This window comes from Ruegeria sp. YTSC106, from assembly GCF_059609765.1.
Window position 1 is genome coordinate 1 of the sequence record NZ_JBXWMI010000023.1, and the last position, 40,386, is coordinate 40,386.

34 protein-coding genes are annotated in these 40,386 nt (G+C 55.1%); 22 read left to right on the forward strand and 12 right to left on the reverse strand.

Annotation, left to right across the window (positions count from 1 at the left end; translation table 11 throughout):
- Nucleotides 1-277 precede the first annotated feature (277 nt).
- The 3 genes from AC2FEB_RS21465 to AC2FEB_RS21475 form a co-directional block, all read right to left on the reverse strand.
- Nucleotides 278-691 carry a diol dehydratase small subunit gene (locus AC2FEB_RS21465; protein ID WP_496676830.1) on the reverse strand — a complete coding sequence of 138 codons (414 nt, stop codon included), beginning with the start codon at nt 689-691 and terminating at the stop codon, nt 278-280.
- 4 nt (nt 692-695) lie between these two features.
- Nucleotides 696-2,960: a propanediol/glycerol family dehydratase large subunit gene (locus AC2FEB_RS21470; protein WP_496676833.1), complete on the reverse strand. Its 2,265-nt coding sequence runs from the start codon at nt 2,958-2,960 to the stop codon at nt 696-698.
- A gap of 88 nt (nt 2,961-3,048) precedes the next feature.
- Nucleotides 3,049-3,846 carry an SDR family NAD(P)-dependent oxidoreductase gene (locus AC2FEB_RS21475; protein WP_496676901.1) on the reverse strand — a complete coding sequence of 266 codons (798 nt, stop codon included), beginning with the start codon at nt 3,844-3,846 and terminating at the stop codon, nt 3,049-3,051.
- Nucleotides 3,847-4,132: 286 nt separating this feature from the next.
- Here AC2FEB_RS21475 and AC2FEB_RS21480 point away from each other — a divergent pair, with 286 nt between their 5' ends.
- Nucleotides 4,133-4,924 (forward strand): helix-turn-helix transcriptional regulator, encoded by a 792-nt coding sequence (locus AC2FEB_RS21480; protein ID WP_496676835.1) that lies wholly within the window; start codon nt 4,133-4,135, stop codon nt 4,922-4,924.
- A 312-nt stretch (nt 4,925-5,236) separates the two neighbouring features.
- Here the strand turns inward: AC2FEB_RS21480 and AC2FEB_RS21485 are convergent, their stop codons facing one another.
- Genes AC2FEB_RS21485 through AC2FEB_RS21500 form a run of 4 tightly spaced genes read right to left on the reverse strand, consistent with a single transcriptional unit; the run spans nt 5,237 to nt 9,494 of the window.
- Nucleotides 5,237-6,292, reverse strand: coding sequence for an ABC transporter ATP-binding protein (locus AC2FEB_RS21485; protein ID WP_496676837.1), 1,056 nt, complete (start codon nt 6,290-6,292; stop codon nt 5,237-5,239).
- A gap of 4 nt (nt 6,293-6,296) precedes the next feature.
- Nucleotides 6,297-7,097, reverse strand: coding sequence for a carbohydrate ABC transporter permease (locus AC2FEB_RS21490; protein WP_496676839.1), 801 nt, complete (start codon nt 7,095-7,097; stop codon nt 6,297-6,299).
- 17 nt (nt 7,098-7,114) lie between these two features.
- Complete coding sequence (locus AC2FEB_RS21495) at nt 7,115-8,047, reverse strand: carbohydrate ABC transporter permease (protein WP_496676843.1); 933 nt, start codon at nt 8,045-8,047, stop codon at nt 7,115-7,117.
- Nucleotides 8,048-8,099: 52 nt separating this feature from the next.
- On the reverse strand, nt 8,100-9,494 hold the full coding sequence (locus AC2FEB_RS21500; protein ID WP_496676845.1) for an ABC transporter substrate-binding protein: 1,395 nt from the start codon (nt 9,492-9,494) through the stop codon (nt 8,100-8,102).
- 826 nt (nt 9,495-10,320) lie between these two features.
- Between AC2FEB_RS21500 and AC2FEB_RS21505 the strand changes: the two genes are divergently transcribed.
- Entirely contained in the window at nt 10,321-10,611 is a 291-nt protein-coding gene (locus tag AC2FEB_RS21505) for a glycine cleavage T C-terminal barrel domain-containing protein (protein ID WP_496676903.1), read from the forward strand.
- On the opposite strand, the gene AC2FEB_RS21510 is transcribed toward AC2FEB_RS21505, so the two are convergent.
- Nucleotides 10,545-11,462: a LysR substrate-binding domain-containing protein gene (locus AC2FEB_RS21510; RefSeq protein ID WP_496676847.1), complete on the reverse strand. Its 918-nt coding sequence runs from the start codon at nt 11,460-11,462 to the stop codon at nt 10,545-10,547. The genes AC2FEB_RS21505 and AC2FEB_RS21510 overlap by 67 nt on opposite strands.
- The gene (locus AC2FEB_RS21515) at nt 11,456-12,367 is read right to left on the reverse strand and encodes a LysR substrate-binding domain-containing protein (RefSeq protein WP_496676850.1); all 912 of its coding nucleotides are present in this window, start codon (nt 12,365-12,367) and stop codon (nt 11,456-11,458) included. Before AC2FEB_RS21515 ends, AC2FEB_RS21510 begins: the two co-directional genes overlap by 7 nt.
- A gap of 235 nt (nt 12,368-12,602) precedes the next feature.
- Here AC2FEB_RS21515 and AC2FEB_RS21520 point away from each other — a divergent pair, with 235 nt between their 5' ends.
- From AC2FEB_RS21520 to AC2FEB_RS21560, 9 genes are all read left to right on the forward strand, one after another.
- Nucleotides 12,603-14,195, forward strand: a complete 1,593-nt coding sequence (locus AC2FEB_RS21520) for an ABC transporter substrate-binding protein (RefSeq protein WP_496884361.1) — start codon at nt 12,603-12,605, stop codon at nt 14,193-14,195.
- A gap of 93 nt (nt 14,196-14,288) precedes the next feature.
- The gene (locus tag AC2FEB_RS21525) at nt 14,289-15,236 is read left to right on the forward strand and encodes an ABC transporter permease (protein WP_496676855.1); all 948 of its coding nucleotides are present in this window, start codon (nt 14,289-14,291) and stop codon (nt 15,234-15,236) included.
- Nucleotides 15,237-15,313: 77 nt separating this feature from the next.
- The gene (locus AC2FEB_RS21530; RefSeq protein ID WP_496676906.1) at nt 15,314-16,129 is read left to right on the forward strand and encodes an ABC transporter permease; all 816 of its coding nucleotides are present in this window, start codon (nt 15,314-15,316) and stop codon (nt 16,127-16,129) included.
- Nucleotides 16,126-17,967, forward strand: coding sequence for an ABC transporter ATP-binding protein (locus AC2FEB_RS21535; RefSeq protein ID WP_496676858.1), 1,842 nt, complete (start codon nt 16,126-16,128; stop codon nt 17,965-17,967). The genes AC2FEB_RS21530 and AC2FEB_RS21535 overlap by 4 nt, the downstream gene beginning before the upstream one ends.
- A gap of 87 nt (nt 17,968-18,054) precedes the next feature.
- Nucleotides 18,055-19,389, forward strand: a complete 1,335-nt coding sequence (locus AC2FEB_RS21540) for an aspartate aminotransferase family protein (RefSeq protein WP_496676860.1) — start codon at nt 18,055-18,057, stop codon at nt 19,387-19,389.
- 92 nt (nt 19,390-19,481) lie between these two features.
- On the forward strand, nt 19,482-19,769 hold the full coding sequence (locus tag AC2FEB_RS21545) for a DUF1330 domain-containing protein (RefSeq protein ID WP_496676862.1): 288 nt from the start codon (nt 19,482-19,484) through the stop codon (nt 19,767-19,769).
- A gap of 113 nt (nt 19,770-19,882) precedes the next feature.
- The gene (locus AC2FEB_RS21550; protein WP_496676864.1) at nt 19,883-21,565 is read left to right on the forward strand and encodes a Na/Pi cotransporter family protein; all 1,683 of its coding nucleotides are present in this window, start codon (nt 19,883-19,885) and stop codon (nt 21,563-21,565) included.
- A gap of 28 nt (nt 21,566-21,593) precedes the next feature.
- Entirely contained in the window at nt 21,594-22,376 is a 783-nt protein-coding gene (locus AC2FEB_RS21555) for an HAD-IIA family hydrolase (protein ID WP_496676867.1), read from the forward strand.
- 99 nt (nt 22,377-22,475) lie between these two features.
- The gene (locus tag AC2FEB_RS21560) at nt 22,476-23,396 is read left to right on the forward strand and encodes a CehA/McbA family metallohydrolase (protein WP_496676869.1); all 921 of its coding nucleotides are present in this window, start codon (nt 22,476-22,478) and stop codon (nt 23,394-23,396) included.
- Between the two features lie 361 nt (nt 23,397-23,757).
- Here AC2FEB_RS21560 and AC2FEB_RS21565 read toward each other — a convergent pair whose 3' ends face one another.
- Entirely contained in the window at nt 23,758-26,175 is a 2,418-nt protein-coding gene (locus AC2FEB_RS21565) for a GcvT family protein (RefSeq protein WP_496676871.1), read from the reverse strand.
- A 9-nt stretch (nt 26,176-26,184) separates the two neighbouring features.
- Entirely contained in the window at nt 26,185-28,596 is a 2,412-nt protein-coding gene (locus tag AC2FEB_RS21570; RefSeq protein WP_496676874.1) for an FAD-dependent oxidoreductase, read from the reverse strand.
- Between the two features lie 77 nt (nt 28,597-28,673).
- On the opposite strand from AC2FEB_RS21570, the gene AC2FEB_RS21575 reads away from it, so the two are divergent.
- The 10 genes from AC2FEB_RS21575 to AC2FEB_RS21620 all read left to right on the forward strand — a co-directional run bounded on the left by AC2FEB_RS21575 (nt 28,674) and on the right by AC2FEB_RS21620 (nt 38,882).
- Nucleotides 28,674-29,564, forward strand: a complete 891-nt coding sequence (locus AC2FEB_RS21575; RefSeq protein WP_496676909.1) for a LysR family transcriptional regulator — start codon at nt 28,674-28,676, stop codon at nt 29,562-29,564.
- A 573-nt stretch (nt 29,565-30,137) separates the two neighbouring features.
- Nucleotides 30,138-31,214: a sugar ABC transporter substrate-binding protein gene (locus AC2FEB_RS21580; RefSeq protein ID WP_299664530.1), complete on the forward strand. Its 1,077-nt coding sequence runs from the start codon at nt 30,138-30,140 to the stop codon at nt 31,212-31,214.
- An 81-nt stretch (nt 31,215-31,295) separates the two neighbouring features.
- Nucleotides 31,296-32,783, forward strand: coding sequence for a family 43 glycosylhydrolase (locus AC2FEB_RS21585; RefSeq protein ID WP_496676877.1), 1,488 nt, complete (start codon nt 31,296-31,298; stop codon nt 32,781-32,783).
- 10 nt (nt 32,784-32,793) lie between these two features.
- On the forward strand, nt 32,794-33,867 hold the full coding sequence (fba, locus tag AC2FEB_RS21590; protein WP_496676880.1) for a class II fructose-bisphosphate aldolase: 1,074 nt from the start codon (nt 32,794-32,796) through the stop codon (nt 33,865-33,867).
- Nucleotides 33,864-34,715: a PfkB family carbohydrate kinase gene (locus AC2FEB_RS21595; RefSeq protein WP_496676883.1), complete on the forward strand. Its 852-nt coding sequence runs from the start codon at nt 33,864-33,866 to the stop codon at nt 34,713-34,715. The genes fba and AC2FEB_RS21595 overlap by 4 nt, the downstream gene beginning before the upstream one ends.
- Nucleotides 34,708-35,352, forward strand: coding sequence for a nucleoside/nucleotide kinase family protein (locus AC2FEB_RS21600; protein WP_496676886.1), 645 nt, complete (start codon nt 34,708-34,710; stop codon nt 35,350-35,352). The genes AC2FEB_RS21595 and AC2FEB_RS21600 overlap by 8 nt, the downstream gene beginning before the upstream one ends.
- A gap of 75 nt (nt 35,353-35,427) precedes the next feature.
- On the forward strand, nt 35,428-36,660 hold the full coding sequence (locus AC2FEB_RS21605) for an ROK family protein (RefSeq protein WP_496676888.1): 1,233 nt from the start codon (nt 35,428-35,430) through the stop codon (nt 36,658-36,660).
- Complete coding sequence (locus tag AC2FEB_RS21610) at nt 36,641-37,435, forward strand: ATP-binding cassette domain-containing protein (protein ID WP_496676891.1); 795 nt, start codon at nt 36,641-36,643, stop codon at nt 37,433-37,435. Before AC2FEB_RS21605 ends, AC2FEB_RS21610 begins: the two co-directional genes overlap by 20 nt.
- Before the next feature lie 10 nt (nt 37,436-37,445).
- Nucleotides 37,446-38,447, forward strand: a complete 1,002-nt coding sequence (locus tag AC2FEB_RS21615; protein WP_496676894.1) for an ABC transporter permease — start codon at nt 37,446-37,448, stop codon at nt 38,445-38,447.
- Nucleotides 38,448-38,669: 222 nt separating this feature from the next.
- Entirely contained in the window at nt 38,670-38,882 is a 213-nt protein-coding gene (locus AC2FEB_RS21620; RefSeq protein WP_299664548.1) for a hypothetical protein, read from the forward strand.
- Nucleotides 38,883-39,071: 189 nt separating this feature from the next.
- On the opposite strand, the gene AC2FEB_RS21625 is transcribed toward AC2FEB_RS21620, so the two are convergent.
- Nucleotides 39,072-39,254, reverse strand: a complete 183-nt coding sequence (locus AC2FEB_RS21625) for a hypothetical protein (RefSeq protein WP_282153400.1) — start codon at nt 39,252-39,254, stop codon at nt 39,072-39,074.
- A gap of 209 nt (nt 39,255-39,463) precedes the next feature.
- On the opposite strand from AC2FEB_RS21625, the gene AC2FEB_RS21630 reads away from it, so the two are divergent.
- Nucleotides 39,464-40,357, forward strand: a complete 894-nt coding sequence (locus AC2FEB_RS21630; RefSeq protein WP_496676898.1) for an RcgA family putative transporter — start codon at nt 39,464-39,466, stop codon at nt 40,355-40,357.
- The last annotated feature ends 29 nt before the right edge of the window (nt 40,358-40,386 follow it).

Consider the following 40,386-nt stretch of genomic DNA (forward strand, 5'->3'; position numbering starts at 1 on the left):
CATAGCTACTTCTCCTGTTTGCAGATATAGGCAAAGCCTAAACTGCTGGGTGAAGCAGCCGGTACATCCCATTAGTGCCGAATGCTGCAAGATGCACAAACTGATGCTAATCGTGCTTTGCGGACGTTGGCTTGGATCGCAGTAGCGGTAAGAATTCGAAACAAACGGTCACTGACGCTGTTGTGAACATCGGACGGAATTTGCTTCGCAGATGCGCAATGGATCGAAATCGCATTTAACCCATTCAAAACGGGACCGCGAAATGCACTCGGTCATATCAGTATCTTTTCGCGAAAATCCCGCGGCGTTCATAGGCAACGGCGGCTTCTTCGATGAACTTCGCCAGGAGTTCAGCCTTGTATGTGGACCGGAGAACCTCTGCCTGCGCGTGTAGCGTTTTCCGATCGGCGCGTCCCGGGCGTAGCATTTCATAGGTTTCCATGATGACGTCCTGAGGGATCGTGACAAGCTCTGCTGCGCGTTGAAAATTCTCCGCGAGTGTGTGACGGCCACCTGCAAGCGCGATTTCAGCCTGTAAGTGCAGCGCCTCGGGCGTGATCGCGAGATCAGCTACCGTCACGTCACCAGCCAGCAATGCGTCTAGCGTGATATCCGCGAGGGATTTGCCGGTAGGTGTCTTGACGCGATCAGGCGCCTTTTCGGCAAGCGGATAGAGGTCCTTGATCGACATGGCACTACGCTCCTGTGGGTGGCAAGGTTAGTTGAACAGGTTTTGCATCGGGGTCGGTCATTTCGGTTTCCAGCGCGAAGAGGATGGCGACGCGCGCGTGGAAACGTGCCGAGAGCGCTTCACCCCGGAAAGGGACCACAACCGGTTCCGGCGCTTCTCCGAACGTGTGGCGTGCCGCATTCCAACCAAGCTGTTTGTAGTGATCAAGTAGGACAAGTGGCGCGTTCGAAAACAGTTCGAGGTTCAGGTGAGGCAAACGATCAGAGCGGTGCAAAACGGCAGTACCTTTCGATTGGATACCTATTCCAATTCCTGAACCAGATAGCTTTGCCGCCGACAATCCGACAAAAGATGTGTCGGCTGTGTGCAGGATGCGCACCAACCTGGCGCGGCCACCGCCTCCTGAAATGCCCGAAGTGATTGCGTTGATCACATCGGGCAGGCCATGGCCCGCGGAGGTTCTGTGCATTTCTGCGCCAAAGGCCGGACTGACGCCAATCACGACTTCGTGGCGGTCTGTGCCGGGTTCTGCTGTTCCGTCGTCAAAAAGCCAATCCGGGAACTGCTCTTTGCCCAGAGCTTCGGTTGCAAGAACGCTTTCTTTCGTCAGCGTGCCCCGCACGGATTTCACGTCTGACCAACGCTTCTCGTCCATGCGGTATCCGGTGGCCGGACCGCTATAGTCATTGGGGTCATTCAGGGCGCTGATGATCTTGTGATCGCGAAAGATGGCCGAGGTCTGAAGATAGTCACCCGTCACCCGCTGTTTGAGCATGAAGAGAAGATTTTCGGCCTCGTCGCGAAACCCACGTTTGGCCAGCGCGCGGACAACATCCACCGCTGTGATATTTCGGTTCTTGATTGCTTCGCTAATAGGGGTGACCTGGCCTGCGGTGAAACTGTCAGTTTGATCGGAGCCGGACGCGAATACCACCGACTGGACCATCGAGGTCGTGACGGTGGCCAAATCGAGCTCTTCAAACACCGCTGTCAGGGCCTCTACAGCGCGAATTCGCAAACCAAGCGCGCGCTCCTCGTCTAATGGTGTCAATCCGCCATCGACCTCGAAATCGCGCTGGAGGGTGAGATACTCCTCGATTTCTTCGCCATTGAACAGCGAAGCATTGAAGGTGTTGTCGTATTTGTTGATCGATCCCTGGCCGCTGGTAATCAGATCAGATCCGGCAAGCAGGAGTGGTGTGATTTTGGCCCCGACACGAATTTCAGATTCGCTGGTTCGCGCATCATTGCCGGATGCGCATTCCAGGCCAAGCCAAACAGCGATCAGGTTCTCGGCCATGAGCTCTCTGACGCCGCCGGGCATCGACGCAGTCAGGGCAGCACCATCGACCCCACCGTTCTGTGTGCCCTGGATGCCCATGGCCCGTTGTACGCAAAGGCATCGGGCTTCGAGATACAAAACAGACTTCTTTTCGTGGAACCCCATCAGAAGCTCTGCGCCCGCTCCGGAAGTGCAGCGCGCCTTGATCCCGCGTGAGGCATAGGCCGCCGTTAGGAACGCTTTGGACCACGGAGTGTCATCACCATCGATGAAGGCCTTTTCCGTTCCGTAGACTGAGATGGTCTCGGCATAGGTTGCCAGCCCTGCCATGCCGATCCGCAGTTCTTCCGCCTCTTCGATGGAACACTGAAACAGAGCGTCGCCACGGCCGACGGACGCCCCCACCGTACATGCAAGCGCGTTGGCCCAAGAGTTCGAAGAGACACGCATTGTCGTTTCAAGTTCGTCAAAACCCAGTTCTGCAGCCGTCGCGGCGTCAGCGGCCAATTGCAGCGGATCGTCTTTGGCATTGGTGACGTGGGCCTGATTTCCCGGGGTTTTGCGCTGGCGCATTTTTGAGTACGCGAATGCGACCTCAAGTGACGAGAGTTGCGCGACAACATTGGCGAGCTTTGCAGGAGTCATACCGCGTGCCAACCGCTCCAGCTTTTCCCTGGGAACATTGATGTCCACAAGCATCCTCGCGATTTCGCCATCATCCATGGCCATCGCTTCTTCGACCAGATCTGGGTCCAGATGATGGCGCGCGATGAACTCGTCCAGAATGTCGAAATCCTTTTCGGGTTTGCCGTCCAGACTGACAATTCGACCGCTTTTGATTGTGGCACCGGCGATAGGATCATAAGGGCTTTTAAAGACCGAAAACCCGGCTTCGGGGTCTTCTGCTGCAAAAAGATCATGGCGGAGCATTCTTTCGTCCCAATCGGAAAAGCGCCGCCAGCGATTGGTGTCAGTCGAGTTGGTCATGGCTTGTCTCCTAGATGGATGAATTTCTAATCAAACTCCGCCGCCGGAGAAGTTCGGTGCATCGCCACTTATTTGGGATAGCAAAGAATTAGATGCACTCCCCTCCATCCACGACGAGCGCGTGCCCAGTCATGAAGGATGACATGTCCGAAGCAAGAAACACAATCGCATCCGCAATTTCATCACATGTCGCCCAACGCCCCATTGGAATGTTGTCTTCAATATAGCGTTCGAGCGCGTTCCGCCCTCCCATCTGGGTTTCAAAACCCGCATTGAACGGCGTATCCACGAAACCGGGGCAAAGCGAATTGAAGCGTATGTTGACGTTCGCGTAATCTGCGGCCATCTGCTTTGTCATGGCAACGACCGCGTGTTTTGTCGTGGCATAGGCAATCATTCCACGATCGTATTGGACGCCGGAGTTCGAAGCAGTGATGATAATACTGCCGCCTCCCTGTCGCTTCATCGGTTGAACTGCGGTTCGGGCAGCAATGAAGTGGGCCCGCACATTTATCACCCAGCTTGCATCCATCCCCTCCGGAGCAACCTGTTCCAGTGAACCGTCAACCTGAATTCCAGCATGGGAATGGAGGATATCAAGACGGCCATGCTCTTTTGCCGTATCAAGAATGGCGGTCTCCAACGCCGCGTCATCACTGACATCAAGCCGGCGTGATGAACCAAGGTAACCCTCAGATTCGATTTCCTCCAAGACGCGGGCGGCCAGGTCTCCGTCGCGGTCAGAAACAACAACGTGCGCGCCGCACCGAGCCATTGCGAATGCACCTGCACGTCCGATCCCCGAACCAGCACCAGTAATGAAGGCAACTCGGCCTTTCAGTGATGTTCTTTCGGCGGCACCTGTCGGTTTTGCCTCGCTAGCCATTTCGTTCACTTTTCTAGCTCCTTCTTTGCCCAACGGAAGCGGGATCCCCCAAAAGGAACTCGTACCCTAGGCACCTCTTCAATGGAGGTTCGGTTCAACGGCTTTCCTGGCCACGTAACTTCTGACCTTGCATGCTTCGTGTATGGTCGGCGACACGATAAATGTGTCTGGCATCCAAGATACCGCTGATATGCAAAAAATACTACAAAATTGGCAATTGCATGTATATATCACAAAATAGGTATGCATAATGCAGTATGAAGGTCTGTGAAATGGAGTATCAGCTATGAAGAATGACTTTGAGGCCACGGGCCAACTGATTGCCGACATTGGGGGAACTGCATTTGCCACAAGTTTGTCCGGCGCTTTGCAAGAGATTGCACCATTCGATTACACGGTTGTGTTCGGCTATTTCGGGTCAGAGCGCCCGCTGGATCTCTATGATGATTTTCCAAGCAAAAAGAGAAAGATATTTGTCGAAGACTACCAGGAAGGACCATATCTTCTTGATCCCTTTTTTCTTGCCACTACCAAACCCATAGAGTCAGGGCTTTTTCGCCTACGAGACTTAGCCCCTGACAGGTTTTATCAGGGTGAGTATTTTCGCAACTACTACGTTCAAACAGATCTCGCCGAGGAGATCGCCTTTTTTATCAATCTTCCCGACGCGGCAGTGGTTGTTGTGTCGCTGATGCGCGCCAAAAAGGCGTTCTCGGTCAAAGAATGTCGCGACCTGAATAGGTATGCCCCTGTTGTTCTGGCCGCGTGTCAGCAACACTGGTCGGATCTGGCCAACAAATTTGGTGCATCGGCTGGAGGAGGAGAGTTGGTCAAAGGCGCGGGAAGTCTGGAACTCGCCTTCCAGAAATTCGGCCTGGGACTTCTTACACCACGGGAAAAGGAAGTAGCCGAATTTACGTTGAAGGGGCATTCGGCTGCAGCGGTCGGACGCATTCTGGATATCTCTCCTGGCACAGTGCGTATCCATCGACGAAACATTTACTCGAAACTACGAATCCGATCACAAGGCGAGTTGTTCTCGGAGTTTATCGATACGTTGATGGAACACTCGTCCTGAAAAACAGCTCTGTAATTCTATTTTGAAAGTCAGTGAAAAAAAAGGTGGAGGTGAGTTTCACTCTCCACCAGTTCAGGGAGGTATTTTTGTATCGAGCAATAAGGCCGCTCTGCGCTTAGAGGGTGTTTTCGGCCGAGTCATCTTTGATTGGCTAGAACCACCTTAACCAGATCAGCAAAACAATGATTAGGATGATGACATCCCAGAAGATGATTTCACCAATCCGGAACCAACCCTTGCGTCGATTGAGTGCGCTCAAAAGGTACCAGAGAACGGCACCTAGAAGAACGGGAATGAGATGGGTGACCGGACTCATGATCTGCGCCGCCCATCGCTGATTTCAAAGAAATGGCGGGCATGATCCGGAAATTCGAGATGAACTTCGGAGCCGCGATCGAGATCCCCAATGTCATGCATGACCCGCACCACCAGGGATGTGTCGCCTTTATTGACAAACAGCAAGGCATCAGGCTCGACCAGTTCCAATACGTCAAGGTTAAACCCTACAGACTCATCCGTGCTCACTTCTTTCAACACGATTTGCTCTGGCCTGACCCCCAACGCTACCGAGCCATCTGGTTGCCCTTTGACGGCCAATTCGAATGGACCTGATTTGAACACGCCATCTTTGATTTCACCTTCGATGATGTTCATTGCAGGGCGGCCAATGAATTCGGCAACAAATCGTGTTGTCGGTTCATGGTAAACCTGCCGAGGGGTGTCAAACTGCGCCAGCTTTCCTTGATTCAAAACAGCAATTCTGGTGCCGAGAGTCATCGCTTCTTCCTGATCGTGGGTAACAAAGACGAATGTTTGCCCAAGATCACCATGCAGGCGCTTCAGCTCTGTTCTGGTTTTCAGCCGAAGCAAGGCGTCCAGGTTGCTCAGGGGTTCGTCCATCAAACAGATGTCAGGGCTCCAGACCATTGCCCTGGCTACAGCCACTCGTTGCGCTTGACCTCCCGAAAGTTGGCTTGGTCTACGGTCCAGAAAATCCTCAATTTGCAGAACTTTCGCGATAGCTTTGACGCGATTGTCGATATTGCCCTTGTCGATTTTCCGGATACGCAATGGATATGCAATATTTTCATATACAGTCTTGTGTCCGTAGAGGGCATAGTTCTGAAACACCATACCCATATTGCGTTCGCGCGGCGGCAGGCTTGTGACCTCGAGATTATCAACTTTGACAGACCCGCTTGTCGCTTCTTCGAGGCCAGCGAGAATACGGCATGCCGTCGTTTTGCCGCTGCCCGACGGGCCCAAGAGGACAATGAATTCTCCCTTGTCGAACTTTAGATCTAGGTGGTCCAGCCCAACTGTTCCGTCGGCAAACACTTTGCTGATTTGATTGAATGAGACGCTCATATTGTTATCCTTTTACTGCGCCAAATGTCAGGCCGCGAACGAGGTGCTTTTGCACCAGGAATGTGAAGAAGAGGATTGGCAGAGTTGCCACTACTGCAACAGAGGCCACTTGCCCCCAGAGTGTTCCGTGTGGCGTGACCAGACCAGGAATGCCGACCGTCAGTGTGCGGCCCTCGAAGGCGACCAGGATGAAAGCGTATAGGAATTCATTCCAGCTGAGGATGAAGCACAACACCGCCGTAGCTGCGAGACCGGGTGCGGCCAGGGGCAGCAAAACCCGCAGGAATGTTCCGCCCCGCGTGTGGCCATCCATCATCGCGGCTTCGTCGATTTCCCGGGGGATGTCCGCAAAGAAGCCGCGCATCATCCAGACTACCAACGAAACATTGAATGTGGTGTGCGCCAGGATCACGGCAATCGGTTTATCAGTAAGTCCCAGCACCGAAAACAACAGGAACATCGGCACCACAATGGAGATCGGAGGGGCCATGCGAGTGGTCAGGAAGAAGAAGAAAAGGTCTTCTTTTCCGGGGAATTCGAAACGGGCGAAGACATACGCAGCAGGTGTGCCGAACGCCAGCGACAATATCGTGCTGAACGATGCCACGATCATGGAGTTCCAGACCAGTGGCAGGTAATTCTTGTCGATGAATATCGTTGGGTAGTTCTCGGATGTCGGTGTGAAGAACCAAACAGGTGCGTCTGACAAAATATCAAGACGTGTTTTGAAAGATGTCATGACAATCCAGAGATAGGGTGTCAGGAACAAGATCAGTATTGCGATCAGCGTTGCCACCATCGCCATTTTCCAGCCTCGGCTTATCATGCTGCTGCCTTTCCGGCCATTTTCGAGCGGCCTTCATTCCAGTACACGGCCTTGTAGAAAACCGAGCACATGATCAGGACCACGAGATACACCATGAAGGCACACACAGCTCCATAGCCCAAATCCCAGTCTTTGAAGTTTATTCGATAGGTATAGATGGACAGCATTTCCGTGGAGATGCCCGGGCCACCGCCGGTTAGGATGAAGACCTTGTCGAACTCTTTGAACGCATCAATCCCGCGCAGCAAAAGGACGAGCGCGATTATGGGTCGCAAAAGAGGCAGGGTGACATCTCTGAAAATCTGCAAAGGTCTCGCGCCATCCATGATAGCAGCTTCAAACGGCTCCTTTGGCAGGCTGAGCAAACCGGCCAGGATGACCAAGGTTACAAAGGGTGTCCACTGCCAGACATCGATCAGCATGATTGCCGGCATGACCAATGAGGGGTTGCCCAATATCGATGTTTGTAGATCCGCAAGGCCGATCGCCCGCAAATAGTAAGTGAACATTCCGAAATCGCCCGAAAGCAACAATTTCCAGATCAATCCGACAGCGATGGGAGCCAGCATCATGGGAACAAGCAGTATCGTCAGAATAAAACGATGGTTCTTGATATAGTGAAATATCAACAACGCCAGGCCAAGGCCAAAGGCGAATTCGACCAGGACGACCCCAAACACAAACTTCATGGTTAGCCAGAAGCTGTGCCAGAAAATGGGGTCGTCCTGCATTAGCCGCCGGAAATTGTCGAACCCGACAAATGCACCATCTCGATTTGGCAGCGCATAATGGAGGTCCGTAAATCCGGTCCAGACCATATAGAGGAATGGGCCCAGAAGAATGACGAATAGCAGGACAACGGAGGGGATCAACAACAACGGTGCCACTCCGTGATCCAGCACCCTCTCGATTATCCTGTTTTTTCGCATTTCATGTCCAGTCTCTATAAGGTTTCAACAGTTTCGTTTCTCTACGAACGTGTTATTCCACAGGGAATTTGAGTGGAGCACATTCACCGAGAAGTTTGGACATCTCCACGGCAGCGTCATCCAGCGCCTGTTGAGCGCTCTTGCCGTCAGACAGGTAAGTGCTCAATTCGCGGACCAGAATATCGGTGATCTGCGGAGATTCCGGGATCGTCGGCTTTGGCCGCGCAGCTGCGTTGGTATCCATTGATGCCTGCGAGTAGCTGATGGCCTGTACATCCGGATGCGCATAAACATCAGGCCGAGCCGTAGCACCGCCGTTCAGATGCTGATTGAGCTGTTGGGTTTCCTCCATCATCCATTGAACAAACAGATAGGCAGCTTCCTGGTTCTTCGAACCTGCCGGGATAAGATAAGTCCAGCCTTCAACCTGGCCAACGGCCTCGCCGTTTTCTTGCGGCGGGACGATGTCAAAGCCCATCTTGCCTGCAACCGTGCTGGCTTCATGGTCCTCTGCGACGGCATAGGTCGCATCATTCCACATGATCATTTGATAGACTTTACCCTGCTGCATCAGCGCCATGACCTCATCCCAGGTGTAATTGAGGGAATCCGCAGGCGAATAGGCCAACAAGCTCTTGTAGTACTCAAGCGACGCGACGGCTTCGGGGCTGTTGACAACAACCGGACCGCATTCGCTTCCTGAGTTTGCTTCCAGCATATCTCCGCCAAAGCTGTAGAGGAAATTCAGCCATTCATACCACAATGCCTCGTGGCGCTTACCTTGCAGGGCCGTGCCGTAGAAGCCTTCATCCGGGCGGTGGAACCATTCGGCAATATCGGTGTACTCCTGCCAAGTGGTCGCCGGCCTTAGTTCATAGCCGTACTTTGCTTCAAACCCGGCTCGCTCGTCGGGATCATTGAGCAGATCATCCCGGTACCACATGTACATGGTAAGCGCCGTGAACGGGAAGCCATAGACCTGACCCTCATACCACGAGATTTCTTTCCACAGGCCCTGGTAGAGCTGTTCTTCCGGCATGAAAGAAGGGTCGCGAAGGTCTTCATTGCTCATGAACCCTTCAACGGATTGGAGATGACCATTGGCAACAAAACGGCCAAGTTCACGGTGTGGCTGCAAAATGAAATCGTACCGTCCGCGACGCGAATTCAGATCCAACATGACCTTGTTGACCGCCTCAGAGTGCTCGTACATCTCGATTTCAACCGTGATGCCGGTGCGACTCTCGAACTCGCTTTTCAATTCCGCCATCGCCTCCAATGGCGGAAGCGCTTCACCGACCGTGCGAATCGTCGTTCCTTTGTAAGGCGCCGCGGCCTCCTCAAGCGACCAGGCCAACGCCTCTGTCCCCTGCAAAGCCATTAGCCCGACGACCGCCACAGTGGCGCTTGATCGAACAAATCGACCTACTGAACTGCTATCAATCATAACTTCCTCCCTTTTGTTGAATTTGTGTTGTACCTCCCGTTTTGGAGGCCTTCTTTGGCAAGGTGCCTGAAATTGTTCTCTGCTCAAACCTCCTAAGCCGCGGTTTCCTTCCGGTTGGTGCGATCGCAGACTGCTGCGATACCATTCAAATTAGAAAAAAAGTATTAAAATTTTGTTTTATTGTATATATCGCAAATTAAGTACTTCATTTGTTATATGGTCATTCCCAACGCGTTTTCACGACCGCAGTGGCGGCGGTAAGATGATGTCGAGATCATAGTTCTGTGGCCGTGTTGCTTGCTAGAAATGGCAAGGAAGCCAATCACTCAGAGCAATTGTGGAAAGTCACAACTGCAGAAACGCGTTAAAAGCAGACACTGGATCTGTGTATTGCAATGGCGGCTCTGTCCCGCATCCAACCAGTTCGTGCCTGACGCAGCGAAATGCGGGTCCGTCCTGAACCGGCCACTCGTGTCCGATGCGGCGAACTGGCGGATCGAGCCCGAACCGGAAGTGTTAAAATCTTGCTGCGCGTGCTCGCAGAAATTTTATCCCTGCAGGGCGGCAGAATTTTGCGCTGCATGACACTGCGCATTGCAGTCATTCATGCAATCTTCAGCGTAGCCTGAACCCTCGATAACTGGACTGCGGACAAAGTACGAATTCGCTGCGCGCGCACCAAGGTAGCTAGGATCGGCACACCTTTCGATGTACGCTTGAGGCATAGGACGGGTCAGCGCTTGAAGATCAAAAGAGGTACGGCGTTGCCCGAAGACTGGCGCTGTTTGAGGCCGCCGGTGCTCCGCTATAGCTGCATGATGAGCCGATCTGGGAGGGCGACAAGGTCGTCGGTCTTATCACCTCCGGAACGGTCGGAGCCCGCACCGGCAAGCACTTTGCACTTGTGTTGATTGACATTGCCAGAGCAGAAAAACTGTCCGAAACCGCTGCGCGGCTGTTTCGAATTCAAGTCGGGTGCCAATTCCATGACGCAACTGCGCTGACATCAACCTATTATGATCCAACCGGGACAAAATGCGCGGGTGGTGTTCAAAATGTTCTGGTCTGGCCTGTTATCCTCCGCCCATCCATATGGTTGGAGGTTGGATCGCTTTGACAAATTTCCAGAAAGGCCCGGACAGTTGCGAGGTTCTCGTTTTCCGGCGGGAAGACGATGTACTGGTAGACGCTGGTATCGCCACCTTGCAGGCGCAGGGAATGCAGTCTTGAATCTCCGGCCACCAGATTATCCTGAATAATGCCAACCCCCAATCCCTGTAAGGTGGCTTCGATAATCGGATCCCATTCATCAAATTCGATGTATGTATTCAACTGGCGGTGGGCCTGAAAAAACGCCCTGCCGGTGATTGTCCGGAGTGTTGTCCCGGCACTTCCGATAATCAACTGATGGTCCTGAAGCTCTTCGATTTCTATTGACTCCCGCGCCGCCAATTCATGGCCAATCGGCACGCAGGCACAAAGTGAATCCTTTCGTAATAGAACGCTTGTCAACTTGTCGTCCAATTCAGTGAGCGCCAAGACCGCGATGTCCAACGTTCGGTCATGCAAACCGCGCAGCAACGCCGGTGCATTGCCTTCAGTTGCTTGCAGTGTCACGCGCGGGTGCTTCTTCAAAAAAGCTGATATCAACTCGACACCAATTACAGGCTCGCCAATCCCAATCGCGAAGGAGGCTTTTTCAAGGGATCTGGCCAGTTCCAGCGCCTCCTCGGTTTCCGCCAGGATTTTGCAAGCTTGTTTAACCAGCGGCATTAGTGCTTTCAGCGGCGGAGAAGGCGTTATCTGGCGCCCTGTTTTTTCAAAAAGGACTTTGTCGTACTGTGCCTCAATGGCTTTGACGTTGCTTGCCGCCGTTTGCCGGGACACTCCAAGCGCTTGCGCGGCGTCTTTGAGGTTGCCGTATTCCGACAGTGCTACCAGCGATTTGAGTTGCAGGAAACTCAGCATTTCAACGCCTCTCCAGCATCTTGCCCACCTGAATTCTCTGCTGTTTTTGCGTCCTGGAAGACTTGAAAGAACGCCTTCACACTTGGCGAGTGCCGAAATTCCGGCGCGCAGATCAAATACTGCGACATGAATGACTGGCTTCCATCTATTTTCACCTCGACAAGGTTTTCTGCCCCGCCAAAGGAAACCTCGTGGACAACGCCTATTCCCAGCCCTTTCGATACGGCACGCTTCAGGCCCTCCCGGCTGTTAAATTCCAGTACGATATCCGGCGAAACAGCTTTATCTGCAGCCATGTCCATAAACAGTTTGTGCGACGTAGAGTCCCGTTCTCTTAGAATTACGCTCTCGTTATGGAATTCACGGATGTCGATTGCTTTTTTCCCGGCCCATTTGTGGTCTCTGGTGACGATGGCCGAAAGGCTGCAAGATTTGCATCGTAAACTGAAAACCTCCTGGGGCGCTGTCACCGCGTTGATAAATGCAATGTCAATCTGACACTCTGACAGCATCTGCAGCAGGCTGGACGAATTAGCCATTGTGCAGAAGATCTTCGTATTCGGGTACAGGCGGGTAAAGTCAGACACATATCCTAATGTCGAATGGGGGTCACACAGCCCCAAGGCCAGTTGCCCGCTTTCGTGTGGATCGGTGCTGGCAAGCAACCGATCAAGTTCCGTGATCAGGTGGATAGCTTGCTTTGCCCGCGGCAGTAATTCGTGGCCCAAAGTACTCAGCGTGATGGTGTACCCCTGCCGCCGGAACAGGCTGACACCATAACTTTCCTGTAGGGTTTTCAGTTGGGTGGTTATTGCCGGCTGAGTGACATTCAAGGCTTCGGCAGCCCGCGAAAAATTGCCGAGCCTCGCCAAGGCTTCAAAGGCTTTTAGCTGAGCCAGATTCATGCGCGCACGTTCCTTGCTGCTGGACCAAAGCGTAACAGTTTTATGACTTCAGGCAATAGAAATAGATTTTTTATAAAACTATTTAACCCATTGCATATCCACCTCAGCGGCTTGTGTGAAGACTGTTTCACATGCGATGCATAGATACGCCTATGAAAAGATTGAATCTATAACAAAATTTGAACGCTTCTTGGGGGGACCACACCCTTAAAACGAACCAACTGGGAGAACGACTGTGAAAAATCATCAGATCATCAAGAACAATGGCCCCGCGTCCGGCATCTCACGGCGCGCCTTTGGCCTCAGGACCGGTGCCGCGCTGGCCGGAACCGCGTTCGGCGGGGCGCTTATTGGGTTGGGCAGTTCTGTGATGGCGGCCACACCAAAGCGTGGAGGCGTCGCCCGGATCGCGTTTCCTGATACCAGCCCGAATGACACCCTTGATCCGATCGCAGTAACCAGCAACATCGACGCAACGCGCTGCTATCAGCTTTACAGCAACCTCGTGCGCGCGGGCTCCGACCAGCGCCCGGAAGCACAACTCGCAACGTCCTGGGAAGCCAACGACGCCACCACAGAATGGGTCTTTACCCTTCGTGAGGGCGTTGAATTCCACAATGGCAAGACCTTCACCTCGGCGGACGCGCTTTACAGCATCAACCGCCATTTGGGCGAAGACACCGAATCCCGAATAAAAGCGCAGATGTCGCAAATTGCCGAGATTTCAGCTGAAGGTGACTATCGCATCCGCGTCAAGCTGAAAGCGGCGAATGCCGAGTTGCCGATCATTTTTGCCAGTGCGCGCGCCGGCATTGTGCCCGAGGGGCACACAGATTTCGACAATCCAATTGGAACAGGCCCGTTTAAGGTCAAGGAATTCCAGCCCGGCATCAGTGCCTATTTCGAGCGCCATGAAAACTACTTCAACGCAGAAAACGTTTATCTGGACGCGGTTGAAACCTTTGCAATCCCCGATCCGACGGCACGCGCCAATGCGCTTTTGTCCGGCGAAGTTGATATTGCTGCATTGATGGACGCAAAGGCAGTTGATCTGATCAATGCATCGCCGCAGGCCGAGGTTATCTCATCGCGCGGTGGTCAGTGGGTCTATACGGCGATGATGGCGGACCGTGCCCCGACCGACAATGTCGATTTCCGTCTGGCAATGAAATACTTGCAGGATCGTCAGCGCGTTCTGGATGGCGTCTATAAAGGGTATGGTCAGATTGCCAATGATCACCCGATCGCACCATCCGATCCGATGTACTGCGCCGATCTACCGATCCGCCCGTATGATCCGGACAAAGCAAAATTCCACCTCAAGAAGGCCGGCATGGAAAACGCGACGGTTGAGATCTACACATCGACGACGGCCGGGCCCGGCGGGGTGGAACAGGCACTGGTTCTGCAACAAACCGCCGCTGCGGGTGGTGTAACTGTTCAGGTTCGCCAGACTCCGCCCGACGGCTACTGGTCGCATACAGCCGAGAAGTATCCGTTCTTCGGGTCATATTGGAACACAAGGCCAACGGCGGACCTGACTTACGCAACCGTGCATATGACCAACTCAGCGGCGAATGAATCCAAGTATGTGAACCCGCATATCGACGAACTGATGTTGCAGGCCCGCGCCACCCTGGATGAAGCCGCACGCAAGGCAATCTGGTGTGACCTTCAACAGTTGATCAGCGACGAAGGAGGCAACCTGATCCCGAGCTTTGTTGACTATCTTGATGGCGTCGGCAGCCATGTCCAAGGCTTTGAAGGGCACCCGATGGGCGGCTTGAGTGATCACTACACTGGCGAAGGCGTCTGGCTCGATTCCTGACGAACATACGCCTGACTGCCCTGGTTTATCTCCCGGCCAGGGCAGTTTCACAGATATGATGCCGGGCTAACGTCGTGCTTGAAGGCTTGAGAAATGAAACAACTGATCCTGAAAAGATTGCTGCTGGGCCTGTTCACGATGTGGATCGTCTCGCTGATGATCTTTGCCAGCACGGAAATTCTGCCGGGGGATGTTGCTGAATCGATCCTTGGCAAAGAGGCACCTCCCGATGTTATCGCGGCAATGCGCGACCGGCTGGGTCTGGATCAACCTGCCTATGTTAGATACGCAGGCTGGGTTTCCAACCTCGCCCAGGGTGATCTTGGGACATCGCTAGGCAGTGGTCGGGACATAAGCCTTCTGGTTGGGCCGCGGCTGTGGAACACCATCTTTCTGGCTGGCATAACGGCGCTGATCGCTGTGCCGCTGTCGGTTTTGCTGGGGATTGTTGCAGCGACAAAAGCCGGCTCTTTCACGGATCGTTCGATTTCCCTTGGTACGCTGCTTACGATTTCGGTGCCGGAGTTCTTCCTGGCCGCACTGCTCGTGTTTTTCTTCGCTGTCAAGTTTGGCTGGTTCCCGGCAATCCCGAATGTCAGACCGGGTCAGAGTTTCGGGACGCAGCTTTACTCACTGTTCCTGCCGATCCTGACGCTGACGCTGGCGATCATGGCCCATATTGCCCGGATGACCCGAAACGCGATTCTGAGCGTTCTGAGCGCAAGTTATGTCGAAATGGCCATTCTGAAAGGTGTACCGCGCTATCAGATCATCGTTCTGCACGCGCTGCCCAACGCCCTGTCGCCGATAATCAACGTCATTGCCCTGAACCTTGCCTACCTGATTTCAGGAGTGGTGATCGTTGAAACCGTTTTCAGCTATCCGGGGGTGGCACGGCTGATGGTCGATGCTGTGGCCAGCCGCGACATCCCGCTTATTCAGGTGTGCGGCCTGATATTCTGCGGAACCTACGTGCTGCTCAATCTGGTTGCTGACATCCTCTCGATCCTCAGCAACCCCAGACTGCGGTCCCCGAAATGACACACAGGAGCAGCACTATGTCCGCAGCGACAACAGATACCGTGAACGCGCCTGAAAAGAAACTGCGGCGGGTGCGGATGACGACCTCAGCCTGGATCGCCGTTAGTATATTGGCCTTCTGGATTCTGGTCTCGGTCTTTGCCCCGCTGATCGCCCCGTTTGGCGAAGGCGACATGGTTTCGACCCAGAGTTTCGCCTACCCGGAAGAGGCGTCATTTCTCGGCACCGACTATCTGGGCCGCGACATGGTTTCCCGCATCGCTTACGGGGCGCGGATGACCCTTGGCCTGGCCGCGATCGCCACGGCGATTTCTTTTAGCATCGGTATCGGGCTGGGATTTGTGGCGGCGATTTCGCGCGGCTGGACTGACCAGATTCTGAGCCGCCTGGTGGATGCAATCATGGCGTTCCCCTCGATCATGCTGGCGCTGATCATCATCGGCGGGGTCGGCACCTCGCTGCCAGTGGTGATCCTGACGGTGGCCCTGATCGACACCACGCGGGTGTTCCGCGTGGCGCGGGCGCTGGCGCTGGATGTCATGGTGATGGATTTTGTTGAGGCGGCGAAGGTGCGCGGCGAAGGGCCGATCTGGATCATGCTGCGGGAAATTCTGCCCAACACCGCGGCGCCGCTGATGGCGGAACTGGGTATTCGTTATACATTTGCGATCCTGTTTATCAGCTCGCTCAGCTTTCTGGGTCTTGGTGTTCAACCCCCCGGTGCCGACTGGGGCGTGATGGTCAAGGAAAACCTGCAAGGGCTGTTGTACGGCTCCCCCGCTGCCCTGACCCCGGCCTTTTGCATCGCGTCGGTATCGATTGCCGTGAACATACTGGTTGACTGGTATCTGCAACAAACCAGCGGCAATATTTCCGAGGAGATTTTGCAATGACCGGTCTTTTGAAAGTGCAGAACCTGCATGTCGAAGGCCGCCCGCCTGGCGGCGACTACATGTCGATCGTGAAAGACATCAACTTTGAGGTAAACGCCGGTGAAGTTGTCGCGCTGATCGGGGAATCCGGGTCAGGGAAATCGACCATATCCCTGGCGGCAATGGCATTCGCGCGCCCTGGTTGCCGCATCTCGAAGGGGTCAATTCTGCTTGACGGCCAGGATATACTGACCCTCAGCTATGACAAAAAACGCGACCTGCGCGGCAAGCGGGTCACCTATGTGGCTCAAAGTGCCGCCGCTTCGTTCAACCCGGCGATGACGATAAACCGGCAGGTGTGCGAAGTTGCCCGGGTGCACGGCATCATGGATAGTGCCGCCGCACTGAAAAAGGCGCAAGATCTGTACCGCAGGCTGGATCTGCCGGATCCGGAAAATATCGGGCGGCGCTATCCGCATCAAGTCAGTGGCGGCCAGTTGCAACGGTTGATGGCGGCGATGGCTTTGTTGTCCGATCCCGAGCTAGTGATTTTCGATGAGCCGACAACAGCGCTGGACGTGACAACGCAAGTCGAGGTTCTGAATTCGTTTAAGGAAATCATCAAAACCCAGCAAACCGCTGCGATTTATGTCGCCCATGATCTGGCGGTTGTGACCCAGATGGCCGACCGGATCATCGTGTTGCTGAACGGCGATGTCGTGGAACAGGGCACCACCGAACAGATCATTCACAACCCCACGCATGACTACACCCGCGCCCTGATGGCTGCGGTCAGAAAACGGCCTCTGGACGAGTTGAAAAGCCAGCAGGATACGGCCAGCGACGCCCAGCCCAATGTTCTGGAAGTGGAAGGTGTCACCGCAGCCTATGGCAGTGGCGAGGGCATTCCCGTACTGCAGGATATTTCCCTGACCCTCGCGCCGGGGGAAACTCTTGGCGTGATCGGTGAATCCGGGTGCGGGAAAAGCACTCTTGCACGGGTGATCGCGGGATTGTTGCCACCAAAACAGGGCCGAATTCTGTTGAACGGCGAGGCACTGCCCAGTGCGCTGAAAAACCGGACCCGCGAGACCCTCAAACGCTGTCAGCTTGTCTATCAAATGGCCGACGTGGCGCTGAACCCGCGTCAGACGGTTGGCGAAATTCTGGGGCGTCCGGTGACTTTCTATCTCGGGCTGAAGGGGTCTGCGCGTGACCAGCGGGTGCATGATCTGCTGGACCTGGTAGAACTCCCCACCGGGTTCGCTTCGCGGTTCCCGGGCGAGCTTTCCGGCGGGCAGAAACAGCGAGTGAACCTGGCCCGGGCCCTGGCCGCAGAGCCTGATGTGATTCTGTGTGACGAAGTAACCTCGGCGCTTGATACAATTGTTGCCAAGTCGATCATCGATCTTCTTGGTTCATTGCAAAAAAGGTTGGGGGTTTCCTATATCTTCATCAGCCACGACATTTCCACGGTCGCGGCTTTCGCAGATCGTGTGGCGGTGCTTTATGCTGGCCGGGTTGTCGAACTGGGCAAGACTGCCGACGTTCTGAGCCCGCCATTCCATCCTTACACGAATTTGCTGTTGTCGTCGGTTCCCGAGACCCGTCAGGGCTGGCTGGAAGATGTGGTTGACGGAGCGGTTGCCAAGGGCATTTCGGCCGGTGTCATGCACACAAAAACTGGCTGTCCTTTTGTCAATCGCTGCACTCTGGTGATCGGGGACAAATGCGCCACGATAACACCAACGCTTGATCCGGTTGTGCAAGGGCATGAGATTTTCTGCCATCACAGCGCCGATGTTCTGCGTGAACAAGACATAGCGCAGGGAGGTAAAGCCGTGATGCAAAACACCTGACTTCTGCCAGCCAGACCAGAAGACCAAACAACCGGGTGTCAGCTAAAGGCACCCGCCGGAATCGCTTGTCAAAATGGAGAGAGAAATATGAACGAGATAGCCCACAACATGGCTACACAACCAGCACTGCCCGTCGATTGGTCAGCCGACGCAATTATCAACCGACGTGAGACATATTATTCAGCGACACAAAGAGCCTTCGTGCCCTATGAAAACCCTTTGATCTTCAAGGAAGGGCGTGGCCAGTATCTCTGGGATGAACAGGGAAACAAATTTCTGGATCTCCTGGGGATGAACCTTTGTATCAGTGTTGGGCACGCGCATCCGGCCATTCAGGCAGCCGTGGTAAAACAAATGGAATCGCTGATGCATTGCACCACGATGTTCTACCACCCGGTTCCCGCGCATTATTGCGAAGAGCTGGCGGCCACCATGCCGGAAGGCCACGACTGGGTTGTGCATCTGACAAGCAGCGGCACAGAGGCCGCTGATCTGGCAATCCAGATGGCACGATCCTATACCGGCAACACCGACCTTGTTGCCCTGCACAACGCATACCACGGCGCGACCTGCGGTGCGCAATCGCTCTGCGGGATCAGTAATTTTCGCGCCAATACAGTGCAATTGTCGGGCGCAGTGTTTACCCCCGCGCCGGACCAGTACCGCGGAATGTTCGGGGAAGGTGTTGAGCCTTACCTTGATGCGCTAGACCGCACGCTGCACGTGGCGACTTCAAAGAAAATAGCCGGCATGTTCATTGAGCCTATTCAGGGCTTCGGTGGCGTGGTCCCTATCCCTCATGACTATATACGTGGCGCTGCCGAGCGGGTTCGCGCAGTGGGCGGGCTGGTCATCGCCGATGAGGTACAATGCGGCTTTGCCCGGACTGGTGAGAATTTCTGGACCTTCCAGGACTCCGGTGTCGTACCAGACATGGTTATAACCGCCAAAGGTATCGGCAACGGATTTCCGCTGGGGGCGGTCATCGCTAAACGCGAAGTCGCCGAAGCATTCTCGGATAAATTCCATTTCCACACCTACGGTGCCAATCCGATGGCAGCGGCGGCCGGCCGGGCGGTTCTTCAGATCATCCAAAACGAGGGGCTGCAGGAGCACTCGCGGGTGATGGGTGAAAAACTGCTGGCTGAACTGAAAAAGCTGCAGGACAAATACGAAATCATTGGTGATGTTCGCGGCAAAGGTCTGATGATGGGGATTGAATTGGTCAAGGATCGAAAGACCAAAGAACCCGCGGTTGAGGAAACCGCCCGCGTCTTTGAAAAGACACGGGAAAAGCGTCTGGTCATGAGCAAATCCGGCACCAATCGCAATGTGCTGCGGATGCTGCCGCCGATGTGTATTCAGGAAAGCGACATCGAGTTCTTTGCCAAAGGGTTCGATGAAGCATTCGCCGAAATGTAAAAGACCGGTTGCGGCCTGATCATATCGGGCCGCAGCACCACATTTTAGCCGGGCTGTAAACTCCCCACCAAGCATAAAAAAGGACCTGAGCCGTGCCCAAAGCATACTGGATTGCTCATGTAACAATCACTGATCCCGACCCTTACGCGCTCTACGCGAAAGAGGCTACACAGGCGTTCATTGAGCATGGTGCCCGTACTCTTGCGCGGGGCGGGCATTCTGAACAGTTGGAAGGCAACGGTAAGCCGAGAAACGTGGTAATCGAATTTGCGTCACTGAAACAGGCATTGGCTTGTTACCACAGTGAGAAATATCAAGCCGCACGAAAACACCGCGAAAGTGCGGGCGAGGCAGAAATCCTGATCGTCGAGGGTGTCTGATGGAAATGCCAGAAGCCGCCTTGAAATACTCTGGATTACCGCCTTTGATGGAGATTCAGGTTGCCCATCGTCTATTTGATGATCCTTCCGTGGTGAGGCCAAGGGAAGGTTGAATGGCAAGCGCAACTTTCATTCTGAACCTTTTTGCTGCGACTATGCTTTTGCTTTTCGCCGTATATCTCGTGCGGACCTCGATCGAACGGTCACTGGGGCCCTCGTTCAAGCGTATTCTGACCGAAAAAGGAAACCGCAGGATCAGCGCTTCGGTCGCCGGTATTGTTCTTGCGGTGGTCATGCAAAGCGCCACGGCAACCGCTTTGTTGGCAACTGGCTTTGCTGCGTCCGGGCTTCTCAATTTTGTCGGCGGCATGGCGGTGGTGCTTGGCGCTGATTTCGGTTCAGCACTGGTGATCCTACTTTTGTCATTCGATCTGAGTTGGCTTTCTCCTTTTTTAATGGGGTGCGGCGGTTGGCTTTTTTTGAAAAGCGCGCGCCAGAAAGCCCGCTTGATCGGTCGATTTCTGCTTGGGGTATCGCTCATATTGCTGTCGCTGCAACTGATTGGCGCAGCAACTGTAACAATTCGCGAAGGTGCCTTTGTCCCGGCGATGGTCGGTTACCTTGAAACGGACTATCTGATTGCCTTTCTCCTCGGCGCGGGCGTGACATTTCTAATGCACTCAAGCGTCGCCGCGATACTGATGTGTGTGACCTTTGCCAATCTCGACGTCATTCCGCCGACCGTGGGTGTTTCGCTTATACTGGGGGCTAATCTGGGAAGTGCCACGCTGCCTATATGGCTTTCTCGTGGGATGGATAGCAAGGCCCGCCGGATCCCTTTCGGAAATCTGATATTACGAGGCGCAAGCTCGCTGCTTTTGTTGGTCGTGATCCAGCAAACAGAGGTATTATTCCCTTTATTTGACGGCAAAGACACCGGGCATACTCTCGTTCTGATACATTTGATTTTCAACGGAGCCCTTCTCCTTGTTTCTCTGCCGTTTCTACGGCTTTTGGAAAAGTCGCTGAACAGTTTTACGCCAGTTTCCACAACTGATGGAAAAGAGGCAGGCGCGCTTCGGGCAGTATCCGCACTGGACCAAAAACTGCTTTCCCAACCAAGCGCCGCAATCGGGTGTTTGAAGCGGGAAATCCTGCGGATGAGTCAAATCGTTGAGGTGATGTTTCGCCCAGTCATGGAGCTGTATGAAACAGGCGATTCAGAGAAAATTTCCAGCGTTAGGATCAAAGATAAAGCTGTAAACACGGCGCTGGCTGGCATCCGTCGTTACGCGACGGCATTGGGCAACGAAAGCCTTTCAAAGTCGGAAAAACGCAACGTGCGTGAGCTTGTCGAATACGCGATCAATGTCGAAATGGCGGGGGATGTTATTGCCAAGCGTCTACTGGTCCTAGCGCAGCGCAGAGCCAGTGATAACGTAAAATTCTCGACGGATGGATGGGATGAACTTACCCGGGTACACGAGCGCGTATGTTACAATATGTCTTTGGCATCCAATGTGCTTGTAGCTGAAAATATCGATTCTGCGCGCGTGCTGCTGGAAGGAAAATCCGAGCTTTCAATCTTGGTCTCAAAGAGTCGCAAAAAGCACCTCAAGCGGCTCCACAATGGTTCAAACATCAGCATTGAAAGCAGTGACATTCGTCTGGAGACTCTGCGGGAACTCAAGGAATTCAATTCCCTGATTTCCACTGTTGGGTACCCGGTTCTGTATCGTAACGGGCAACTGCTCGAGTCGCGTCTGATTACGGAAATGCCAGACGCCGCTTCTTGAAACACTCACAAATCTAAAAGGAAACGGAATGGCCAACGGGGCTTTTATCTTTGACCTAGACGGAACTGTTTATCGGGGCGGGGCGGCGATTCCGGGCGCTGCCGCATTTATCAACAGACTTCGTGCTGACGGCGTGCCCTATCTGTTTGTGACCAACCGCGGCAACCGAACACCTGCCGAGGTTGCCAGACAACTGACGGAGATGGGTATTCCCTGCACCGAAGACACCGTCCTGACCTCGGCACAGGCCACGGCCGGGTTTCTTGGCGCAGTAAAAGCCTACGTGATCGGGGAAACGGGTGTGGTGCAGGCTCTGGCCGATGTCGGTGCCGAGGTTGTTGATGAGAATCCTGACGTGGTAATCGTCAGCTATGACACCGCGATCAGCTATGAAAAGCTGACCAACGCCACACGACATGTGTTGGCCGGTGCACGCCTGATCGCCACCAATACAGACAACATAATAACGGTCGAGGATGGCGTGTTGCCGGAAGCTGGACCGCTTGTTGCAGCAATTGAAAACGCCACTGGTCAAACCGCAGAAGTGATCGGCAAACCAAACCGGATCATCATGGATGAGGCCGTTTCCCGCCTGAATGTTGCCCATGAGAGTTGCATCGTTGTTGGTGATTTTTTGATGACAGATATTCTGGCGGCGCAAAACGCCGGGATGGCATCAGTGCTTATTCTGACCGGTGTTTCAAAGCAAAGTGAGATAGCAACGGCGCCATGCGCTCCAACCTGGGTTGTTGCGAATTATTCCGAATTGGAAAGCGCAGTATACCAGATGCAAAACGCCAGCATAACCTGAAGCGGATTTGATGATGTTCTGATGCTGAATTTGACATGACCGGCGGTGCCTGGCCTGCATCGATTGCGGTTAGATTGGCCAGTCTTTTAGGAGCTTCAAATGACACAGAATGCATTCACCGCGCCAGGCCGCTTTTATCGCGGCAACCTGCACACCCATTCCACATTGACCGATGCTGTTCTGGACCCGGAAGAGGTGTGCCGGCGGTACAAGGCGGAAGGGTATGACTTCATTGCGTTGACCGATCATTTTGTCGGACTTTGGGGGTATCCGCTTGCTGATACCCGGCCTTTTCGGGATGACGAGTTTACCACGCTGCTGGGTGCAGAGTTGCATTCGGGGGCGATGGAAAACGGCAGGATGTGGCATATTCTGGCGGTGGGTTTGCCGCTGGATTTTGCGCCGTCTGATTCCCCGAATTTCACGCCGAAGGACGGGCAGGAAACCGGACCCCAGATTGCAGCCCGGGCGCGGGCGGCGGGTGCGTTTGTGGCCGTGGCGCATCCGGAATGGTCGGGAATGACGATGGCGGATGCGCGTTCAATTGAAGCGGCGCATGCGGTGGAGGTCTACAATCACAGCGCTGGAGTAACGGCTGGTCGCCCGGCCGGGTTTCACACCGCAGATCTTTTGTTGTCCGAGGGGCGCAAGCTTTCATTGATTGCGACGGATGATGCGCATTTCGAGGGGCCTGACCACTTTGGCGGATGGGTCATGGTCAAGGCCGAGACCAATACGCCGGATGCGTTGCTGGAGGCGCTTAAAGCGGGGCATTTTTATGCCACGCAGGGGCCGGAAATCCACGGGATAGAAATGGCCGACAAGAGGATCACGGTGCGCTGTTCAGCGGCGCAAAACGTAATTGTCATGGGCAAGGGTCACGCGGCGCTGGCCACGCATGGTGCATCGATGACACATGCGACGCTGCCGCTGGCAGAGTTTGCGGACAGCCCGTGGATCAGGGTGATGGTCACGGATCGCGCAGGCCTGCACGCGTGGTCAAACCCGATCTGGTTCTAAGGGCGCCATAGGGCGCGCGTGATCATAATTACACTGGCCGTGCGATGCCGGACGCTTTCATGACTGGCCCTGATATTTTGTCTTGGCGATGGATCCGTCTTGTTCTCTCGCCCGGAATAAATACAGGGGGGGATTGCTATAGGGCAACATTCTCGGTTCCCGTCTGAATGCTGAGCACAAGAGTTGCATCGTTGCTGGCGATTTTTTGATGACAGATATTCTGACCCGCGTTTCAAAGCAAAGTGAGATAGCAACGGCGCCATGCGCTCCACCCTGGGGTGTTGCGAATTATTCCGATTTAGAACGTACAGTATACCGGATGCAAAACGTTTGAACTGAGGTGCCCCCAAGACGTTACATCTTAAGCCAACATTTTCTGCCGTGTCGGATCATAAGGCACCTGAGCGAGCGGTGTGGCTTTGTATTTTTGGTTCGCAACCTCGATTTCAAAACGTCGTGCCCGTGTTTCAGCCAGCGTTTCGCCGGGTGCGATCGATACATTGGCAAAGCACAGGTTTTTCCCCGTGCGCGGCCCTCGCGCACCAGAACTTGTCAGGCCTACGTAGGTGCTGTTTTCCCAAACCGGTTCATCATGCAGCAGCAGCGCATCGCCTTCGACATCAAGCAGGATCTGACGACGGGTTAAGCCGGCCTCTTTCTGGGCAATAAGCGCATCACGCCCCAGGAAGTCACCTTTTTTCCAGTTCACGGCAAAACCGATCCCGGCCTCTAGGGGCGAAATGTCGGGACCGAGGTCGTGACCCCAATGCTTGAACCCTTTTTCGATCCGGCAACCATCAAGGGCATAGATGCCCAAAAGGTGCTGGGTGTGGGCCCGCAGCCCGTCAAAAAGCGGGATGGCATCTGCCGTACGCACCGCAATTTCCCAGCCAAGCTCGCCGACGAAGCTTAGGCGCGTAGCGGTGGCGGGCAGCCCGGCAACCGTCACATTTTGGGAAGTGGAAAAGGCGAACGCGTCCCAATCGTCTGTGGACAGTGCCTGCAGGATCTCGCGTGCACGTGGCCCCATTACACCGATCACCGCTTCGTCTTCGGTCGCGTCTTTCAATTGCACGTCAAGCCCTTGCGAACGGGCCTGTTTTTTAAGCCAGTAGATGTCCTTACGCCGCGTGGCTGCGCCTGAGGTCACCCGGAAGGCCTGCTCCTCCAAGCGTGTCACGGTTAATTCCGCCTCGATCCCGCCCCGTTTGTTCAGCCAGGTTGTATAAACCGCGCGACCCGGTGTTACATCCAGGTCGGATGAGCAGACCCATTGCATCAGCGTCAGCGCATCCGGCCCGGTCACATCAATTTTGGTGAACATCGACAAGTCGATCAGCGCTGCGCTGTCGGCCATGGCCTGGGCTTCGCGATCCGCCACATATTGCCAGGTTTGTGATCCGATTGAGTACGGTAGGCGGCACTCCTCTTCGTTCTGGGCAAACCATAATGTTCGCTCCCATGCGCCACCCACACCCCAAACTGCGCCTGCCTGATCCAGCGCCTGATGTAGGGGTGACAAGCGCAAGTTGCGACCGGAAATCGGCTGTTTGTAGGGCCAGTGCATCGCAAAGTTGTTGCCCACTGCCTCGCGCATCTTGTCTTCCATGAAGCTGGGATCGGATTGCAGTGGGTCACAGCGCAAAATGTCGATATCCCACAAGTCAGTCGGGGCCTCGCCCGTAATCATCCAATCGGACAGCGCATCCCCCACTCCGGCGGATGACATGATGCCGGCCGAGTTCATTCCGGTGGCCACATAGAGGTTTCGCAGTTCGGGCGTCTCGCCCACCAGCGGGCGACTGTCGGCGGTAAAGCTTTCGGGTCCATTGAGGAAATGTTGGATACCGACGGATTCCAGCTCGGGGAACATGGTCAAGGCAGCGTCGATGAAAGGCTCGGCCTGCTCCCAATCATCTTCCATCTCAAGAAAAGGGCGGTTGCCCTCGGGTGCATGCGGATTCCAAGGTTTCGCATCCATTTCAAACCAGCCCACCAACAGCTTACCAGCGTCGCCTTTCAAGTAGACATGGGTTTCCATATCGCGAAAAACGGGGAAGGGTTTGGGTAAGCCTCCAATTGGTTCGGTTACCACATACATGTGCTTTACCGAATGTTGCGGCAACACGACACCTGCATCATCTGCGAGCTTTTTGGACCAGGCACCAGCACAAAGTGCCACTTGCTCCGCCTCAATTTGGCTACCATCGGACAGTTCCACACCAGTGATCTTATCACCCTTAGATACTAGGCGTGTCACCGACACCCCTTCGCGAATTTCCACTCCCTTAGTCCGCGCCGCCTTGGCATAGGCCATCGACACATCCACCGGGTTGACCTGCCCGTCTTCCTTGAGCGTGAGCGCACCGTGTATTCCCTGGGCGCTTATGCCAGGCACCCGTGATGCAACTTCCTTTCCCGATACCAACTCAGGTGTCATGCCTGTGAATTCGGCCACTGCATGAATGCGTTTCAACTCGTCCATACGTTCGGGGCAGCGCGCAATCCAATAGCCGGTCGTTTGCTGATAACCTGTTGCGAGACCTGTTTCGCGCTCCAACTCTGGGAAGGTTTCCAGCGCCCTGGAGGCCAGTCGGGTAAAGTTCAACGAAGCGCGCAATGGCCCAACAATCCCGGCCGCATGCCATGTCGTGCCAGATGTCAATTGGTTGCGCTCTAGCAGCAGTATGTCCTTCGCGCCTTTCTTGGAGAGATGATACGCGAGGCTCAGCCCGATCACTCCCCCACCAATGATAACAATATTACGTTTCGTATTCATCTGACGCTCCTACCTTTTCAGCAAAGCATTTTCCGGGTCGTGGACAGGCGTCGATAAACCTCGGACTTTCCGGCTTTGACCCAACAGGCCAACCTCCAGGTTTTCAGCACCCATCCGGTCGCTGTCTACATAAGCGAAGGCCAAGCTTTTGCCGGTCGTGTGTCCGTAGGCACCTGATGTGGTCAGGCCGACAACCTTGCCATCTGCAAAGACAGGCTCGCTGCCTAGACAATCCGCATCTGAGGCATCGACCTCAAGATAGGCGATCTGGCGGCTTGGTGTCGTGTCCTTGCAAGCCAGCAGTGCCTCACGGCCCAGAAACTCGTCTTTGCGGAAATGGACGAACCGGGACAGGCCTGCTTCTTTCATGCGTACATCCATGGTGTATTCATGACCCCAGGCACCATAGCCTTTTTCCATCCGCAGGGAATTCACGGCATAGAGACCAAAGTTGGCTAATCCGTGTTTGGCACCGGCCTCCAGAATTGCAGCGTAAGCCGTGTCGAGATCGGCCATGGGCATGTGCAGCTCCCAGCCCAATTCGCCAACATAGGACAGGCGCAGGGCACGGGTGGGCACACCCGCCACCGAAATCTGGCGCGCGTCCAGCCAAGGGAATGCGGCATTGTCGAGCGCCGCATCGGTCAGTTTCGACAGGATATCGCGAGAGCGAGGGCCGGTCAGCACAAGACACCCAAACTCCTGCGAGACGTTGCGCAGATCCACATCCTCACCCAAGCGCCGCCAAAAACACAGCTTGTCAAAATCGCGGGTTTGGCTCATCGCCGGGCCGAGCAGGTAGAACAGGTTCTCGTCAAAGCGGGTGATGGTCCATTCGCTCTCGATAAACCCGTTTGCCGTGGTGCTGTAGGCCAGCGCGGATTTACCCTCGCGTTTGGGCGCGGTGCCGGTGATCATCCGGTTGAGATAGCTTTCCGCATCCGGGCCCGAGACCTCGAACTTGGAAAAGCTGGATAGGTCCAGCACGCCCGCGCGTTCACGCACGGCGCGGCATTCGTCGCCGATGATCTCGTGAACATTCGAGCGGGCAAAGCTGTACTCCTCGGCCTCACCATTCGGCGCGTACCACTTGGGACGTTCCCAGCCGAAGGTTTCACCAAAGATCGCGCCTTGATCTGCCTGCCGCGCATAGGCCGGGGTCTGGAACAGGGGGCGTCCGGCCTCGCGGTCCTCGCCCGGTGGGTGCAATTGGTACATTCTGTGATAGACGTCGATGGCCTTTGCCTTGGCATAGTCGCCATAGGCATAATCGCCCCAACGGCGCGGGTCGAATTCGTTCATGCTGATCTCGGCCTGACCGTGGACCATCCACTGCGCCAGATACTTGCCTGACCCGGCGCCTTGACACACGCCAATGCTGGACCCGCAGGCCAGCCAGGCATTGCGCAGCCCTGGTGCAGGGCCCAGCAGAAAACCGCCATCAGGCGTATGGGTGATCGCGCCCGCAATCGTGGTGCGCACCCCAACCGAACCCGCAACCGGCATCCGCTCCATCGCCCGTTCCAGCCAGGGGGTCAGACGCTCCAGCTCGTTGGGGAACAGAAAGCGGTCGGTGTCCCAGTCCGGCCCGTCCAGATAGCACGCCTTGGCACCGCTGGTCTCATAGGGGCCAACGACCAATCCTTTGCGTTCCTGCCGGAAATAGGTCGAGCTGTAGGGGTCGCGCACCAGCGGCAATTCGAAATCCAGCGCTTCGACCTCGGGGATGGTTTCTGTCACCAGATAATGGTGGATCATGTCGACGATGGGCAGCTTGATCCCCATCATCTCGCCCAGTCGGCGCGCGAACGAGCCGCCCGCGTTGACAAGCTGCTCAGCGATCACCGTGCCGTTTTCGGTCTCGACTTCCCATTCACCCGATGCGCGCTGCGCAAGCCCCGTCACTCGGGTGTTGGTGACAATCTTCACCCCCCGCGCCCGTGCGCCCTTAGCCATCGCCATGGTCACGCCGGTGGGGTCCACATAGGCGTCATTTTCCATCCACACGGCACCCTTGACGCCGAAAGTTTCGATAAAGGGATGGCGCTCTTTGGCTTCCTCGGTCGAGATGATCCGGCAGGCGATGCCATTGTGCTGTGCTATGCCTACACCGCGCGCGAACCAGTTCAACTCCTCCTGGGTTTGCGCCAGCCGCATCCCGCCGCAGCGGTGATAGCCTGTTGCCTGATCGGTCTCGGCCTGAATCTCATCATAAAGCTTTAGCCCGTGGTCATGGACATAGGACAAACCCAGCGAACCGGCGAAGTTCGTGGTGTTGCCTGCCGCATGCCAAGTCGAACCCGAGGTGAGTTCCCCTTTTTCCACCAGCATCACATCGGTCCAGCCCTCGCGGGCCAGATGATAGGCTAGGCTGACGCCGTAAACGCCGCCGCCAATGATAAGCGCACGTGTGTGTTCCATGGTCGTGCCCTTCTTGACTGCCGCAAATCCATCCATAGAATTCCTGTATGGAAGATTTGCGCAGTTTACTCCCGATCATGAATGCCCTTGCCGCATTTGAAGCTGTCGCCAGCGTTCAGAGCGTCAGCGAAGCATCCAGGCGTTTAAACATCTCTCAACCGTCTTTGAGTCGGCACATTAAGGTGCTGGAGGAAAATCTGAACACGCAATTATTCGATAGAATTCATAGCAAAATTCGATTGACTGCCGAAGGAGAACGGCTGTTCGACGCGGTGCAGGGCGGCCTGTCGGGCATCCGGCAGGTCTGTTCAGACCTGAAATCGCGGGCAGAGTTTCCCGCGGTATCGATCCATTGCGGCTATGGGCTGGCGCATTTCTGGTTTTTGAAGATTTACCCCGGCCTGCAACAGGCTTTTCCGGATTTCGACATTCACCTCTCGGTGTCACAAACCGAAACCGCCGCCGACCGTCTGGAGGCAGATCTGTCTTTTGTGATGGGCAAGCCATCCGGCCCAAACTACCGGTCTGACCGGATCATGCAAGAACGGATCGTCCTTGCCTGTTCGCCGGAATTCCTGAACCGTCATGGCCTGACGCGTAATCAACTCACGCCGGAGACCATCTGCCAACTGCCCCTGCTGCATCTGGGGCGCGAGGAATATGGCTGTATCTGGTTCGGAGACTGGTTTCGCGCCCATGGTCTGGATTTCGAACTGACCCCCGAGGTGCTGTTTTATCACAGCTATCCGCTGCTGATCGAGGCCGCCTCCGAAGGCCGCGGCATCTGCATCGCATGGCCGCAGCTGTCGGGTGATCACTTTGACACCGGGCGGTTAATATCTCTGCCGGGAACAGAGATGGAATCCGAGAACGGCTATTTCCTGGTCTCGCGGGCGAAACAACATGCAACCGAAAGATTTTCCGCACTGCACAACCTTGTTTTAGAGAAGGCGCGAGCAATGTTTTGAATGTTTACAAGAGTTTAAAAATTTGGGATCCAGCTCCGTCAAAACTGGAATCCCTGACCATCACCAATGTTGTAAAGGCATTCTCCCCTGTGTCCCGCCATCCTCCAGTTCATATGTCGTGCAGCGAAGGGGAGTTGCTGCGCCCGCATTCGTCCAGCCTGCTACGGCCGTGATCCCCAACGGGATTGCCGTTCGCACGTAATGTGGGTTCAGGCAGATGATTGCAGGCTGGTTGCAAATAATCTGGGTTCAGTCGCAGATAATCCGGGTTTGACCCCATCGATAGATGCAAATAATTCGGGCCAAAAATCTCTATGATTGCAGGTCGAGCCAATTATGTTTGCAGGTCGTTACACTTACCGGGCCGTGGCGTACCGCGCGGTTCGCTCGGAACTTGATGCCGTGGATGCATGAGCCGTAAAACCTGGATTCTTGCCATTTCGCGACCTCAAGGTTCACGGGCTGGTTCACCGGATTGGATATATACTTGCAAACTACAATTAATTGCAGTACGCATTAAATAGGAGTTTACCTCTCCGCAATTAACGCGAAAAACTCTCCAGGGAGGAGATCATGACCTATAAGATGCTCAAGCCTTTGCTTGTGACAGCAGCCATGTTGCCGCTTGCGAGCGTGGCAACGGCTCAAAGCGAAGCTCGTACCGATCTGGTAATCGCAGACCTTGGCCAACCGGAAACAAACCCTTGGGTTATCAACCGCCATCGTTTTGAACGCTGCGTCGCTGAAGCGCTTGGTGTCGAGCTGAAGGAGTTTGACGATCAGAACTCGGAAGAACAGCACGCGGCGCAAGCTGAATCCATCATCGCAAGTGGCCCGGACGGGCTGATCTTCAACCCGCTGACGTCGCCGGCCGGTATCCAGGTCGCGCGTCTTCTTGAAGAGAATGATATTCCTGGTATTGCCGTCGGTCGACTGGTGGTGTCCAGCTATGACGATGACTATGAAGGTGAGGATTTCATCGCGCAGGTGACCCAGAACAATGACACTTGGGGTCAGGCAATCGGCAAAGCCACCGCAGATCTCGGACACAAGAAAGTCGCGATGGTCTGGAACCAGAAAGGTGTGACTTCTGCGGAAGAAATCTGGGCGGGAGTTCAATCGGAATTGGACGCGGCAGGGGTCGAAGTGATCGCTGAAAGTTGGGATCGTCTGAACCGGGAGAATGGCCAGAAATATGCCGAGCAGTTCATTGCTCGCTTCGGACCCGGCGAGATTGACGCGATCATCGTGCTTGGCGCGGTCGCCGGTCTCGGCAGTCAATTTGCGGTGGAACAGGCAGGGCGTGACGACATCGCCATCATAACCACCGACATTGACGAGCAGGTCGCTCAATTCATCAAGGATGGCAAATTGAGTTTCTCGATCGGTGGCCATTGGATGGTTGGCGGATTCGGCCTTATCCAACTCTATGACTACTTGCACGGTCACCCGATTGAAGACACCCAGCCGCGGGTCGGGCTCATTCCGGTAACAGCCGACAATGTGGATACCTATGCCAACAGTCTTCTGAACGGATGTATTCTTTCACCGGAAACCGTTCGCAGCCTCAGCAAGGTCCATAATCCCGACGCTGATTTGCCCGGTTTCATCGACGCGTGGCAGGCAAACTGGCAAGACTACGTGCAATAACTCCCCTTGCACGCAGCGTGCCCTCCCCCGTCTCAATGGGTCGGGGGACTAAAAAATCAAACTCTTTTTCGAGGTCCGCAGATGAGACTTTTCGGATACGCTCCGGAGCGCGGTGCTGCCGCTGGTGATACGATGCCATTCTACCACGATGGCACGTGGCATCTGTTTTTTTCCCAACCCCCCGTTGGTGCCTGGGAATACGTTGAGCGGGCGCGCGTCTCGACCGCTTATCTTCGGTCAGATGATCTCGTAAACTGGGAGGTGATGCCCGACGCTTTCGGCCCCGGTGCGCACGGTGAGTGCGACGGCGATGGGATCTGGACCGGCTCTGTCATTGAGCACGATGGCGTGTTTCACTTCTTCTACACAGGTTACAATCGTCAATCTGCTTCACCGCAGTCAATTTGCAAGGCAACATCGACCGATCTCAAGACCTGGGAGAAATCCGGATCCAACCCGATGATCTCCCCCGATCCCCGCTGGTACGAAACCGTCGATTGGCGCGACCCCTTTGTCTACCGCGACGAAGAGGCTGGGTGCTTCAAGATGCTGATCTCAGCGCGCCTCAAGGAAGGTCCGCAGTTTCGCCGGGGCTGTGTTGCCGTTGCCACGTCCGATGATCTGGAAAGCTGGGAGGTTGGCCCGCCGCTGGCGTCCTCGATGTTGACGCATTGCCCGGAATGCCCGGAAATCTTCAAGTTGGGCGACTGGTGGTATCTGGTTGAAAGCCGCTACTCGGAACGAATGCAAACAGTGTATCGGGTGTCAAAATCCCCGGATGGTCCTTGGGAAAGCCGCAAGCTCGACAGTCTTGACGGGCGTCGATTTTACGCTGCCAAATCGGCCAGCGATGGCCACCGTCGCATGAGTTTCGCATGGATACCGTTCCGCAAGCATCATGGCCCCAAGCGCAGCTGGGTTTGGGGCGGAGAACTGGGCAGCCCGCGCGAACTTGTCTCGCTGCCAGACGGCACGCTGACTTGCAAATTGCCCGATAACGTGGACCAGAGTTACGCAGAGACCGTGCCCCACAAGCTGCGCCCCATGTTGGGAGACTGGACCGGCGATGCAAGCCCTCGGTGCGATGCGACAGGATCATACGGATACGCATTCATTGACGGTCCGAACCGAGATGACGTGTTGCTCGATGTGCTTATCGAACCCGATCCTGCAACTGAAGCAGTGGGTGTCCTTATTGAACCTCGCGGGGGCGATCATCTGGACAGCGGCTACAGTCTTTCCATTGAGCCTATGAAGGAGCGTGTGCTCTTCGATCGTTGGCCAGCTGCGATGGACCCTCTTTGGGACAGCCTGGTGCTTAATGAACGGCATGGCATTGAGGTCCGTCAGGAGATCGACAGCCCATTGGTCGAACGACCGCTCGCCTTCACACCGGAGGATGGGTGTTACCGGGTTCAGATCCTGCGCAACGGGTCGGCCATCGAGTGCTTTGTAGCCGGGCAGGTTGTTGCATCATTCAGGGTCTATGACATTTCCAATACCGATGCCTGGGGCCTGTTCGTTCAGGAAGGCTCGGCGAAATTCCACAACCTCAAATTCCGCAAGTAAAGGCCTCGCCATGCCCCTCATAACACTCAGACAATTGCTTGATTATGCGGCGGATCACGATTTTGGTGTGCCGGCGTTCAACATCTCCAACATGGAGCAGGGCCTTGCGATCATGAACGCTGCCCGCACCTGCGACGCACCGGTGATCCTGCAGGCTAGCCTGAATGTTCGCAGGGCCTATGCCGGAGATCGGATGATCGTCGCCATAGTGAACGCGCTGGCGTCCATGTATCCCGACAACCCAATCTGTCTGCATCAGGACCACGGCCATGACGAGCAGGCCTGCGTCAGCGCCATCGCTGCGGGGTTCACTTCGGCTATGATGGATGGTTCTCTGATGGGCGACGGAAAGACACCCGCCAGCTATGCCCACAACGTCGATATCACGGCCCGCGTTGCACAGATCGCACATTGGACGGGTGCCTCAATCGAAGGAGAGCTCGGTGTTCTTGGATCGCTGGAAACCGGCGAGGCGGGTGAAGAAGACGGGTCCGGGGCAGAGTGCAAACTGGATCACGATCAGCTATTGACCGATCCCGATCAGGCGGCGGAGTTTGTTGCTGCAACCAAGGTCGATGCGCTTGCGATAGCCTGTGGGACGTCTCATGGCGCTTATAAATTCACAAGGGAACCGGATGGCGACATCCTGGCCATCAGCCAGATTGAGGCGATCCATCGTCGCGTGCCGAATACCCATCTTGTCATGCATGGATCGAGCTCTGTGCCACAGGGTTTGCAGGACTTGATAAACGCCTCTGGCGGTGAAATGCCACAAACCTGGGGCGTCCCCGTCGAAGAGATCGAACGCGGGATCCGGCATGGTGTTCGAAAAATCAACATCGACACCGATTGCCGCATGGCCATGTCCGGCGCAATGCGGCGCTTCTCCCGGGACAACCCATCGAATTTCGATCCGCGGGCGTTTATCCTGGCCGGGATGGCGGAGCTTGAAATGCTGGTCCGTGACAGGTTCGAGAGGTTCGGGGCGGCGGGCCACGGGCGTAAAATCAAGCCGATCCCAGTTGCAGAAATGGCAAAGCGGTATGCTGATGGCGGGCTCGATCCATCCCGGAAGGCCGCGTGAGCCGGGCGCTGTTCATAGGCCGCTCGGTGATGGATGTCACCGCGCTTGTCGAGGATTTCCCGGGTCCGGACGGGAAGACCAAGGCATTGAGCAATGATGTGATCCCGGGCGGGTCTGCGTTGAACGCTGCCGTAACGTTTGCCCATCTTGGCGGAACGGCGGCGCTGGCCACATCGCTGGGCGCGCCGGGCCCAATGAAGACAATGCTGACGTCCGATCTAAAGGACAGGAACGTTACGGTGCACGACATCTGTAATGATCCGGACTATCGCATCCCGCTTTCCACAGTAGTTTCAACCCGGAGCCTTGGGGCCAGGATGATTGTCAATGGCGCTGGGGATGAGTGCGATAAGGTGCACTCTCAAGATGATCTGATCCTGACGGAAGGATACGGGTTAATTCAGATCGACCAGTACGAACGGCATTTTGTTGAGGCGCATGTCGACGCATTGCGTGCGTTTGAAGGGCCAATCATTTTGGATGGCGGTGGCTGGAAAGACTGGTCACCGGACTTTCTAAAGCTGGCCGATATTCCAATTGTCAGCGACGTGTTTTGTCCCGAGGGACCACCCGCTTTTGCCAATATGTGTGAAGAACTGGGCATCCAACGCTGGGCGATGACACGGGGTCATGCTGGGGTCGTCTGGCATGATCAGGGACGTCAGGGTGAGATACCCGCCCTTGAGGTGGATGTTGTCGATAGCTTGGGCGCAGGAGACATTTTCCACGGCGCTTTCTGCCACGCGTATCTCGAAACCGGTTCATTTGTAGATGCGTTGAATATCGCCAACCAGATTGCGGGTAAGTCCTGCATTCATGCGGGTACGCGGAGTTGGATGGATGCCTGAGCAGTTAGCCGATTATGCCAGCCTTCTGGGCGCAATTGAAAAGTGGATAGGTGCGGGTCAACCACCGCTCATTGTAGCAATTGCAGGGCCTCCGGCGACGGGTAAGTCTACGCTGTCCGAGCGGCTGGCCGAGGATCTACGCGCTGCCGGGCACACCGCCGCCTACTGCCCGATGGACGGGTTTCACAAAACAAACGCCCAGCTTGAGGCCGAAGGGCTTAGAAGCGTGAAAGGCCGTATCGATTCGTTTGATGGCAACGCGTTTGCCCACGCGGTGGAACGTTTGTCCAGGCGAGATGCGTTTTGGTGGCCGCGATATTCCCGGCACATACATGACCCGGTCCCAGAAGGCGCCCGGATCGAAGGAAACGAGGCCCTTTGCATAGTCGAGGGCAACTACATTCTAATGAATGAAGCGCCTTGGATTCGAGCGGCATCGCATTTCGACCTGCGTATCTTTGTAGACACGCCGGATGAACTCCTGAAGCAGCGCTTGAAGCGACGCCACGAGCGTGGCGGGAGAGGTGAAGTCGAGACACTGGAAAAGATCACCAAGACCGACATGCCCAACGCGGAGAGGATCCGACAAAGTGCTACATTCGCCGACATCCTGTTTCAGGAGGGCGTCGATGCGTAGCACCCGAGAGTTGATTGCAGGTCGCAAGCAAAACTCGCTATGTTTGAGCCAAATTGAAAAAATTGGGGTTCGGACATGAAGCTTGCTCAAAAAGGCTTGTCGATCGAGGGTATTCAAGGCCACAACAGGCGCGCCATCCTTGCAGCTTTGCACGACATGGGAGAATGCTCGCGCAAGGAAATCAGCGTAGCCACCGGATTGGATCAGGCGACTGTCACCCGTGCGATAGCACCACTTATTGACAATGGCATCGTTGAGGAAATGGGACTTGTTCGTGGGGGGCGTGGTCGGCGATCGATCAACCTGAGCTTTGTTGGTTCCGGGCGATACATCCTCTGTCTTAGATTGCAACGCCGTAGCTTTTCCATTGCTGCATTCAATCTGCGCGGTGACCTGCTGGAGACCAGTGAATTCCCCATCGCACGGGACGGGTCCGCCAAGCAGACTTTCAAGGAGATCTCCGAGACACTGGATCGCCAGATTGGCAATTTGAAACAGGTCGATGGCATTGGCGTGGCTGTTCCTGGCCCGTTCCTGGAGCGCGATGAACGTGTCATCCTCATGACTGAAAGCCCTCAATGGCAGGGCTTCGATCTGATCCCCGAGTTGCGCTCCCGCTACCCCGACATTCCTGTTCACTCCACACACGACGCCAAGGCAGCAGCCTTGACTGAATGGCGCCATCATGGCCGGGCGCTGGGGGCCAAGGTCATGTTGTATTTGTCTGCCGGTCAGGGGATCGGATCGGCGCTTGTCGTGGATGGCCATGTTCACCGCGGGGCGCAAGGTCTTGCGGGCGAACTGGGGCACACATCCATCAGCGTTGATGGCGAGCAGTGCAAATGTGGAAATCGAGGCTGTCTGGAACTCTTTACATCACGCATTGCGCTACTGCGCGCCATACGGGAGCGCGCGGAAGACGTCAGCGGTACAACATTGACATCAGACGCTGATTTGTCTCAGGTCCTTGACGCATACGCAGCGGAAGACGGGCTTGCCAGCGAAGAGGTGCACAGGGTTGCACGCTATCTGGCGCAAGGCATCACCAACTGCATCAACTTCGTCAATCCGGATTTGGTTGTGATCGGAGATGAATATGCCGGGTTCGGTCAAAGGTTTCTGGAACACATCAAGACCCATGTAAAAGCGACGGTTTTGCCAAGCATCTATGATGCCGTCGACATCGAGCTGAGCCAGCAAAGTGAAGATACTGTGCTGCGCGGAGCCTTTCTGGACGTACTTGCACAAACCTATCTCGGTTCTCCCAGAGCCGAGCCAGAAGCCCTTGTTGCCGAAGCAAGCGGATAGGAATGAAGGAGAACCCACTATGATTGACCAGACGGCTCAACCTCTTCTATCGGTGAAACACGTTTCGAAGTCATTCGGTGGTGTCCAGGCATTGCGTGACGGCTCCTTTGATCTTCATCGCGGTGAAGTCGTCGCGATCGTGGGCGGAAATGGTGCCGGAAAATCAACGTTGATGAAGGTTGTGGCTGGGGCCCATGTTCCGGACGGCGGACAGATCATCATCAGCGGCAAGGAAGTGTCCCGGGCTGAGCATAGCGTTTCGCATATGCAGGAGTGCGGGATTGAAGTCGTTTATCAGGACCTGGCACTGGTTCCCAATATGACGGCGCCCTACAACCTGTTTCTGGGGCGCATCCCCCGCAAATGGGGGATTTTTGTGGATGAACGAAAGATGCGCGAAAAAACCCGTGAAGCCCTCGCGCAGCTCAATGTCACCACCGTTCAGGATCTGTCGCAACCAATCTCCTCTATGTCAGGAGGACAACAACAAAGTATCGCGATCGGGCGCGCAATTGCCTGGGGAAGCGACATCGTAATCCTCGACGAACCGACCGCTGCACTTGGACCGAATGAAACGGCGGAGGTCGAGCGATTGGTGGAGGATGTGCGCGACAAGCAGGGCACGTCATTCCTTTTGGTCAGCCACAATCTCGATCAGGTGCGCCGCCTGGCTGACCGTATCGTAGTGACCCATCACGGGATCACATCGCGTGAATTCAAGCGCGACGAGATTACCTCGGACCGGCTCGTGAAGGCCATAACTCTCGGCGAATGAGGAGAACGACATGACCGAAACAACCGCCTCCGGCCCCTTCCTGACGCCCAAACGCGCGGAAATGCTGCGAGACTATGTGCCTTTCATTGCCATTGTTCTGGTAATCTTGTTGTTCTGGGCGATCTCCGGCGACCGCTTCATGTCGGTGCGCAACTGGACTTTCATCGCGCAGCAAACGCCTGTCTTGATGTTGTTGGCATTCGCGCAGTTGATGATCGTGACAACCGGTTCAATTGATATCTCCATAGGATCAAGCCTGGCTTTTTCGGCGTTTCTGGGCGCACTTGGAATGCTCTGGTTCGGGGATGTAGGTTTGATCCTGGGCGTTGTCGCAGGTGGTCTTGTCGGAATGGTCAATGGCCTGATTATTTCACTGCTCAAGATCCCATCATTTGTGACAACATTGGCGATGCTTATCATCGTGCGCGCCATTGTGATCATCGCGTCCGACGGCACGGCGATCTATATAACAGACGATAGCGTGTCAGGGGGCACCAACATCTCATCCGTTGCCGCGCCATGGCTTTTGTCGATGGGCAAATTCCCCGCGATCTTCATCCTTGCGGCGATTGTCGCGCTATTTATGTGGGCCTTCTATGAGAAAACTGTTTTTGGTCAACAGTTGCGCGCCGTTGGAGGCAACGAGAAGGTTCTCCGCCTGGTCGGCATCAATGTCACGACGTTCAAGATCAAGGTCTTTGCCGCTGCAGGGTTGATGGTGGGGTTGGCGGCTTGCGTCAACCTGGCAAGGGCAGGGGCAGCGACGCCACAGGCGGGCCTGATGATTGAGCTCGACGCAATTGCTGCAGTTGCGCTTGGTGGTACGCCGCTGACGGGTGGCTATGGCAGTGTAGTCAAGACGATCATCGGGGCATTGACCCTGACGATCGTCCGCAACGGGCTAACAATCGCGGGCGTACCACCATCATGGAGTCAGGTCGCCCTGGGTGTATTGCTGATTGCGGCCATCGCTATTTCGCTGAACAGAAGCAAGGTGGACGTGGTGAAGTGACAGCGAATGACATCGTGGTGTGGCTGCCTGAGCTGTGCGCCACGATGCCGAGGCATTGAATGTTGGCAGTGCTGCTGTCGACAATTGCAACTGCTCAACGGCATGCGCAGCATCTGAGACGTGTAACCGTGGGGTAGGGCGTTGGTTGATCGCATTTGCCAGCGCACCTATCGTGCCAGAGGTCTAACATCGCGTGTTCCATAACGTTGGAGTGATCCCCGGATGAACATGTTCGAACTTCGTGTACCCTTCTTTCTTCCGCTCTGGCGGCGGGTTGCCGTCACACTCTTGAGCGTTGGATGGGCGATCCTGGAGCTTGTAACCGGGAACTTGTTCTGGGCCATTCTGTTTGGCGCGATTGGGACCATCGCGACCTGGCAGTTTTTCCTTTCTGGTTGGCCCGACGAGGCGTCAGATCAAGAGTCTAAAGAGTGAATAAGAGCTCTGTAGCCAAGCTTTGACGGTGACGCGTTCTCAGCAGAATAGGGGATTTCGAAACCGGGATTAGAGCGAGTCCTACTACGGCGACACAGCGGCGTAAGCTAAACTATGTTAAATCTCTTTGACTGGACGCAGCCCACCTAGCGTCAAAATTGAATGCTGGTTAAGCTTCGGACAATCTTCTCAAAGGCGAAGACGAGCGGCAGGCGAAAGTTCCACAACTCTTAACCCGCTGTCTGACGCGACACTGACTTGTCCGTTGTTCCATGCATAAACGACCGCCATCGTTTTGCCCGTGTGGGCGTCCTGAACTTCAATGATCGGCTCGCCTTTTTTTGCTCGTTCGTTTTGTTGTTCTGTCGCCATCGTCAACCCTCGGTGTTCGTAGGCCCGATCCATCAATCCCAGCACAACAAGATTGGTAGGGCTTTTTCTGTTGCATGGTTGTTGCCCTTCATCCCAAAGCAAAGAGCGGATTCTAGCTCAACTTTGAGAAGAGTAAGGCGGCTCGTTGACAATCGCACGAACCGGAACGAAACAGGATGAAACGGAACGAACCATAAGCGTGTAATCAATTGATAAAACACGGTAAATATTTTGTTCCTCCGCTGAAAGACGACAGCGATTTCAAGGAACTGTTCAAGTATCTGGTTTCTGTGGGAGCTGGCTTACCCGCTGACCAGACGGGACTTCCTGTGGGCTCATGGACGCCAGAATTACTTGCAAGCACCATCTCCCAGTTTGCCTCCAACAAGTCGGGCGTCGAGCTAAGGACAGTTCAGCACTGGTTTCAGGATAACGACAGAGGGATTAGCACCGACAACATTCGCTGGCTGGCGCGCGTATTCGGCTGCGGTGATCCTGACGCTATCACCGCATGGAGGGCGGAACTTAATGCCGCCAACAGGCGATTGGCAACAAAGCGACGAGAGAAGCGCAGCATTCAAACGCGCGATTTGCAGCTTTCTACTGGCACTGCCAAGGAAGGTAACCAAGACGAGATTGAAAACGCAGCGAAACGGGAAACACCGAGGGAGCCGACGAGTATCTCGGGACTAGCGGGACGAACAGAGGCGATGTTCAGCACCCATTCATCATTGGGCTTGCCGGCCGTGGTGTTCGCTGCTGCTACAGCGCTGGGGCTTATGTCGTTTTCATTGAACATTCACAGCGTTGAGTTCACGTCCCCAACAGGTCCGACAAAGCAAGTTGGTTTTTTGTGGGCCCCGAATTGGACAGTTGTTTTCCTTGTGCTTCTGCCAGTGTATTTCGCAGTTTTGATCAATCTGTTGAGGCTGTGGAAAGCAGAATGGCGAGCTGACTTGGTGACAAGGTTGAGCTCCACATCACCACGAACAAGTTGGGCAAGCAGGGTCACAGCGATGTCCTATGTGTATTGGGCGATGTTTGTTGTGACCATATTAGGTTCTGGACCTATTAATTTGGTTGTCGCCATCCCGCCTGCGTGATTCATACCCGCGAGCTTCAGGGGTATAAC

Coding starts and splice junctions, on each gene's coding strand:
- AC2FEB_RS21580 (WP_299664530.1), top strand. CDS start 30,138: ATGACCTATAAGATGCTCAAGCCTTTGCTTGTGACAGCAGCCATGTTG.
- AC2FEB_RS21475 (WP_496676901.1), bottom strand. CDS start 3,846: ATGGCTAGCGAGGCAAAACCGACAGGTGCCGCCGAAAGAACATCACTG.
- AC2FEB_RS21495 (WP_496676843.1), bottom strand. CDS start 8,047: ATGCGAAAAAACAGGATAATCGAGAGGGTGCTGGATCACGGAGTGGCA.
- AC2FEB_RS21575 (WP_496676909.1), top strand. CDS start 28,674: ATGAATGCCCTTGCCGCATTTGAAGCTGTCGCCAGCGTTCAGAGCGTC.
- AC2FEB_RS21550 (WP_496676864.1), top strand. CDS start 19,883: ATGGCAAGCGCAACTTTCATTCTGAACCTTTTTGCTGCGACTATGCTT.
- AC2FEB_RS21500 (WP_496676845.1), bottom strand. CDS start 9,494: ATGATTGATAGCAGTTCAGTAGGTCGATTTGTTCGATCAAGCGCCACT.
- AC2FEB_RS21585 (WP_496676877.1), top strand. CDS start 31,296: ATGAGACTTTTCGGATACGCTCCGGAGCGCGGTGCTGCCGCTGGTGAT.
- AC2FEB_RS21605 (WP_496676888.1), top strand. CDS start 35,428: ATGAAGCTTGCTCAAAAAGGCTTGTCGATCGAGGGTATTCAAGGCCAC.
- AC2FEB_RS21525 (WP_496676855.1), top strand. CDS start 14,289: ATGAAACAACTGATCCTGAAAAGATTGCTGCTGGGCCTGTTCACGATG.
- AC2FEB_RS21470 (WP_496676833.1), bottom strand. CDS start 2,960: ATGACCAACTCGACTGACACCAATCGCTGGCGGCGCTTTTCCGATTGG.
- AC2FEB_RS21620 (WP_299664548.1), top strand. CDS start 38,670: ATGAACATGTTCGAACTTCGTGTACCCTTCTTTCTTCCGCTCTGGCGG.
- AC2FEB_RS21625 (WP_282153400.1), bottom strand. CDS start 39,254: ATGGCGACAGAACAACAAAACGAACGAGCAAAAAAAGGCGAGCCGATC.
- AC2FEB_RS21565 (WP_496676871.1), bottom strand. CDS start 26,175: ATGAATACGAAACGTAATATTGTTATCATTGGTGGGGGAGTGATCGGG.
- AC2FEB_RS21555 (WP_496676867.1), top strand. CDS start 21,594: ATGGCCAACGGGGCTTTTATCTTTGACCTAGACGGAACTGTTTATCGG.
- AC2FEB_RS21515 (WP_496676850.1), bottom strand. CDS start 12,367: ATGAATCTGGCTCAGCTAAAAGCCTTTGAAGCCTTGGCGAGGCTCGGC.
- AC2FEB_RS21540 (WP_496676860.1), top strand. CDS start 18,055: ATGAACGAGATAGCCCACAACATGGCTACACAACCAGCACTGCCCGTC.
- AC2FEB_RS21510 (WP_496676847.1), bottom strand. CDS start 11,462: ATGCTGAGTTTCCTGCAACTCAAATCGCTGGTAGCACTGTCGGAATAC.
- AC2FEB_RS21490 (WP_496676839.1), bottom strand. CDS start 7,097: ATGGCGATGGTGGCAACGCTGATCGCAATACTGATCTTGTTCCTGACA.
- AC2FEB_RS21570 (WP_496676874.1), bottom strand. CDS start 28,596: ATGGAACACACACGTGCGCTTATCATTGGCGGCGGCGTTTACGGCGTC.
- AC2FEB_RS21535 (WP_496676858.1), top strand. CDS start 16,126: ATGACCGGTCTTTTGAAAGTGCAGAACCTGCATGTCGAAGGCCGCCCG.
- AC2FEB_RS21530 (WP_496676906.1), top strand. CDS start 15,314: ATGACGACCTCAGCCTGGATCGCCGTTAGTATATTGGCCTTCTGGATT.
- AC2FEB_RS21485 (WP_496676837.1), bottom strand. CDS start 6,292: ATGAGCGTCTCATTCAATCAAATCAGCAAAGTGTTTGCCGACGGAACA.
- AC2FEB_RS21615 (WP_496676894.1), top strand. CDS start 37,446: ATGACCGAAACAACCGCCTCCGGCCCCTTCCTGACGCCCAAACGCGCG.
- AC2FEB_RS21480 (WP_496676835.1), top strand. CDS start 4,133: ATGAAGAATGACTTTGAGGCCACGGGCCAACTGATTGCCGACATTGGG.
- AC2FEB_RS21465 (WP_496676830.1), bottom strand. CDS start 691: ATGTCGATCAAGGACCTCTATCCGCTTGCCGAAAAGGCGCCTGATCGC.
- AC2FEB_RS21560 (WP_496676869.1), top strand. CDS start 22,476: ATGACACAGAATGCATTCACCGCGCCAGGCCGCTTTTATCGCGGCAAC.
- fba (WP_496676880.1), top strand. CDS start 32,794: ATGCCCCTCATAACACTCAGACAATTGCTTGATTATGCGGCGGATCAC.
- AC2FEB_RS21600 (WP_496676886.1), top strand. CDS start 34,708: ATGCCTGAGCAGTTAGCCGATTATGCCAGCCTTCTGGGCGCAATTGAA.